Raw genomic sequence first — 57,671 nt, 5'->3', positions numbered from 1 at the left:
TACCGGAAGATTTCAGTGCCTTTATTTGCGAATTAGACAAACTAAAAAGTGTTAAGCGCCAAATAACCTTGCCTTGTGATGGCGATCGCCAAGAAAACTCTGCCGAGCACAGTTGGCATGTTGCACTTATGGCCAGTACCTTGGCACATTATTCCGAGAAACCTATTGATGTCGCTCGGGTTATTCGTATGATTTTGATTCATGATGTAGTGGAAATTGATGCAGGCGATTTGTTTGCCTTCAACGAGGTCTCTGAACACCACGCGCAAGCAGAAAAAGAGCTTGATGCGGCAAAGCGTATTTTTGGCTTACTGCCGAGTTCCTATGCCGATGAGTTATTATCACTATGGGTAGAGTTTGAAGAAGCAAAGACCCCTGATGCCGAGTTTGCCAAGGCGATGGACCGAGTGCTTCCTGTGTTTCAAAACATGCAAAATCAAGGTGGTAGTTGGAATAAACATGCTGTTACCCGAGATAAGATAGAAAAACGTAACTTACACTTGAAGCATTGTGCACCTAAATTATGGGATTACGTGACGCGTCAATTAGATACCGCGGTACAGAATAAGTGGCTGCTTCCAGCAAAAAGCTAAAGCGATTAAACGCCCTGACCTTCGCGCTCATAAACGACAAAAAAGGTGCTAGAGAGTCTGTTCTCTAACACCTTTTTTTATAAGTCTTTTTAATGGGCCTGTTGGTGAATCTGTTTTGTCGGCCCTGCTGGTGGGGCTTATTTGATGTCGTTTTTTAAAACAACGGCATCAAACACCCTCAAGCATGATTAAAAACGCGTACTTGCCCACACCCATAGCTTATTGGCGTCTACTTTGATATCACCAGCCGAGTAGCTACCATACTTCACCGCAAGCGTGACCTTATCCATCACTTTAGTTACGTACTGTACGTTAATTTCGCTACCTAAATCATCCACCTCGGCTGAGGCTTCATCGGCACTAAAATCATGATAGGCCAGCAACCATTTACCACCCGCTAATTTTCCGGATAAAGAGAAAGTAACATCTTGAAGACCTTGTGCAGGTGTACCTAAGAATTGGTCGGTCCAACCGTTAAATTTATGCAGGGTGGCCAGTGGCGTGGCAAAACCATATGCACCGTCGTCAGAGCCTAACAATTCATAATCAATCTTCGCGGTAATACCTGAAAAGGTAGCTGCAAGGTTTGCATTAATGTAACTAGCATCATAGTCGGTAGCGGTTTCGCCAGAGCCTGACTCACTGCTTTGCGTAGCAAATTCAGCGCCGTATGCCCAGTTCACTGTCTCACCTTTCATACTGCCGTTATAGCGAATACCGTAGGTATCAAGCGCATTATCGGTGTCATTATCAATTTCTAATAAATAACCGTAAGCGGTAAATTTTCCTACCGCTGTTTTGAAACTCGCGTTGAATAAATGATCTTTTGAATCAAAATCAGCGGCTTGTGCAAAAATTCGATTTCGCTGGGTAAGGTACCCATAAAAGAAATTCACTTTCTCGTTAAGCGCATAGGTAGCAGTAACGCCATCAAAGGTCTGCCTATCTTGACGCCATCCCACATGCCCTACGAACCTGTGATTATCGAGGGCAATCACTTGTCTGCCCCCTTTAAGTGTAAGCTTTTCATTCTTGTACTGAATAAACGCTTGATCCACTTCTGTAGTTTCAGGATCTGCAATCACTGAATACTCACCTACGTTATAACCTGTAGGGCCTACTGTATAATCGCCTTGCCCCATAACAATGCGGCTATCTTCCACTTCTGCGGTAAAGGAAAACCCGTTCAACGTTCCGGATTTAAAACCCAGGCGAGTACGAAGTGTTAATGCACTAGCATCATCAAGTGCATTATCTTGGTCGACTGATTCATAACGTAAGTTCAAATCTGCCCATGTAGACGCCTCACTAAGCACATCATGCCAGCTCTGCGCCATTGATGGCGCACTAAAACACGCCAACATAGCACTTGTCAGTGCAGCTTGAGTAAAGCGCTTTTGTGCCGGTGTAAACCTATTTGACGGTGCTTTTGTCAGCGCTGTTGATGGTTTCATATCTTGCGTATTCATGTGCGTTCCCTTGTTATTAACGATGTTAACGTTTGATGGTTAGCGTTCTTATTGACGATTTTTAGTTAAGGGGCTCCCTCCCAGTAAAAAATGGGATAAGCACCTAAGGGTTTAAATAAGTTTTAGCGACTTATGTGTCGCGCTTTGAATCAGCGTTAAACGCCTAACTCAAGCTGCGTCGGATTTACTGTTCGCTTTTTTTGCAGAACCACCTCCAGCTTGGTTAGATTTGATATGGGAAGACACCGGCTCAATTTTTTTTTGTTTATCATACAAAAAGGTCAGCACTTCATGTCGGTAGTGGTTGTACTGAGGGTTGTCAGCCAGCTTAAGCCTGTCTCGGGGTCTAGGCAGCTCAATATCGAGGATTTCGCCTATAGTGGCAGCTGGGCCGTTATTCATCATCACTATTCTATCTGAAAGCAATACGGCTTCATCTACATCATGGGTGATCATAATCACTGTATTGCCTAAATCGGCATGGATTTCCATTAATGAGTCTTGCAGGTGCGCGCGGGTTAACGCATCTAGTGCCCCAAAGGGCTCATCCATGAGTAAGACTTTGGGTTCCATCGCTAATGCGCGAGCGATACCAACACGTTGCTTCATGCCACCAGATATCTCACTAGGTAATTTATCAAGAGCATGTGTCATATGCACAAGCTCTAAGTTGTGCATTATCCAATCTCGCATTTCTTTTTTAGACTTGCCACGCATGGTGTGCTTTACGGCCAATTCCACATTTTTATAAACGCTTAACCAAGGTAATAGCGAGTGGTTTTGAAAAACAACCGCACGCTCTGGCCCAGGCGTTTTCACTTCAGCACCATCGAGTATGACTCCGCCCGTGGTAGCTTGGTGTAAACCCGCCACAATATTAAGCACGGTTGATTTACCACAGCCCGAGTGACCGATTAATGAAACAAACTCACCTTTCGCAATTTTAAGGTTTACATCAGTAAGTGCCGTAAATGGGCCTTTCGGTGTAGGGAAATCGATGCCTACTTGTTCTAATTCCAAGTGTTTAGCTTGCATGTTCTTTCTCCTTAATTACCGTAATACGCTGGTTTTGTCCCAGCTCACTGCACGTTGAACCGACAGCATTATCCTGTCGAGTATGAAACCGATAGCGCCTATAGTGAGCACCGCTACCATGATGCGAGCCAAAGATTCTGAACTACCATTTTGAAATTCATCCCAGACGAACTTACCAAGACCTGGGTTTTGCGCCAGCATTTCTGCCGCAATCAATACCATCCAGCCGATGCCAAGTGACAGTCTTAACCCTGTGAAAATCATAGGAATAGAAGAAGGCAGAATGATTTTTGTTAAATGAGACATCGGCGTTAAACGCAGTACCTTGCTCACGTTAATCAAGTCTTTATCAATAGCAGACACACCCACCGCAGTGTTAATTAGCGTGGGCCAAAGGCAGCATAAAGATACCGTGAGTGCCGATGTTACAAATGACTTTGAAAACATAGGGTCGTCGCTAACATACAGCGCGCTCACGACCATAGTGACCAATGGTAACCATGCTAAAGGTGATACAGGTTTAAACAGTTGTATGAGCGGATTAATGGCCGCATAGGCTGACTTACTCAGCCCACATAAAATACCCACAGGTACAGCAATCACTGAGGCAATAAGAAACCCCACCATGACGGTGTAAAGACTTGTCCATATTTGATCAAAGAAGGTGGGTGAACCGGTATACTCACGAATTTTTGGTTCGTAAGTTGGGTCTTGTGCAACCCGAGCGGCGTTGCGCTCTTCTTGTCTGGAGTAAAACGCATTAGCGTTTTCTCGCTGTGCACTGTGCTCAGCAATAAGCGAACCTGCTTGCTCCCACACTTGAGCAGGACCAGGGAATTGCCCGAGTGAGGTATCAATACTTTTCGCCACACCATTCCAAACAGCGAGGAACATCAAAAGGCCAATAAGAGGCAATAATAAAGCGGGTGCTCGACTATAAACCGCCCCCATGGTACCGCTCATTGGTGACTTGGCTGGCGAAAAGCTTAATATATTTGCCATCTTACTCATGTTGTTCTCCGCTATTTGTGTATGACTGTGAAACTGTTAAAGAACAGTTTCACCCTTTAGCCCAATACCAAACTGCTCAAGATAAGCATTTGGCTTGCTACCGTCGTAGGTAACGCCGTCGATAAATTCAGATTGAGGTGGTTTAAAGCCAGTTTCAGTGGCAAACGCTGGGAAGTCCGTCGCTTTTGCTTTTCCTTCGGCAATAAGTGCTTTTGCAGCCATGGCGTAAACCTCTGGCTTATACACTTTACGTGCAGTCTCTTTATACCAATCGTCTGATTTAGGCTCTGAAATTTGTCCCCAGCGGCGCATTTGCGTTAAATACCAAATCGCATCACTGTAAAACGGGTAAGTGGCGTTATAACGGAAGAATACGTTGAAGTCTGGTACTTCACGCTTATCGCCTTTTTCATATTCGAAGGTGCCTGTCATGCTGTTAGCCAACACATCTTCATCGGCGCCAACATAGTTGCTTTTCGCTAATATTTTTACTGCTTCTGGGCGATTAGCATTGTCATTTTCATCTAACCACATGGCAGCTCGAATTAACGCTTTAACCACGCGAATATGTGTATTCGGGTACTTATCGGCCCACGCTTGGCTTACACCAAATACTTTCTCTGGGTTGTTTTTCCAAATTTCGTAATCGGTAATAACCGGCACACCAATACCTTTAAATACCGCCTGCTGGTTCCAAGGTTCGCCTACGCAATACCCATAGATAGTACCGGCTTCCATCGTAGCTGGCATTTGAGGAGGAGGGGTAACCGACAGCAAAGCTTCAGCATCAATCTGCCCAGCATTGTCACCTTTGTGTGGTGCATAGTAGCCTGGGTGAATACCACCGGCAGCAAGCCAGTATCGAAGCTCGTAGTTATGCGTCGATACAGGAAAAACCATACCCATGTTAAACGGCTTACCTGCATCACGGTATTCTTCAACCACTGGCTTTAAATAATCAGCTTTAATGGGGTGAACAGGTTTGCCGTCTTCTACCGGAATATGGGCTTTCATTTTTTCCCATATTTCGTTTGAAACAGTGATGCCATTACCATTTAGATCCATACTGAACGCTGTCACAACATGCGCTTCGGTACCAAAACCAATGGTTGCGCCAAGAGGTTGCCCTGCTAGCATGTGAGCGCCATCAAGTTGACCGTCAATGGTTCTATCAAGCAATACTTTCCAGTTTGCTTGGGCTTCTAAGGTGACATATAAACCTTCGTCTTCAAAAAAGCCTTTTTCATAAGCGATGGCCAATGGCGCCATGTCGGTCAGTTTGATAAAACCAAATTTTAATTCTTCTTTTTCTGGCCAACCCACTTTTTCATCGCTTTGAGCGCTAGCAAGTGGCGCGACTAAGGTAAAAGAAAGGGCTATCGCAGCGGTTAAGCCTGCTGTCATTTTTTTCTTTATTTGTTTGAGCATTGAAACGTTTTTAAACTTGGTCATTTATGTTTCCTTTAGCCAAAAAAAAACCCACCAGCGTAGACGAATAAACGTCGCGCTTGGTGGGCTTCGATGCCGAGCCTGTAATCATTAGTTAATGAGGTACAGGCGAACTTATTGTTTGGGTGTTAGTTGTTGCTACCAGTACTCAATGTACTTTTTTGTTTTGGTATTGCTTCATAGTATAACTGCCATTAATAAAGCAGAGTTCGTGCCAAAACCCTAACACACTGAAATAATAGGATTTAGCAAAAACACAAATGGTAATCATTCTTTTGCCTGAACAATAACAGTGCGTTTATTGCACTAGAAGTGTTCGATGCACGGCATAGGGATGGTTGATGCACAGCGGGAAGGAGAATAGAAACACGAGGGAGACACCACACTCCCCCTCAGTGCTTTATTTATCGTTTCAGGCTTTACAGCCGTTGGGTGAATTGACCAATGGCGTTTACGACTTCTGAGGAGCCATTTTGAATTTCGTTCATGACTTTGCCCGACTCAGTCGAGTACTCAAGCGCTTCTCTCGCTTTTTCCTGGCCCGCTTCAATAAGTTGCACCGCATTTTCGGTAAGCTTTCTGTTTTCATTTACCACACTGACAATTTCTTCAGTGGCAGTACTGGTTCTTGACGCAAGTTGGCGCACTTCATCAGCAACAACGGCAAAGCCTCTTCCTTGGTCGCCCGCTCTGGCGGCTTCAATTGCCGCATTCAACGCCAGTAAGTTGGTCTGATCGGCAATACCACTGATGCTTTTAACTAAATCAGCCACTTTTTGCGACTGTTCGTCGAGTTCGCGAATCCCCTCGCTAGCTGTTCCCATCTGCGAAGTGAGCTCCCCCATAATTCGCACCATACTACCCACTACCTCTTTACCTTTTTGGGCTTGCTCTCCCGTACCTTCCGATATATTGAAAGCAACATTAGCGGCCTCAGAAATAGCAAACTCTCTTTGCATTTGTTCTGTGATCGCTGTAGCAAATTTAACGACCTTATAAAGCACGCCTTGATCGTTCCTAATAGGGTTGTAGGAGGCTTCCAACCATACATCATTGCCTCGACTATCTACCCGCTTAAAACGGTCTGAAAACATTTTCCCTTGCGATAGGTCACTCCAAAATTGTCGATACTCTGGTGTGTCGACTTCATCTGCTGGGCAAAATATTTTGTGATGCTTTCCAAGAATTTGCTCTAATGAGTAGCCCATCGTAGATAAAAAGTTGTCATTGGCTTTAAGAATTTTGCCTGTCAGATCAAACTCAATTACCGCGATGGAACGGTTTAATGCAGCCAGCATATCGTTCATTTCACGACTTTTATTAATATTTTTGGTTTGCTCTGCCATGTACAGCGCGATGCGTTCTACACCACCGGATTCGTTAGTAATTGGCTGCAATATACCTCTGAACCAGCGGTCTTCACCATTAGCATTAGCAAGGTTTATCGCACCGTGCCAATGCTGTGCTTGCTTAATCGCGGCAATAAACTCTTTCGTGGCGGACTGCCCCATCACTCCCTGAGGAATGAGGCTATCCATGGTTTTTCCATCAAGTGCATTAGATGAAAAATCTATTGCATCTGAAAAGCTGTCGTTCACTCTACTGATTTTGCCGTTTCTATCCAATTCGACATAAAGCATTTCAGCCCTAAGTTCACTTTCCACTGTATGAAACGATTCAACATCTTTGCGTAAACGCTCTACTTCTTCTAACAATTGCTTATTCTTAAAAAACATCCCGTGCTCCTCGACGTTCGGGCATAGCATCTCGCTCACACAAACTTCCCATAACGTTTATGAGAGCAAGCGAGGATGCAAAGTCGTTATTGCCTTACTTGGCTGATCTAAAGATAGCAGAGGATTTACAAGTTACTTAATTATTAGAAGAATTTGGAAATAATTTGATTCTAAGACAACAGCATTAACTTCAAATGGCCTAATACTGAGTGAAGGGTAACGCGGTTTTATCTCGTTTTGCCCACATTTGTGTGGCAAGCGTATTCGCTTCATCTACGTCATACCCTTCAAGTAAGATAAGGTAACTCACTAGGGTTGCGTGAATGGCTTGTTCCCCATAAAGATGCGAAGTCTCACCTCGCCAAACCGCGAGCATATCGTTCACGTTCATTTGCGTATCTTTGAGGGCCATTTTTTCTGTCAACTCTGGAAGAATAATTTCTTCGGTACTTCCATTGCGCGTGACATAGAGTTCGGTTTTTCGTTCACTGTTTACTTCCGGATCTCCTCCATCGCCTCGAAAGCACAGCGCTTCGAACGCAGGAAAACTTTCATTCACACGACAATGTTTATGATCAAGGTGCATGTGATAGACACCCTGCACACAATAGGGAGCTGACGTCGGGTTCAGCAAGCGCGCCAAGGTATTTGCACATGAGCGTAACCCAAATACTTCACGTAATTTTATGATGGTATTAAGCGCTGGCAATAAGTGCGACAGGTCGAGGTAGGTAACACCAAACTCACCCATTTGGCGAGAGGCATCGGCAATACTATTTACTTCTTCAAGCCCCAAAGCAGGTAAAGCTTTGCTAGCGTATAACCGACCAGAGCCTGGCTCATGGGCGCCGTGTAGCATAATGGTGTAATTATTTTTAGCCAGTACCGCGCACGATAACAGATACCAGGGTAACTGGCGGCGCTTACCGGCATAACAGCCCACATCTAACGTGGGTGTTAAGTTAGCAAGTTCAGGTTCTAGTAATTCACGGCATGCATCAATAAACCCAATGACTTCTTCTGGGGTTTCTTCTCGCGTACGCAAGAGCATTAAAAACGCACCACGTTGATCGCCGGTAACCTGATTAGACAAAACCATCTTCATAGACTCGTAAGCTTCTTGGCGGGTAAGACTGCGCCCCCCTTTTTGGCCCTTGCCGATGATTTTTATATAGTTGCTAAATTGCTGAGACATGCTGCTTATTGTGTAAAAGTGATGTATTGACGAGTTGTCGTGACTCTACCACCTTTCCAAAAATAAGTAACGTAGGACCACTAACATTCGCATGAGATACCTGCTCACTAATTGAACTCAAGGTACCTTCAATAACACGTTGCTGAGGACTTGTAGCATTTTCTACCGCGGCAACAGGCCAATCATCTGCAATACCTTGTTTCTTTAGCTCTTCACATAACGTAGATAAACGACTTAATCCCATGTAAACCACCACGGTTTGAGAGGCTACGTTTTTTGCCAACTGGGGCATATCGGGCCATGCTTCAGGATTTTGAAAATGGGCAGTAATAAAACTTACTGACTGCGCACAGCGTCTATCCGTTAGCGGGATACCTGTGTAAGCAGACATGCCTGAGGCCGCCGTAATGCCAGGTACAATAGCAAAAGGAATATTTGCTTCTGTCAGTGCCATGGTTTCTTCGCAAGTTCTAGCAAACAACGCAGGGTCGCCACCTTTAAGTCGCACCACACAATGACCGGCCTTCGCTAGCTCAACCACCTTCGCGCTAATCTCTTGCTGCTTCATACTGTGCTGACCACAGCGTTTACCCACATATTCACGTTTCACATGACGGGGAATTTCAGCAATAACATCTTTGCCCACTAATGCGTCAAACAAAACAATATCAGCTTGTTTGATTAATCTAAGCGCCTTAAGGGTGAGTAATTCAACATCGCCTGGGCCAGCCCCAACAATGTACACTTTGCCCTCTTTTTTGCTACGTGGCGCGCTTTTTCCGTTGCCTAACCATCCACTTAAAAAACCTGATGTAGAGTGACGAGCAGGTTGCGATAATGCATCGCGAAACAACAGCCCAAAGGTGTTAAACAAAGTGTTCATGATAATCTCTCCAGAGCAAGGTTCGTCGTCGCTCTTGTGTTAGTCACGTTCATGCAAAATGCTATGCCAGTAGCATTCTTGATAGTAATCTGCGTAGCTTTCTTATCAGCCACCCGCTTGGTGTTAACTTTCACGAGCGACGTCTTCTACTGTGGTAGCATGTTCGTTAATTAATGTTGCTAAAGCCGGTTTGCAGGAGCCGCAGTTTGTGCCGCACTTTAACGTATCGCCCAATGCAGAAACTGATGAGCACCCGTCTACTATTGCTTTGCTAATGGTTTTTTCCCTTACAGAAAAACAGCTGCAAACCACAGGGCCATTTAAAAATTCTTCGTCAACGTCACAACGTAAAAAGTTAGCCAGTTTTTCAGGGTTGAAACTTTGCGTTAATGCACTGTCTACCCATGAATTTGGCACATCATACTTTGGCTTCGTACTGGGGCTTTGCACACCAAAAAACGCCATAAAACAAAACGAATCTTCATATGTACAAATAAGCACTTGGCTGTCGGCGGTTTTGTGTTGATAGCACACCCAATTTTTAGGTAGTTTTTCTAGCAACCCTTTTATTACCGCTTGCGATTCAAGTTGGCTGGCAATAGATACGCCCAGCCCATTATCAATTAAATATTTAGCCCAGTAGCCGTTATTGCTTTCCACTACCTCGTTCAGCACCTTTACGATATCCCATTCGCCATGTGCCGCTTGAACGTCATCACTAATATAGAGCTTTCCGTAGCTTGAAAAGTTGAGGGGCGTAATCGATACCGCACCATGCTTAAGTTCTGGCTGCCCTGAAATAGGGTCGGTCGCGGGCGCATAAAGTTTTGCCAACTTACTGTGCGAACCCCACTCCCCAGACCAATGAATAGGGACGAATACATCGCCTTGGCGCTGACGTTTATCAATTTGCACAGGGAAAATACAGGGTGTTTCGCCGCTCACTTTACTGCTAAGCGTGACATAGTCGTTCGTTGAAACACCCAATGCTTTTGCATCTTCGGGATGAATATAAACATTAGCGTGGTCAGTATGAGCATGGAGTACCGGCGCTTTGCCTGTTCGTGTCATGGTGTGCCACTGATCACGCATTCGCCCACTATTAAGCACAAAAGGAAATGCATTCGAGGTAACTTGAGTGGGAGGTAAGAATCGCACTGCAACAAAATTTGCTTTGCCCGACGGGGTAGAAAACACTTTGTTATAAAAGGGGCGAACAGGTGCAAGTGTCTGGTCGCTGTTGGTAATAAGTGGCCATTGCACAGGCGCCATTGCATCATATTGAGCCTGAGACTTCCCGGTTAAAGGGGCAAGATTGAGCAATCGCGCGCCGTCGTTTTTGTATGCGGTCAAACGGGCATGTTCATCAAATATTTCGCTAGGGTGAGAGTAAGAAAACTCGCTGGCAAAGCCCATTTTATCGGCTACATCACACATGATTTGCCAATCATGTTTGGCTTCACCTGGAGGCGGCATGATGCCTCGTTGACGGGAAATTCTGCGCTCGGAATTCGTTACAGTACCGTCTTTTTCAGACCATCCTGTTGCAGGCAATGCAATATCAGCAAAGGCAAGGGTATCGTTACTTTGTACAATATCTGACACCACCACCATATCGCATTTTTTAAGCGCCGATTCAACTTGCTCCCGATAAGGCATACTCACTACAGGGTTCGTGCCCATTATCCACACAAACTTGATTTGCCCTGCATCCATAGCTGAAAACAAGTCTACCGCTTTTAATCCGCCGCACTCTGGCATAGCCGGAGACTGCCAAAACGCTTTTACATTTTCACGGTGCTCAGGGTTTTCAATATCACAGTGGGCCGCCAGCATATTGGCTAACCCCCCCACTTCTCTGCCCCCCATGGCATTTGGCTGACCGGTTATAGAAAAAGGACCACAACCTGGTTTGCCAATAAAATCCAATGCCAAGTGACAATTAATAATGGCGTTAGCTTTATCTACCCCAGCTGAAGATTGGTTAACCCCCATGGAATAGAATGTAACTGCAGTGTCAGCATTGATAAACCAATCATAAAAGGTGTTTAAATCCGCCTCATTTAAACCGCACAGACTAGCCACGTCTTTAGCATCAATAGTGTTAGCACTTGTGATGGCGTCATTTAACCCTTGGGTAAACTCACCAATCGCAGCTTCATCTATTGCCCCATTGTTGTGAGCAAATTGAAGTAACCCATTAAACAACGCAACGTCGCTGCCTGCTTTTAGCGGTAAATGTAAGTCTGCAATTGTGCAGGTCTCAGTTTCTCGCGGGTCAATTACCACCACCTTCATATCAGGATTGCACAGCTTAGCCCTTTGAATGCGCTGGAATAATACGGGGTGTGCCCACGCGGTGTTGCTGCCTGTAAGCACCAATAGTGAAGTACATTCTAAATCGGTGTAATCACAAGGCACCACATCCTCGCCAAACGCACGTTTATAACCTGCAACGGCAGAAGACATACAAAGCCGTGAATTTGTGTCTATGTTGGCGCTGCCAATAAACCCTTTCATGAGCTTATTAGCAACATAATAATCTTCGGTCAGTAGTTGCCCTGACACATAAAACGCAACGGCATCCGGCCCATGTTCAGCAATAGTCTGAGTGATTTTATCAGCCACCGCGCGGGTAGCCGTGTCCCAATCTACCTTTGCACCTGCCATGGTTGGGTGAAGCAAACGGCCGCTAAGATCGTTTGTTTCGAGCAGGTTTGTGCCTTTTACACACAGACGACCATAATTGGCCGGATGCTCGGGCGTACCAGTAACCTTGTCCAGGGAGGTAATACGCCCGCTAACGTTGCAACTGATATCTACACCACAACCCACACCACAATAAGGACAGGTGGTTTGCTTTTGCCGTAGTAATGGTTCCAGCATAGTGGTTTTTGGTGTAGCCATATTCATGGATAAACTCTCTTAATAAACAAAAACAACATAGAAAAGTGGGTTAGACAGCAACGAGTATTCGCTCACCTTCCACTTTCACATCATACGCCACTACGCTTACGTCATCACGTTCAATACACTTGCCTGTGGCCAACACGTAGTGCTCTTTATAAAGGGGCGATGCCACCACGACATCATCAGCTATAGAACCTATAAGGCCGCGATATAGCACGTTTGCCTTACCGATAGGGTCCCAGTTGCTAATGGCGTAAAGGAATTGCTCACCACCTCTCATCACACTAAACAGTGCCACTTGCTGACCTTCTACAAGTGCACAAACACCGCTGTTTGTTACCACTTCATCAATGCCACACACATCATGCCAAAGGGGCGCCACTTCTGTATTTGCTGTCATCAGTTTATTCCTTATTAAATTACGTCAACCGCAATGAGGTTGTCGGCACCTTTAGATTTCTCTAATTCAGTGGCAGGCCTAACTTGACCTCGCTCAGAAACAAACTGAATGTTTGTGTCGGTGCCATCTGTGTTAACGAATTGACGGAAACGTTTACGCGAGGCTTCGCTTTCAAGCGTGGTTTTCCACTCACACTGATAAGCACCAACCACGGTTTCCATTTGGGCTTCTAAATCAGCGTTAATATTTAGCGAGTCATTCATGACAACATCTTGCAGGTAAGCTAAGCCCCCTTCTAAGTTGTCCATCCATACCGATGTACGCTGAAGTCTATCGGCGGTGCGTACATAAAACATCAATACGCGGTCGATGTACTTAACCAGTGTTTCTGTATCTAAATCGGTAGCGAATAAATCGGCATGGCGAGGCTTCATACCGCCGTTTCCGCACACATATAAATTCCAGCCATTTTCGGTGGCAATAACACCAATATCTTTACTTTGAGCTTCTGCACATTCCCGCGTACAGCCGGACACGCCAAATTTAATCTTGTGCGGCGCACGTAAGCCCTTATAACGGTTCTCTAAATCGATGGCGGTTTTCACCGAATCTTGAACGCCGTAGCGACACCAAGTGCTGCCCACACAAGACTTCACCGTACGAAGGGCTTTAGCGTATGCATGCCCTGTTTCAAAGCCGCCTTTGACAAGGGCTTCCCAAATATCAGGAAGTTGATCGACCCGTGCGCCAAACAAATCAATACGCTGACCGCCAGTGATTTTGGTATACAGGCTGTATTTCTTGGCAACTTCGCCTAATAAAATTAGCTTTTCTGGCGTAATTTCTCCCCCCGCCACGCGAGGAACCACAGAGTAAGTGCCATCTTTTTGCATGTTTCCAAGATAGATATCGTTGGTATCTTGAAGAGGTAAATGCTCTTGTTTAAGTACGTAATCGTTATACACAGACGCTAAAATAGAGCCTGCTGCTGGCTTACATATTTCACAACCAAGACCGGTACCATGCTTGTCGAGCAATTCATCAAAAGAGGTGATGCCGTTCACTTTTACAATATGGAATAGTTCTTGGCGGGTATGGTTGAAATGTTCACATATGGCTTTTGAGACTTCGACACCGCGCTTTTCAAGCTCGCTATCAACCACGTTTTTAAGCAGAGCAGTACATCCACCACAACCCGTGCTGGCTTTTGTACAGCTTTTTACGTCGCTAAGGCTGCAGCAGCCTTCGTCGATAGCCGATACAATGTCGCTTTTGGCCACGTTGTGACAAGAGCAAATTGTGGCGGTATCTGGCAGTGCATCAGCCCCTAATGCTGGCGCAGCCCCTGCACTTGGCAAAATAAGAGTTTCAGGATTTTCCGGCAAATCAATGCCGTTTAAGGCGTATTGCAACAAGGTGTCGTAGTCACTCGTATCACCCACTAACACGGCACCCAACACTTTTTGTTGGCTTTCATCTACCACCAACTTCTTGTACACGCCTTCTGGCTGATTAAAGTAGGTGTAGCTTTGTGCGCCAGTGGTACGCTCATGCGCGTCACCAATAGAGCCCACTTCCACGCCCATCAACTTAAGCTTTGTGCTCATGTCGGCGCCAGTGAATACGGTATCACCACCTGCTAGTGCGCTTACTGCGGCACGAGCCATGGTGTAACCTGGTGCAACCAAACCAAATATGCGGTTTTGCCACAGTGCACATTCGCCCACGGCGAAAATATCAGGGTCGGACGTTAAACAATTATCATCAACCACAATGCCGCCACGTTCACCAAGGGCTAGCATGGATTTTCTGGCGAGTTGATCTGATGGGCGAATACCCGCTGAAAACAGCACCATATCGGTTTCAAGAAAAGTACCGTCGGCAAATACCATGCGATAGCGTGATTGCTCACCGGCTTCGATAACCTGTGTTGCTTTCTGGGTATGTACGGTTACCCCTAACGATTCAATTTTACTGCGAAGTACGTCACCGCCGGTTTCGTCTAACTGCACAGCCATAAGCTGAGGCGCAAATTCCACCACGTGGGTTTCAAGGCCTGCTTCTTTTAACGCGTTTGCCGCTTCAAGCCCTAATAAACCGCCACCCACTACCACACCCACTTTGCTTTCGCGGGCAGAGTTCTCAATCGCAATCAGGTCATCAATAGTGCGATACACTAAACAGTGCTCTTGGTCGTTTCCTGGGATAGGCGGAACGAATGGGTAAGAGCCAGTGGCCAGTACCAACTTATCGTAAGGAAATACCTGACCATCTTCCGTTAACGCCTTTTTCTCGTCGCGCAGCAAGTCAGTCACTATGGCGTTTGTCACCACATTAACGCCCCACTCACGATATACATCAGCGGTTGTTAGGGCTAAGTCATCTGCGCTAGCACCACTAAAGTAAGAGGACAAATGTACTCTATCGTAGGCCAGTCTCGACTCACCGCACAGTACGGTGATGTCAACGTTATCGCTGCTTTGATGAAGCTGTTCAACAAAATGGTGCCCTACCATTCCGTTTCCAACGACGAGAATTCGCGTTTTAGATGCCAAAGATGTCATGGTCTCTCCCCTTTATTCGGGACAAAAAAAAGCCCGCACCAACTTTCGTTGTTGCGGGCTTCGTTGCCTATCAAGCGCTACGAGTGATCATAGCTATCAAATTTTTATGAGCTAGGTTGCTCTAAACATACACACACAATTTTTCACACAAAAAAGTATATCCAATATTAGTGCCATGTCATTACTAGCCTGTTTTATATAGATTTATTCAAAAAACAGGCTTTTCGAACCACCTTAATTTGCACCAAACAAAAGCATTTGCGATTTCATTTGGTGCATCTAAGCGCTCTCTCGTATTGGTAATCTGCCTCAGTAGCGACACCAAGGCAATAACCAGCAGCGGTTAAGCTAGCTTATCGGTAGCAACCCGGTAACGTGGATCTTCATTCACGTTAATTTCTACGAACTTATCAGCTTTACGCAATAAGTTGCGACACTCATCACTAATATGACGAATATGCAGTTTCTTACCTTGTTGTTCGTATTTATCAGCTAACGTATCTAAGGCATCTATACCCGATGAGTCCCAAATTCGCGATTCTTTAAAGTCGATAACCACATGCTCTGGGTCATTGGCAATATCAAATAAGTCTTTGAAATGACTAACAGAGCCGAAGAACAGTGGCCCTTCTAAATCATAGACTTTCCAATCATCACTATCGATGTGACTTTTAACCTCAATATGGCGTGCATGCTTCCATGCAAATACCAAGGCAGAAACGATAACACCCACCACTACTGCAATCGCTAGGTCAGCTATAACCGTTACCGCGGTAACTAAAAACAGAACAAAAGCGTCTTCTTTGTTTACACCACGAATAATGCGGAACGATGCCCATTCAAAGGTAGCGATAACCACCACGAACATTACGCCAACTAACGCGGCTAGCGGGATCATTTCAATCAATGGTGCAGCGAAAAGGATAAAGGCAAGAAGTACCAAAGCAGCAGTAATTCCTGATAAACGACCACGACCACCAGAGTTAATGTTGATCATGCTTTGTCCAATCATGGCACAACCGCCCATGCCGCCGAAAAAGCCATTCACTGTGTTCGCCACGCCCTGACCAACACATTCTTTGTTGCCACGACCGCGGGTATCTGTCATTTCATCAATAAGTGATAAGGTCAGTAATGACTCAATCAAACCAACCAAACATAAAATGATTGAAGTAGGCAGAACAATCATCACTGTTTCCCAGGTAAATGGCACCATAGGGATAGCAAATGTAGGCAACTCACCGGCAAGTGTAGCAGTGGCCTTTTGCGCTTCAGGTAATAAATCACGCACAAAATCGATTACCGTACGCGCTTCTAAATCGAGACCGTGTACCATAGCCGTTACCGTAACAATAGCCACCAAAGACGCCGGTACCGCTGTGGTTAACTTAGGCAGTAAGTAGATAATCGCCATGGTCAGTGCAACCAATCCAAGCATCCAGTACAACATGGTTCCTTGCATCCACTCCAGCTGACCAAACGCATTAACCACTTTAAATTGCCCTAGTTGAGCAAGGAAAATAACAATCGCTAGGCCGTTTACAAACCCCAGCATAACAGGGTAAGGCACCAATCGGATAAACTTACCAAGCTTGAATATACCGCAGAGTATTTGCAGTAGACCGGCTAAAATAACAGCGGCAAACAGATATTGAACACCATGCTGTGCTACTAGAGCCACCATGACCACGGCCATCGCACCTGTCGCACCAGAAATCATTCCTGGACGTCCACCAATGGCCGACGTAATAAGTCCCATCATAAAGGCGGCATACAACCCAATCATGGGCTCAACACCAGCAACAAATGCAAAAGCAACCGCTTCTGGTACCAGTGCAAGTGCAACGGTAATACCAGAAAGCACGTCATTTTTTACATTACTATCTCGATTAGTAATTAAATCAAACATGTTTTCTCAGGAGTCTAGAGGTTTTAGGGGGCGTGCGTTAACAGTACAGCTGTGAATACTGTAGATCACTGTCATGCACAATTTTTGTGTGCGATTCTACCACCATTAATGCTTAAAATCTTTTAATAGAATGTTAATCGTACGGCGGATTTTAAGCTGACAAGGCTGGCTTTCCATGGCATCGTAATAAGCTTAGTTTTTCCTAACAATTGATTCGTCGTTTATTGTCATTGGCGCTCTCAATTGTATTCACACTAATTTTTCAATCTAGGTTACTGATACTTTTGGCAACGAGGTGTATTTAACCAACCGATAAGGAGTGGAAGTGGTCCCTTATTTACTCACTATTTTATGCGTGCTAGTGGCAGGCGCTATTCATTGGGCATTTCCAAAAACCTTTTGGAAATCTACGCTAATGTCTACTGCAGTCATTTTGCTATTTTCTATCGCCGCATTATTTATCTTCAAAGCATCTGGCATGCTAATGACGGAAGCCGGTGAAGACCCTGACTTTTCAGGCAAATTATTGATGATTACTGCGTTAATGTCTTTTTTCGGGCTTCTTATTTCTATTTTTGTCGGCTGGTTTCTTCGAGTTGTAAGAGCGTAATAGCAAATATTGAAGTAGGTGCAAGTTTAAGCCCCTCTTAACTTGCACCGTTATTGAGCATAGACCGCGGTACGCGCATTAACGGCTATAGATGCCTGCTCAAAAAAACACCTTCACCATCGCCCCATAAGAATAAATAAGCAAAGAAAAACAAACACTTAAATAAACATGTTAAAGAGTGATACGTTCAGGCATACGCATTGCTTTTATAAAGTATTCCTTAAGTTCGCTAATTCCATAACGTATCATGCAAACAAACCATGAAATAACGGCCACTACGCATTATAGCGATGCCACTAAGCGCTTCTTGCTCGCCGCGAAACGAGCTGAAATCACGGTGCTTGAGCAGTTATCCAGCAACTGCCGCATTGTTATTTCCGTTCGAAATATGGTGCATGCTCTGCAGCGAGAACGTGGTGCCACCAACATTTATTTAGCGTCTAAAGGCGATAGGTTTGCAGGGCAACGTGCCACCCATATTGAAGCAAGCTGTGAAGCAGAGTCGATGTTGCGCAGCCAACTTAAATCACTGTATTTAACCGATAGCCATGACACGGCTAACCCTCGCTTGTTAAGCAGCATTACTTTAGCCCTTCAAGGTATTGATTACCTGCCCGTACTTCGTGAACAAGCGAAAAACCTAACCCTTTCACCGTTAGATTCCACCCGCGCTTATTGCCGCTTAGTAGCAGGGTTACTTACTGTAATTTTTGAAGCGGCAGATATTGCAAGCGATCCCGTCATTACCCGCCTTTTAGTTGCACTATTTAACTTTATGCAGGGGAAAGAATATGCGGGGCAAGAACGTGCATGGGGTGCTATTGGCTTCGCAGAGACGCATTTTGACAAGCGCTTGTGTGACAAGCTCAGCGCACTACAACACGCCCAGCAGCATCACTTTACCGTGTTTAATGAATTCGCCCGCACCTGCCACAAAGAGGCTTATGAGCTATTAGATGACAGCCCCGCGGCGCACGATATTAGTCAATTGCGCAAAATGATTGCGCAGCTTGCTGATGGTAGCCCCATTGCGGCTGAAATTAGTGAAGTATGGTTCGATGTGGCCACACGTCGTATTGATGCCATGCAAGAAATTGAGAATAAACTGACCGACAGCTTAACGAAAGAAGCGCAAACTAAAGTAAGCAATGCGCATCATGAAATGAAAAATCATCAGCGGTTAATTGAAAGCTTTACCGATGAACACGCACAAGATGGCTCCCCCCTCACAATGCTATTCGACCCTAGCATGCCAGGTTTAGTGGAAGACAGTGATCTCTCGCTACTACAACATGATATGACGGGTTCGGGTAAAAACACTGATATTAGCGAACAAACACAAACCCTGTCTGCACATCGCTCATTTTACGATTTATTGCGAGGACAAGCTCAGTATATTGAAGACATGAGCCGTGAGTTAGATGAAGCCAAACGCGCCATTACCGAGCACAAGTTGGTGGATAGAGCCAAACTTATTCTGATGCAGCAATTTCAATTAAATGAAAATGATGCGTACCGAAAACTACAAAAGCAGGCCATGAATGAGCATAAAAAGCTGACCGATATAGCCGCTACCGTGGTTGAAATATCAAATAGAGCTAACCAACGCTGAACTCAACGTAAGTTGCGGCCACGTTACCAGCCAATTTTTCGTGTGTACCCGCTGAGTAAATACATCGGCTCTAGGGTGGCGGGGGTTTATCGAAATCGTACCGGCAAAATTACGTGATAGCCCATAGGGTGCAAGCATATCAAACTTATCGCCCTCTTCATTTGGGCAAAGCCTAATAGCCACACAGGTTTCTTGTTCTATCCAATAGCTAATCGCTTCTTCACAGTCTTTATACGCGTTGTGACCGTGCTTCACATGCATACGTGCCTGATTCTTCACTTGCCAGAGTGCTGAAGGTACTTGCTCAGACAGCGCATTTTCTATGTGGAGCTCTGATTTTTTTGAGGTATCTGATGGGTTGTAGTAGATAACATCGATGTCGTTTAACGGCGTAGGTTTCTTAAAGCCGTGAAGCTCATCCCATATGGCATTACGTAAAAATCCCGCCGCTAAATACCCTTGGGGCAACTTTAGCGATTTTAATGCGTTCAAGCACTGCATGCGGTAAAGATCTTCGGTTAGCATGCGGCTAACCGATAATCTAGCATCGCTTTCTGCGTTCGTCATAATAGAAGCCATTTTTTTGTAAAAGCTAATTTCATGAGGCTAATTTGAGAAGGCCAATATATGAAAGCTAAGGGTTATTTCGAATGATCAGAACGAATGCGTAAATTCCTTTGCCATTTAATCACGTAGAAACTAAATGCGGCTATCGCCCCGCCTCCTAGCCACCCCGCTATTACGTCTGTCGGCCAATGCACACCAAGCTGCACACGACTCAAACCAATAACAAATACCAATAGCGTAGTCAGAGAATATACCCATATTTTCAATTTAATTTCTGTAATAGAAAAACAAAAAAGCCTCGCTATACAGAAGTAAACAAGGGTAGACATCATGGCATGAGCAGAGGGAAAGCTTTGCGTTAATACGGTAACTTGATGGCCAGACAGCGGCGGCCTAGGACGGTCTATACCCGCTTTAAGCACAAAGGTAATCACTAAACCTGCAGCGACCGCCATTAATAGCGTAAGTGCTTTTTTTGGATGCCCAGTCAATTTCAAAAAACCAGCAACGGCAAGTGAAAAAAAGATAAGTACTTCATTACTGCCAAGCGCAGTGAAATTTTCAAAGAAGCGTTGAATCACCCCTGGCATATCGTCCCACACCAACATTTCAATGACGGCGTTGTCAAAAGGGGCTAATACTTCCATAGTGGCAAATAGCATTAGCAGCAAAAAACCTCCGCCTAATAACACCACCTGCACCGTAGGTGTTTTTACTATTTGCAAATACGCGTTAACCGAACTTCTTACTTCCATGTTACGTAGCGCTCCTATTGGGGCTATAGAAAATTAAAATGAATACTTAATCAAGTTCTTAATTGAAAAATGAAGCGACTATAAAAACGCGTTATGACTTACTGCCACCTAAACAGGCTGGCGATGTGAGCGCTTCGCCACCACGGGCCACCCACTCTGTTGGGGTATAAGTATGTAATGCTAGCGCATGTACGGGCCCTTTCAAGGCTTCATCGACCAACGTATTAATTTCGCGATGACGGGCAATTAAACGTTTGCCTTCAAAGGCATCAGTAACGACGGTGACCTTGAAATGGCTTTGTGCACCGTCAGGCACATTGTGCATAAAGCTCTCGTCTTCCACGTTCAACAACGCAGGCGAAAGCGCGCTTGTTAGGGTTGATTCTATAAATTCTTTAACATTCATATGAAAACTACTTTGTTGAAATTAAGTGCCGGAAAGTAAGGTTAATTCTACCACCGATATGTTTAGTCGTCTTAGCAATACCGTGCAGATAATGCGATTGAGTGGTTTCCCCCATGACTAATAAACTTCCGTGCTCCAATATTTGGGTAAAACGGGCGCCAGTTTCTTTGTGTTTAAACACAAAAGGGCGAGACTCACCAAAAGTGACCGACGCTACCACGGGATTAGGTCCGAGTTCAGGCTCATCATCAGCATGCATACTCATGCTGTCTTGCCCATGTCGATACCAGTTTGCCAGCACACTGTTGAAGGGTATATCACAAACCTCGATGCATTTATCTCGAATGACCGCTAGTTCAGGGGTCCAAGGTTGTGGTGCAAGCTTAATACCCGAATATTTATAAAGACACTCAGGATCACCTTGCCAAGCCTGTAATCTAGGCACGTCGAGGTATTTTCCATACATACGAATGGTATCTTGTCGCCACGGCAAAGTGCTTTCAAACACGCCTTGGTAGTCATTCGCTTGCTCTGAGCTAATCCATTGCGGATAATAGCGCACCTCAGCTTCTGGCAACGGTAGCGTAATGGGTGAGTTTTTCGCTGCTTTCGCGTCAGTAAAAAGTGGTAATTGCATAACACCCCGATAACTTTAGACAAGAAAATAATGAATACAGAATTTTCAATGGCAGAGCGCCAGTTTACCTTAATACGCTACCCTGAAAAACATCAGCATAAAAGCCTACAAGCGTGGGATAGTGCCGATGAGCTGCTTATTGAGCATGTGGAAGCGCACCTTGAAGCGCTTGTTGAAACTCAAACTGAAACATCCTCTACCTTGGGGCCCATACTCATTTTTAATGATGACTTTAGTACCCTTGGATGTTGGTTTACGCAGTATAATCCTATTTGGATTTCAGATTCGTATATTAGCTTGCGATCATTACAAGAAAACCTAAGGCGTAACCATTTGAAACCGGTTATTGATGAGGCTGGCGCACTAACGTCACCCGTAACCAGTTTAACCAGTGTTGAAAGCCTTACTTTCATGCCAGAGAATGCCCCCAGCGTTATCATGCTGAAAGTACCTCGCACACTGGCGTTACTTGAACAACAGCTTATCGATATTAAACGCTATGCTGCGCCTGGTACGCATATTGTGGCGGCAGGTAAAATAAAAGCCGTGACCAAGTCGGTATCCGCCTTGTTTGAGAAAATCATTGGCCCTGCTAAAACCTCTTTGGCAAAGAAAAAATCGCGATTGGTTTTTAGTACCCTTGATGAAAAAATTTCACCTATCCCTTCGCCTTATCCTGAAACATGGGAATGCAAAGGCGCCACAGGCCAAACCTTCGTATTAAAAAACCACGCAAATGTATTTTCTCGTCAGTCATTAGATATTGGTGCCCGTTTAATGCTTGAGCATATGACCGTAAGTGCTAACGAAACCGTGGTCGATTTAGGCTGCGGCAATGGAATATTAGGCGTAAACGCTTTAGCCTTGGCAGGCGACTGCAAGGTCATATTTATTGATGAGTCTTTTATGGCAGTGGAGAGTGCGCGATTAAACGTACTTGAGAATTTCCCAGACAAAATCGACCAGTGTGAGTTTATTGCCAGTAATTGCCTTGAAAGCTTGCTAGAAAAGCAACAATCGCCTTGGGTAACCAAGATATTGTGCAACCCCCCTTTCCATCAACAAAATGCCATTACCGACCATATTGCATGGCAAATGTTTAACGATTCAAAACACGCGTTAGTAAAAGGTGGCCAGTTAGTGGTGGTTGGAAACAGGCATCTTGAACATCACGTTAAACTTAAACGCATGTTTGGTGGTTCAGACGTGCTGGCAAGCGACAAAAAATTTGTTATTTTGGGCACAGCTAAACGATAAGGAATGTACATGTTAAAACCGCTTATAATGGCCTTAATTTTCTCAGCTCTCGTTTTTACGTCAGCAGCAATGAGCCCTAACGCATTGGCGGCTAAAAAAGATGATGGCTCACAAATTCAGCCAGATAACTATTACCCTAGAGTTAAAATTGAAACCACCATGGGTGATATTGTGGTTGAATTAGACCGCCGCCGTGCGCCTATTACCGTGAATAACTTTTTACGTTATGTAGACAAGCGCAGTTATGAAAACACTATTTTTCATCGTATTGTGCCAGGGTTTGTGGTGCAAGGCGGCGGCTATACCACCGATTTTGAAGGTAAGTCTAATTACCCTGAAATATTCAATGAGTCGGGAAATGGGCTAACCAATGACTTACACACCATCGCTATGGCCCGACAAGATGATCCGCATACTGCAAATCGTCAGTTTTTCTTTAACGTTAACGACAACGAAACCCTAAACCCAGGTCGAGACTGGGGCTATGCGGTTTTTGGCATGATTGTAGAAGGCGAAGATATTGTGGATGCGATGTCTGAAGTGGAGACCGAGTATTCGCTAATGCTGAACACCAACAATGTACCTATTGAGCCTATTATCATTAAAAAGGTGACTGTGCTTCCACCGTTCTAACGGCTAGCGGAATCACTGTTGCGCCAGAATAGGGTTTGAACCGGTGTGGACCTATCAATAAAGTAAGGGCCGCGTTTTTTAAACCCTAGCTGGCGTAATAGATGTTGAGAACGTTCGTTTTCGGGGTGGGTAGAGGCGGTAATGAAATGCATATCTCCTTCCATTTCCACCCAATCAATAACCGCTTTAGTTGCTTCTAACGCTATCCCCTGTTTACGCGCATCTGGTAGCAGCGCAAAGCCTAAATCAGGGCAACTGAAAACATAGCGATTAATTAGCCCACACACACCATAAGGCGCGGTGGTTTTTTTATTTCGTATTGCCAATAAGCCATATCCCCACTCACTAACCTGCGCGTTCACTCGGTCAATATAGTCAGCGGCATCTTCAACGCTCGCCACACCACGATAACCAATAAACTGCTTCCATAGCGGGTCTTGGTGCATTTCAACTAACCACAGTTTGTCAGCTTGCGTCAGTGGGCTTAATTCCAACCGTTCAGTTAGTAACAACATGAATGACTATGCCTCTGTGTGGATTGTGTTACCTTTTTTAGCAGCGTGTCTATTTGCGTTAAATGTTGCTTAGAAATAGCGGCAGCTCTTGGGTAAACGGGATTTACTCTGTCATTAATTCTAGGGTGGTTCCAACCATAAGTGTGTTCAATAAAAGCGGTAGCTTCACTTATCCCGCCATGCTCTAAGCAGCCCACTAGACAAGTATCAATGTAGGTTTGTGAAACGGGGAAGTCGCTGCTGGGGTGATGACACAGTAAAGTTTCACATAACCAGAGTTGGTGATGGCTTAACGCATCACGAAGCGCAGAAGTGAAAGAAGGTTGATTGCACAAGGAGGAACTTACATGTTCGATTGCACTGGCTGGCACTTCCACAAAGCGGTAGTTTTTTTCTCGCGCGCGCAATGAAGGGTTTACCTCGGCAGGAATAAGCTGGGCATTTAATTGAGATGTTCTATCGGCAACGGCGCCAACATAGGTTTGTTTTTCTTGCAGGCTTCGGGTAACCCATGCGCGTTTAAAACCTGAAACACGCACGGGTAAACCTTGAGTATAAATACCGGAGTGACGCTCTCGGGAATCTCGACTAAGCAAACTGCCATAACCTAGCACAATATGTTTACTTTGCTGGCTAGCTAAGGTAGCTAACCAACTGTCTTTCGCTGAATCTTTTATCGATTCATTTGCCGAGCTTTTTACCGACTCTTTAACCGAGCCGTCTGCTGCTTTTACGTCTACCAAGCGCACCCCGTTTTCGCTGCAATATTAGAACAGCGCACGTACTCCTAGCGTAAGATTACGGCCAGGTAGTGGCGCTTGATCTTTCAAAAATGATGTATGAACGCGAGCCTCTTCGTCGGTTAAATTGTTTCCTTTTGCATAAACAATCCACTCTACGCCTTGGCCACCAAATTCGTACTGAACACTGGCATCTAACAAAGTATAACCATCGGTTTGTGTTTCGTAAGACGCAACGTCATCTTGGTCATCATACCAAGTTACGCCAACATCAGCACTTAGCCCATTGCTCATATAACTGATGTTACCACCAAATCGCATAGGAGGCGTTCGAGGTAGGTTATCATCTTCAATTTCTGCGTTAATGTAATCGCTAAATACCGTTACGCGTACTTGCCCATTTACATCATAGTAGGCTTCGGCTTCCAGACCCCAGATATCCGCATCAGCTTGCTGGAAGTAGTAGATAGGTGTGCCTTCTTCTTCATGGCCTTCCTCTTCTTCTTCCTCGTGATCTTCGTGCTCTTCAGTTATTGCCAATAACCCTGTATTTGTTTGATAAATATAATCATCTGCTTGGTTATAAAACAATGAAACCGTATAGCCCCAATCGCCAGTGAATTTACGGAAAGTAACATCGATATTGGTGCTAACTTCTTTTTCTACGTCTTTTAAGTCTTCTTCAATATGACCGTCTTCATCTAAGTCAAAAACCAAACCTAGCTCGTAGCTTTGTGTGGCCAAATGCTGACCTGCAGAAAACAGCTCTTGTTGGCTAGGCGCACGCTCACTACGTGAAAGTGTAGTGGCAATTGAGCGACCTGCTGCATATTCCCAGTTTAAACCAGCAGATAAAGACGTACTGGTGAAGTCATACTTGTTGAAGCTATATGACGTGACTTGCTCTTCATGTTCTTCGTGATCCTCTTCTTCTTCATGCTCTTCTTCATCAGCATGGGTCACTTCAAGAGATAATTCACTGTCATCGGCATCGTATTCGGTGTATTCAACACGACCACCTAATTCGAAGGTCACATCACCCACGACTTTTTGCTCTACAAGGTAAACCGCATAGTTAGAAGAGGTATTTGCAGGGGTAAAGGCTTCTTCACCCTCGGCTTCATAATCACTGTGTTGGAATTGAACACCTAGCACACCATGCCAGCCATCCACTTCTTCGTGAGACACTGAAGCGCGTATATCGCTAGATTTGTTAGTGAAGATAGTCCCTTGCTCGCCATCTTCAATTTCAACATGTTCGTAATCGGTATAAGCCGCAGCAAACTTAGCATTGGTTAACCCTTTGATAGGTGAATGCCATTCGCCTGCCGCTTGATAACGTGTCATGTCTACGTCAATCAATACGCCTTCTTCTTCGTGCAACTCTTCATCATGATCTTCTTCGTCATGATCTTCTTCATCATGATCTTCATCATCGTGGTCTTCTTCATGTTCGTGACTGTGACCAGGCACGCCATAACGGTTATCAAGTTGCTCTACCGCAAAGCCAAAGTAACCTTCCTCACCAATATAAGACAAGCCAGCCGTTATATCGCTGGTTTCCATCGCAGTGCTTTCTAATACACCGTATGCTTCGTCTTCATCAGGCTCTACTGAGGCATAACCAGGAATATCAGTGTCATCTGTGTTACGAGAGTAACCATCGATATGCCATGCAAAGTTACCGCTGCCACCAGTGACATCACCGCGAGCGTATTTACCGTTATCTACTGTGCTGTAGCTAACTTCAGCCTCGCCTTCAACACCGTCCATTTGATGTTGCACAATACGCTTATCAACAATATTAACCACACCGCCAATGGCGCCGCTTCCATATTGTAATGTTGCAGGACCACGAAGCACTTCTACTTGTGTGGCACTTGCCAGGTTGCTCGTGACGTTGTGGTCAGGGCCAACACGAGATACATCAGAAACATCTAAACCGTTTTGAACAATTTTAACCCGTGGGCCATCGTTACCACGAATAATCGGGCTACTTGAAACTGGGCCAAAGTACGTACTTTGTACCCCAGGTGTATTCTTCAATGTTTCGCCTAATGTAGGCGCTTCAATACGTCTAAGGCGCTCTGCTCCAATCACGGTTACAGGTGTAACAGACTCAAGCACTGAAGATTGTAATGCGGTAGCCGTCACAACAATATTTTCAACTGATGAAGGAGTAAGTGAAAAATCTACGGTTTTGTCACCGACGATTTCACCAAGGTCGTTATCACCATGAATATATTGGCTTGAAAATACGTGAAGATGTACATGAGTTTGCTTAACATCGTTAAAACTGTAAACACCATTTTCATCGGTGGTAACGACTCGGCGCGTACCTTCAATGCTAACCTCGGCACCTTCGACGGGTTGACCTGATACATCGGTAACTTTACCGCTAATAACAGTCGCAAAGGATGGAGACGAGAGTAGACCTGCTATCGTAAGACTTAGCAGTGAACGCATTTTCATAACGGTTTCCCTAACAAATTTTTATTCATTTTGACCAGTTGCATGGCCATTTTTGTGATGTTATAACATCTTGTAGGTTAGGGCGTTTATTGTCAATGGCAACTTGTCTACGATTTAACTTCATTCAGCGACAAGATTATCTAAGTAAGTCACTGTTTAGTGAAAACAACGCTCTGATTTGAGCTGCTACGATTACTATCTTGGGCTGGAAAAAGGTAATAGGAAGCAAGCGTTACGAGCAAAGTAAGAACCTAGGCTCTACTCACGGGAAAGTTAAGCACCTCTTGAATATGCGACGCCCCTATTTTAAGCATTAACAACCGATCTATACCTAACGCTACCCCTGCGCAGTGTGGCAAACCGTTTTCTAGCGCAGACAGAAATCGCGTATCAATGGGCTTTACAGGCTGGCCATTTTTACGACGCTTCTCATTGTCTTGCTCGAAGCGTTGTTTTTGTTCCGAAGCCTCGTTTAATTCATGAAAGCCATTCGCTAACTCTGCCCCTTTAAAATACACTTCAAACCTGTCGGCAGTACGTGAGTCTTGTGCATTGATGCGGGCGAGGGACGCTTGTGAAGCAGGAAAACCAAACACAAAACACGGCCGCTCTTGACCAATAACCGGCTCAATCGCCATTGAAAAAAGCAGTTGTAATTTACTGTCTTTATCAAGCTGTTCAGGGCTTGAAATATCGATATTGCAGTCAGCCATTTTAGCCAGAAGCATTTCATCAGTTGCGGTGAGCGGGTCAATACCCAACCGAAATTTAAACACATCTTGATAACTGATTATCTCGCCAGCATCTGTACCTAGCGTTTCTATTAATAACGCATCAACTTCCTGCATTAGGGCATGGTGGTCGAAGCCCGGTCGATACCATTCCAGCATAGTGAATTCAGGGTTATGCCAGCGCCCTTCCCCTTCATGTCGAAATGCTTTGCAGATTTGATAAATAGCTCCACTTTGACCGCACAATAGGCGTTTCATAGCAAATTCAGGAGACGTTTGTAGATAAAGGTCTACCGGTGCGCCATCCCGCGAATGATTAAACTTTGTAAGGAATGCATCGAGATGTTCATCGGTTACCGTGCCGCTGGATAATAATGGCGTTTCTACTTCCAGCACATCTCGGGTATAGAAAAAGTGTCTTATGCTACGCAGTAAATTGGCTCGTGCAATTCGAGAATCATGTGATGAGGTTGGTTGCCAGTCGTTCATGAACAGAGGTGTCTTTGCTTATTGATAAGAATGATGACAAATACGATAAACAGCTTCGGGGATTATCGATTAGTAAGCTTTATTTGGCGAATCACCCATAGGAAAAAATGTGTAACGGTAAGCGAGTTACCGATGCCAAATACGGCATCGGCTAACTGCAGCTGTTTCTTATTTCTTACTTACTTTTGTTACTTTTGCGCACGAGACGCATACTCACCAGAGCGAGTATCAACTTTAATTACTTCACCGGTTTGCACAAACAAAGGAACACGTACTACTGCGCCCGTTGTTAGTGTAGCTGGCTTACCACCTGTACCCGCTGTATCGCCTTTAAGGCCTGGGTCAGTTTCAGTAATTTCAAGTTCAACGAAGTTGGGTGGTGTTACTGTAATTGGCGTACCGTTCCACAAGGTAATAACGCACACATCGTTTTCTACCAACCACTTAACACTATCGCCTACTGCTTTTTCGTCTGCCGCGATTTGTTCGAATGTTTCGTTGTTCATAAAGTGGTAGAATTCGCCGTCGGTGTACAAGTAAGCAAGCTCAGTGTCTAAAACATCTGCGCCTTCTACTGACTCACCAGAGCGGAAAGTTTTTTCTAAAACTTTACCTGAGATAAGTTTACGAATTTTAACGCGGTTAAATGCCTGACCTTTGCCCGGCTTCACGTATTCGTTTTCTAAAATGTTACAAGGTTCACCATCCAGCATGATTTTCAGGCCGGCTTTGAACTCGTTAGTGCTGTAATTAGCCATAATTCCTCTGTCTAAACATAAGGTACAAAAAATTTCGTGGAACAAATAATACCTAAAAAAGCGATTTCTGTAGAGCATAACTGGCAAAAAGAATTAGCTAATAGCTTTACCAGCCCTGAAAAGCTGTTGTCTTTTTTAGATTTACCCAGCAAAGACTACGAACAAGACAGTAAAGCACGACGCCTTTTTCCTATGCGTGTTCCTCGGCACTTTGCCTCGTTAATGGAAAAAGGAAACCCCAACGACCCGCTTTTTTTGCAAGTGATGCCACTTAAACAAGAGTTTAGTATTGAACCGGGTTACACGAAAGACCCATTAGAAGAACACGATACTGCTGGTAAAGGTTTGCTACATAAGTACGACTCTCGCGTATTATTAATGGTACGTACCGGGTGTGCGGTTAATTGCCGTTATTGTTTTCGCAGACACTTTCCATATGCCGATAACGCGGTGAATAAAGCCCAGTGGCAAGAGGCATTAGATTACATTGCTGGCAACCCAGCCATTAACGAAGTGATTTTCTCGGGCGGCGATCCGCTAATGGCAAAAGATGATCACCTGGCCGCATTAGCAAAAGAAATCGCCGCAATACCGCATATTAAACGACTTCGTATTCATACCCGTTTACCGGTTGTACTACCCGAACGCCTCGATAATGCTTTTTTTGACTGGTTTACTCAGCTGCCTATTCAAAAAATACTCGTATTGCATGTTAATCATTCAAATGAAGTATCACCAGCGCTTAAGAGCCGCTTAGAAAAATTGCGCACTCACGGGGTTACCTTGTTAAACCAATCGGTGTTGCTAAAAGATGTAAATGACTCAGCGGATGCACTGTGTGAATTAAGTGAGCGGTTATTTGATGCAGGGGTTCTGCCCTACTATTTACATGTACTTGATAAAGTAGAAGGGGCAAGTCACTTTTATGTTAGTGACGACATGGCAAGACAGATTATGCAAGAAGCGATAAAGCGCCTACCAGGTTTCCTTGTGCCTAAACTCGTTAGAGAGATAGGCGCTCAGCCTGGCAAAACGCCCATCGACTTACATTTACATCCCTAACCTTAAGCGAAAGTATCTATATTTGCGCCTACAGCTGGATTAGAAGATGTTGATTTTGGTACGTCAGCTGAATTTTCTAATAGCTGAAGCGCCGCTTTTCCTTCTTGCTCTTGTTGACCCTTGGCCAACTTAAGTGAAGCGAGTTCAAGTGACGCACCGGACGTTCCAGAGGCACTAGCACCTTGTAGATCCATACCGTTTTCCTTTGTTGCTTGAAGCAAAGTAAAAAAATAGGCAAAATTGCCCACCTTCGAGGTTATCGGCGCGACATGCTGAAACTTTAATCTAATTTTACACTGCTTTTTTCAGGCGACTTTTGTGAGACGTCTTTTATGGGGCTTCTTTTACAGGAAAAGATATGCAAGGTATTCACCAACAACTACAAGATACTATCCAGGCCCTTTACCGTAAGGCGGTGGATGCAGATCAGGCATTGGATCGTTTGCAAAAAGACAGTCAAGGTAAGTTTGCCGCCATATTTGCAGAAGATAGCCCTTTCACCACACAAGCAAAACGCTTCGGCCCCTATGTAGAGGAAATTGCATTAGATTGGCAAGCGCTTAAAGACATGACAGAAGAAGAAGCGAAGGCAGCGCTACCTTCTTTGATTAAAAAGATTGAATTGGCACTCACTACCGTCTCTCAATTTCAGCAGTCACTGGCAAGTAAATAGTCGCGCTTTTTAACCTACAAATACCATTAACCTATAAAATTCCATGCTACCTTGAATCGTATTTAGGTAGCATGGCTGGTTAGATTTAGGCTCAAAGGGCTAGCGCTCGCTATTAGTGCTCCCCGACATCACCCGCTTCAATTTGATTTATTAAATTCCCCTCAGCATGCGCCTTTTGATACATAGGCACTTGTTTGATAAGGCGTTTAATCTCAGCCACTTCATTCAAATAAGCTTCACTGTCTACACGCCCATATTTTTCGGTAAATGCTTGCTTACTTAAGCCTTCGGGGAAGGCTTTAATCGCTGGAACAATATCGTTATCAGATTGAATTCGTGCCACAGCATTTTGTGTACTTTCGGCATGCTCAGGCATGGTCGCCACTCGGGCAAATTGTGAGCCCGACATATCAGCACCTAAATCAACAAAGCTGTAGCCTGAACCACCTGCTCCTCTGTCCATTAACTCTTTAAATTCACCAATTGCCCACGACATATCCTGCTCGGCAAGTAACTCAAGGGCAGCGGAAATAATAAAATGGCGGGCTAAGTCGTTACGCGCTAATAAAATAGCCGGGGCTCGGGGCTTTAATGCTTTTGTTGGGTCGGGCTGTAAATCGCCCACTAGGCTACCAATACGATAGTGCCCCACATACGCAGCAAGGGCCAATATCACCGCTTTATTATGTAGCGCTGCCTCGTGGGGAGAATGGCTTTGCTCTCTTGCGCGAGCCATGCCTTCTCGTAAGTACTCAATAAGAGGCACTGGTTGCTTTGATAGCGCTAAATCACGCCCTGAGATGTAACGCAAATAATAAGCTGCAAGGGTTTGAAGCTCTGTTTCTTCTTGAACGCCCATATTGTTAGACACCACGGTAAGCTCTTCTAACAAAGAGGCCAGTGGCGCAGTATGTAAGGACACTTCACCGCGGCGCATCGTCACTTTTTCAACACGAGTCAGTGCAATAGTGGCAATTTCGGACTTAGTCCAATAATTTATACCCTTTTCAGCAAACGAGAGCATGAGAGGCCCAGACAAAGACAAGTCTCCCACACTAATATAATCAATTTGCAGGCTATCGCCGGGTAAAATTAACGCTGATACATTGAAATATAAATCAACACTGCTGGGTGAAAAGGTAAAGGTAATCGTACTGCCCACTTCTGTTACGTTCACAACGCCACTAAAATTAGGCACGGCCCGCTGCAATACGCCCACTAAGCTTTCTATTTGGGTTTCGGTTAAATGAATAACGTGGTTAGAACTTCGCTGAGTGAACGCATTTTGTAACTGAGACAGCAAGTCGTTAACGCTATCTGCGCCATCTAATTGGTTTGGTGCACTAGACACCACCAACGGCGAACGCTGAACCACAGCTACGCTTACCCCAATCAATACGACAAAGGTCACCACGAATAAAACAACGAAAACACCAAGAATCCAACGGGCCATTCTCATCATGATTTAATCACTTCCCAAACACCATGCATACATACCACCACGACCTTACCTAAACGCTACGTTGTGAAGAGTAGAAATAGTAGCTAAATCTAGTGTTTATGACTAGCGACCTGTGATCTCTTGTTCTAACCATAATGGTAAGCTTTCGTAACGAGAGGTCGCTTTCGAAAAATCATGGGTGGCCGATTGTGTGGTTGGAATAACCACACAAGGTATTTCTGCCGATACCGCTGATTGCATGCCGGTGTGGGTATCTTCAATGGCGACACACTGCGCTGCTGAAACCCCTAACTTTTCCATGGCCAGCTGGTAGCAATCGGGGGCAGGCTTACTGTGAGTAACATCTTCTACCGCCACCACACATGAAATGTATTGAGCTAGGCCATAATTTGCGAGGGTTTTCTCTACCGACAAAGTACTTCCCCCAGTCACAATTCCTATTGTGTAGCCTTTATCAGCGCATGCTTTTATGGTTTCAGCAGCGTGTGGCATAAGTGGGAAAGCTTGCTGTGAAAGATACGCTTCAATTTTTTCGTGTTTCTTTTTGGCCAATCGCTCAGGGGTTTCGTCTAATGAGAAATGCTCAACGACATCTTTGGCATTTTGCTTAACCGGTATACCCGCCATTGCTTTACAGTAAAATTCATCTGTTAGCTCTGCACCGTAACTGGCCACTATTTCTTGCCACAGTGTAAAGTGGACGCGCTCTGAATTAATCAAGGTACCATCATGATCAAACAATAGCGTGGTAGTGTTATTGGAAACGGAAGAACTTGCCATCGGCTCACCTCGAATATGAATAAATGTTAAAACGATTTTCCAACTACTTGCGTGAATGATTGTTAAAACATGCAGTGGTAACTGTACTTGAAAAAAAGAACCTCCAATCAGGAGGTTCTAGATAGACTGTCAGACTAAATACCTAACGTGTTAGCGTTCGGATTAACGATGCCCGCAGTTTTTTGGAAAACAAAATATCTCGCTTAGTCCACGGTAAGCTTTGCTCACCATCAATTTCACTCCACCGCTCAAATGACGCACGTGGTGAGAGCATGCCTTGTTCGTTAACGTCTTTTTCCGGTTTACCAGCCCAATGGGTTATTTGCGCTTCGGGCTGTCTAAAGATATACAATCGCGCTTTAGCTAATTCGTAGTTCATACGAATTAGCATTACGCCTCTGACATTTTCTGGGTCTACTGTCTCTAGCCCTGTGTACTGGCGAATATCTTGAGTATGCAGAATCACATCAGAGGTGTCTGACTGAAAGACTTTATCAATACGCTTTAGCTGTTTTGTATCATAGCCATCATCGTCACTGAAAAACCACTTCCCATTAATAAAAATGGCCGCCCCGCATGCGGTGAAATCTTGCTTTACGTCTTCTAAGAACGCTTGAGTTGCTTGGTCATCTTTCAAGCGAAGCTTATGCGTAATGGCCCCAACCTTCTCATCTAAAGACGTGAGTAATTGCAGGCGCTTTTTCGATTTGTGCGTGGAGTACACCATAGAAAAATACTTAACCAGCATTTCAGCTTGATGGCGCAACTGCGCATCAATGTGCGATTCGATGCTATTGTGACAGGATACTATGCCCCACAGCTTACCGGTTTGAATGATAGGAATAGAAAATGATGTAGCCACCCCCATATTCTGCATGTATTCGCCATGAATTGGCGACACACTTCGTAAGTCTGAGTAAGTTAAGTTTAGCGGTTGTTCTGCTTGATTCAGAAAGTCAGCGGGCGGTGTAGCACTACTAGCAATATATCGTGACGGATTCTCATAATACATTTGACGGGCAATAGCAGGTATGTCCGATGCTGGAAATTTTAATCCAAGATACTTTGGTGCCCCTTCAATCACTTTTTCAGCCACGACTTCGCCACTCCAAAGCTCATTAAAGCGATAAAGCAATATACGTTCGCAGGGCAGAAACTCATCAAGGGCTGCGATAAGTTGCTCCCAAAAATCTTTATCTTCCCAATGCTGTTCGATGGTCGGAAGTATTGAGGATCTTAATTGTAAGTACTGACGCTGAGAAACATTGGCAACACTAGACTCTATCTCAATTAAGATACCTTCGTCGCTACGATGGCTTCTGAAATTCAATACCTTATCGTTTAAGGGCTCGTTAAAGGCATAAGCTCTATCGCCGGCCTTTGACCCTAAATTATACAGTAAACTTAACGGCAACCAGTCGAGTGATTTTACTGGGCAGCCCACCAGTTCAGAGGGCGAAAGTTGAATAAAGTGGGCCAAATTACTACTAGCGGCAGTGACCTGCAAAGATTCACTATCGATAAAGAACGCACCGCCAAATTGCTGAACCTTGCCACTTAAATGCAAAGCCTCTTTTTCACAATTCTCAACCAAGGCGTCCATCTCAGCATTGTGTTTATTAAAGGTAGTCGTATCAGGGTTCATAATATTATTAACTAATTTGTTTATTAAGCTCTGCGCATGTAAGCATAGGCGAAAAAACAAGCCCCTGTACTACATCGCACCCGATATCCCGTAAGTAATCGAGTTGCTGCTGAGTTTCAACTTTATCCGCGATGATTTTAAGGCCTAGTGCTTTTCCTGCATTAATCAAAGCGTGAATAAGTTTGTTTGAATCATTGTTATCGCTAACGTCGGCTAATAATCGGCTGGATAGCTTAATTTCACTCGCTCCGCTTTGTTGAAGCTGAGATATTGCACTCTTGTACAGGCCATAGTCGTCAATACTAATCACACTGCCCATCGAGGCCAATGTCCTCAACCGATGGTAAATTCGCTCTTCACCACTTTCAATATCTTTTTCTGATACTTCGAATTTAAATAGTCCTGCGGTTAGTTCATAACGGTCTAGTACTGCCACAAAGTTTTTAATAAAATCAGATGTAAGCAACTGCGATCCAGATAAATTAATCGCTATGGCGGGCAGTTTACTGCCAAGTTGAATATATTGAGCAATTTCTCGCGCAACCAACTCAACCGCATGAAAGCCTATGGTTTCAATCAGTTTTCCGCGCTCGGCAATATTAATAAATGACTCAGCATTAAGTACTTCACCGTCGCTATTTTTATAACGCAGTAATGCCTCGGCGCCAACTATGGCGTTCGACGTAGACTCAAACTGAGGTTGGTACACCATTGAAAACTGTTTACCATCTAATGCTACTTTAAGCTGTTTTTCGACTTCTAAACGGGCTAATGCCTGCTCTTTCATCTTCGCGGTAAAGTACTGATATTGGTTGCGACCAGTAGATTTCGCTAAATACATGGCTTCATCAGCGTGCTGCAAGAGTACTTCTGAGCTAATCCCATCAGCAGGGTAAACGGCGATACCGATGCTCGCAGAAACCGAAATAGAATGGGTTGATACATCAAACTCATTTTGAACCTGGCTGATAATACGCTTTGCAATATCATCAATTTCGTCAATATGAGAGGCCGATATTAAGGCTACAAATTCATCACCGCCAATTCTCGCCAACAAATCGGTATCGCGAATACATTGTTGCAGACGCTTCGTGACCTGCTTGAGTAGCAAATCCCCTACCTTATGTCCTAAGTTGTCGTTAACCGGCTTAAAGTTATCTAAATCAACAAAGAGTACACCGCATAATTGCTTGCTGCGCTTTGCCCCACTAATCATTAGTTCAAGGCGTTCAAGTAACACGGTTCTATTGGGTAGCCCCGTAAGCTCGTCATGGGTAGCGAGATATTCAATGCGGCGCTGCATATTCTTTATTTCGTCAATATTGCTATAGGCCGCCACGTAATTAACAATATCGCCATTGGCGCCTTTCACCGCATTAACCGTTAGCCACATTTTTACATGACTACCATCTTTAACCTTGTTAATGACCTCACCTTGCCAAAATCCTCGTTCGTTCAACGAGGCTTTCATTGCTAAAAAGAAATCTTTAGAGTGCTCTCCTGATTCCAGCATTTTTGGCGTTTTGCCAGTTAACTCTTGCTGAGAAAACCCCGTTAACTCAGCAAACGTTTCGTTAGTGGTAAGAATGCGCTGGTTGGCATCGGTAACAAGAATAGCTTCACTGGTACGTTCAAATATCTTGCCAGCTAATCGCAATTGTTCATTAGCATGTAGCTCTTTTGAAATATCTGTTGCTTGGGTACAAATTGACTTAATGGTGCCTTCGGCATCAAAAATAGGGAATCGCACACTTTTGATAATAACTTTACCGGCTCGTAATATGAACTCATCAAGCGTTTCTAACGGGGATAAAGTACGCATGGTGTCTAAGTCTTTTTCACGGAACTGACGAGCCGTTTCTCGCTCAAAGATTTGAAGGTCGGTTTTGCCAACCACTTCTTGTGCAGTTACGCCAAAGACTTCCTCAAACCGCGAGTTAACAAACTCATATCGACCCGCATTATCTTTAAGTGCAATTAACGCCAACGAATTATTCATGATAGACAAAAGCTGCTCTTGGCTTTTTTCAATTCGCTCGTGGGCAATAACCAATTCTGAATTATCAATAATAACTAAAATAGCCCCAGTGATGCGGTCTCTACTGTTTAGAATTGGCGTAATAAACACATTGTAAGTTTCTTGGCTCGACGGCTTGATCACTATGCTGGTATTTACCCCGTTGCGCAGGGTTTTGCTTAAGCGCTTTTCAATGTCTTCAAAATAGTCGGGGAAATTAAGCGTGTACATCGGCTTTTTAAGCGAGCCATTATTTAAATGAAAACGGCGATTGGCGGCGTCATTGGTTCGACTTAAGCAGGTATCGGTATCAAATACCAAGATGGGAAAATCTAACGTGTCATAAACGCTCATCAACTCACTGTTTATCGCACCTAAATCAGCAGACTTACGCATGCTTTCTTCGTTAACGCTAATCAGTTCTTCATTGGTAGCCTGAAGCTCTTCGTTGGTAGCTTCCAGTTCTTCGTTATTCGCTTGTAGCTCTTCATTAGCGGCCTGCACTTCTTCATTAAGTGCCTGCATTTCTTCTGCTGAGGCAGCCATTTCTTCGGTAAGCGTTTGTAGTTGCTCACGGGCCGCAATCAACTCAGCAACATCAGCTTCATTGGTTGCCAGCGCCTCTTTAGGCTCGACATCAATGATGGCCTCGTCTTCGTAAAAATTAACTAAGTAGTGCTGAGGGCTTTGGTTTTCTAGCGGCAGTACCCGTAATTTCCACAGTTGACTGTCATCGTCACCTAGTCGCTTAGCGCGGCTTGTCGCTATTTCACCAGTACGACTTGCCTTATTAACGCAAGAAATTAAGTCTGCGGCAAAAGGCACAGCAATCAGTTTCGATAAGTTAAGGTCGGGCACCCCAGATGGAAAAGTAATAAAGCGCTGTAAGTTGCCATGCGAGTGTAAAATGGCAAATCTCTCACTTATTAGTAAACTTGGGCCAAAACTATTCAGCACCGAACGGGTAAAAATATTTTCGTAGCTGTTAGTGATAGCCGTTTTCGTTTTGGTGATATCTACATGGCTTTTTAACATTTTCGGTAGTGCAGGAGGCTTAGATGCCTCGCTCACTTTAAAAATTCTACTGCGCCTATCAAGGGCAACAAACATATCTTCTGTTGAACCAATCGATTCAGACTTACCTAAAAAGAGAATACCTTCTTTGGTTAACGAGTAGCGAAACAGTGATAAAACCCGCTGCTGCAAATCGCTGTTAAAGTAGATAAGTACATTTCTAAATGACACCATATCAAGGTGTAAGAACGGCGGATCCCGCGTGATATCCTGACGCGAAAAAGTAATTACATCACGCAGCAATTTTTGCGAGTAATACGCATTGTCTGCATATCGAAAGTATTTATCGGTTAAATCCGATGAAAGGCTCGCTATGGCTTGAACAGAATAAGCACCTTTACGAGCAACTGAGAGCGCATGTTCGTCGATATCAGTCGCAAAAACCTGTAAGTTGGCATCAATACCCTGCTTCTCAATAGCCTCTAGAAACAAGATGGCTAATGAATATGCCTCTTCCCCTGTAGCACATCCTGCTACCCATAACCGAATAGCGTCGCCACTGTTTTTACGCTCTACAATACTTTCGATGTGTGTACTGATAGCTTTAAATGCTGTGTTGTCTCTGAAAAAATCGGTAACTGAAATCAGTAGTTCTTTCGACAACGCAATGACTTCGTCAGCGTTATTATCTAAATAAGCCAAATAAGTCGGCAAATCTTCAGTTTGTGTGGCAATTAAACGGCGATTCACTCTGCGCAATAAGGTCGATTGTTTATAAAAACTGAAGTCTATCTTTGTAGCCGTTCTTATCTTTCCGTAGAGCTCACTCATTAATTCACTTCGAGTGTCTTCCTGCACAGCTAAGAAATTGCGTGCTATGTTTTGTGAAATATGTGCTATTTCTGGCCCCATTTCTTGGGGCTCAAGAATTGAATCCACAGCCACATTTTCAAGAGCCGCTTTGGGCATGCCATCATATTTTGCTGATGCAGGATCTTGTACAAAGGCAAATCCACCGACGCTTTTAATAGCCTTCAGCCCTCTGGCACCATCGCTGCCAGTACCCGATAAGATAACGCCAATTGCGTGATCGCCAATTTCATCAGCTAATGATTCAAACAAGAGGTTAACGGAGGGCTTAGGAGATAGTTCATCCGGTGATTTATCGAGGTGTAAATACCCCTCTTTGTATTTAAGGTGGTAACCCGGTGGCCCCACATAAATGGTGTTTGCTTTAATTTTGCAATGCGGCGTAGCCTCAACCACAGGGTATTCAGTTTCTCGCGCCAATATTTCCGTCATTTGGCTTTTATGAGTAGGAGATAAATGCTGAGCAATAATAAAAGACGCATTGATGGCTTTTGGTAATTCGCTTACCAGATTGATTAATGCTTCTATTCCGCCCGCTGAAGAGCCTACGCCAACAATAAAAGGAGCTATCTCAGGTTTAGTCGCCCGCGATGACGGTAAAGATTCCATACTACATTTAGCTCCGTTTGAGTTAACTGAATGCTAATGCGAACATTCAGTATTTGCGGCATCTTCACCGCATCTAATACGCTTACTATACCAGTAACTAGCACTCCAGAAATATACCAAAGTCTAATATTATTACGTTAAATAAAACGTGTTATGCGCCTAAAAGGTTCAAACACCTCAAAGTTTATGTTGAAAACTAACGAAAACATCAGGGTAACTCGCTAGTATTAGTTAAATAATTTCTCGGTATTATTTGGTAACTATTTCATCACCCTAAATATAGTTTCGATATCGAGGCGCTAAACAGGAAGATATTAGTGAAGTGGAGCAGCAAAGAAGCTTGAAAGTAATGGGTAAATGCATATCTATTGATAGGCGAATTGCTTGAGGAATTAATACGTGAACGACGAAAGGGATTGGACAGAGTGAAGCCATATCGATACCGATATGGCTAACAGGCAAGCAAAGGTTAAACGCCGACTTCCGCCATATTTCCTTTGCTTTCAAGCCAGATTTTTCTGTCGCCAGAACGTTTTTTGGCTAACAGCATGTCCATCAACTCTAGCATTTCTGCCGAGTCTTCTATCGTGAGTTGAACTAACCTACGGGTATTGGGATCCATAGTAGTTTCACGAAGCTGTAACGGGTTCATTTCACCTAGCCCTTTAAAGCGCTGAACGTTTACTTTACCGCGTTTTTTCTCTGCTTCTATACGATCCAATATGCCTTTTTTCTCGCCTTCATCCAGCGCATAGAAAACTTCTTTGCCCACATCGATACGAAATAAAGGTGGCATGGCCACATAAACATGGCCTTGGTCGACTAGCGTTCTAAAGTGCTTCACAAACAATGCACACAGCAAGGTAGCAATATGCAGTCCGTCGGAGTCGGCATCCGCTAATATACAAATTTTACCGTACCGTAAACCTGATAAATCGGTAGAATCTGGGTCGATACCTAACGCTACTGATATATCGTGAATTTCTTGTGATGCTAATACCTGTGAAGAGTCTACTTCCCAGCTATTAAGGATTTTACCGCGAAGGGGCATGATAGCTTGGAATTCTCGGTCTCTAGCTTGTTTGGCAGAACCACCTGCTGAATCACCTTCCACTAGAAAAAGCTCAGAGTAGGAAATGTCTTGAGACGAACAATCGGTTAATTTACCTGGCAGTGCTGGCCCTTGGGTGACCTTTTTACGCGCCACTTTTTTGTTTTGACGTAATCGGCGCTGTGCATTGTTGATACACATATCTGCCAAGGCTTCGGCCACTTCGGTATGTTGGTTTAACCACAAGCTAAACGCGTCTTTTACCACGCCAGAGACAAAAGCAGATGCTTGGCGTGACGACAAGCGCTCTTTGGTTTGCCCTGCAAATTGTGGGTCTTGCATTTTGGTAGACAAAATATAAGCACATCGGTCCCAGATATCATCCGGTGACAGCTTCACCCCACGAGGCATTAAGTTTCTAAATTCACAAAACTCGCGCATAGACTCTAACAAGCCTTGGCGCATACCATTTACATGGGTACCGCCTTGGGCAGTAGGGATAAGGTTAACGTAACTTTCGGTGGTTAACTCACCGCCTTCAGGCAGCCACATTACCGCCCAATCAGCGCCTTCGGTGTTACCTTTAAAGCTACCTACAAAAGGGACATCAGTAGGAAGTGTTTCGTATTCTTGTACCGCTTGATACAAGTAATCTTGCAAACCATCTTCGTAGTACCATTCTTGTGAATCTTTGGCGATTTTATTGTCAAAACGAATACGTAAACCTGGGCTTAGTACGGCCTTTGCACGAAGATTATGAATAAGACGGCTGGCTGAGAATTTTGCTGAATCGAAGTATTGCGGATCGGGCCAAAAATGTACCCGGGTACCAGTGTTACGTTTGCCGCACGTATCTATTACCGCAAGTTCTTCAATTTTATCGCCATTGGCAAAGGCAATTTGATACACGTTACTGTCACGACGAATAGTGACTTCTACCCGTGTGGAGAGGGCGTTCACCACTGAAATGCCCACACCGTGTAACCCCCCAGAAAACGCATAGTTTTTGTTGGAGAATTTTCCCCCAGCATGTAGCTTACTTAAAATAAGTTCTACACCAGAGATTTTCTCTTCTGGGTGGATATCCACCGGCATACCACGGCCATCATCAATGACTTCAAGAGATTGGTCTTCATGCAAGATAACTTTAATGTTGGATGCATGACCTGCTAGGGCTTCATCCACACTGTTATCGATAACCTCTTGGCCCAAATGGTTGGGTCGTGTGGTATCGGTATACATGCCTGGGCGGCGCTTAACCGGGTCGAGACCGTTTAAGACTTCAATTGCATCAGAGTTATATTGATTTGACATAGTTATGGTTATTATTTAAGCCAGCAACAAGGGTTAACGTACGCAGAAGACAACTGCAACGCAAGATAAATTGATGTTACCAAGGCTAGCCTACCCTCGCAATGAAAAGGCGAAAGTCAGCAAGCTTGGTGGGTACGATATGAAGCTAATACGGCTAAAATTAATACTACAAGTAGTAACGCAACAACGAGAAACAAGATTTCGTTAACGGCTTCTAATCGTTAAGTAGAAAGTCGGCGATAGCAGGCAAGTGATTTTCAAAGCCAATAAAGCTGTGATCGCCGCCTTCTTCAACGACTAGCGTGCTCGATGCGTATTTGGTTTCTGCTAAACGATAATCTAAGGTTTCATCCTCAGTTTGCAATAACACTTTATACGCAGGTGCATGCCGTAATTCTTTAGCGTCTAACTTTTCTATTACATTAATATCGCTTTCAACGATGTGGAACACTTCACCCGTGTAAGGGTTGGTATGTTCACCAATAAAACCTTGCAGTAATTCATAAGGTTTTACCGCAGGGTTTATCAATACGGCTTTGCCCGAGAATTTTTCAATTAAAAACGTAGATAAATAACCGCCCATAGAACTGCCAATAACACGCAGCCCATCTTTAATTAACGCGGGGGTACTCTCTATCAATGCCAACAACTGACTTTCTACTTGGCTCGGGTAATTCGAAAGCGCGGGAATATGCAAGGTTACATCGGGATGATGCTGCTCGAAATACGCTTTGGTGGCCTGCGCTTTTACAGACTTTGGTGAGCTTAAAAAGCCATGAAGATATAACACGTGTTTCATATTATTTTTATTCTCTTTATATCGCTGGTTAACGTTCCATCGTCGTGTAACCTAATGAGTTGATAACCGGGCTGTTCGTTGCTTAACGCAAATTCAGATGCCATTTCCCACTGCCAACAGCTCGCAGGGCAGCCCATCACTGGTACAGGATTATCTGTACCTAACGTGTAACGAAGGGGGGAGTGAACATGGCCATGAATGATCGCCGCTAATGCAATGCCCTCTTCTACCCAGTGTAAAAACGCATCGGCGTTAGACAAGTCGTGTTTATCCATCCAACTTTCTGATGGCGAGGCATGGTGATGCATAGCCAGTAAATGATGGCGATGAGAATTTTCAGTTACCTGTTTGCCTATAGCCTTGAGCTCTTGAGTATCTACTTGGCCTCTCGCCCCGTCAAAACGTGTGTCTAGGCCGTGAATTTGCCAATCGCCTAATTCAACAGGCTTACCAGCAACAAGATGGTAAGCAGATAACGTATCAAAGTGAGGGTTATTATCATGATTGCCCGCAATCACATAAACCGGTGTTGTGACGTGGTTTTCCATCAAGATAGTAAAATGCTGATAGCTTGCTAAGGAATCATCGCCGCTAATATCACCGGTAACAATAACCGCGCTAATATTTTCGCAGAGCTTGAAAGCATCAATCAAAATTTGTTTTAAGCTGAGTTGAGGGTTAATTGCGCCGTAGCCTTGGCGAGTGGTATCACCAAATAAATGGCAGTCGCTAATATGCAGCAGGGTACTCACGCTAGCGAAGTTACCTTAGGACGCAATTTGCGGCAAAAATCTAACCACTCAGCAAGAAAGATATTCACCATTTGCTTTTCATTGCGTTGGCGCATTTTCAAATTAGGGTATTCGTAGGAAGGTTGAAGTGCGCCCGTATTTTGGCTATTTATGACTTCGGCCATTCTGGCATCATGGTACAAACGCACCGTCATTGAAGGTGTTAAATAGCTGGGCATATCGTCGGACGTTTGTTTAAGGCTTAACGTACTGGTATATCGAGCAGACTCAATAATCTTAATTTCGTACGTAAGCGCGTCGCCCACGGTAAATACGTAGTTAAGTTCCTCTGTATCACAATCGGGCAGAATACGAAGAATGTGCGCGTAGTTTAACTCGCACATTGCCTGCATTGTGGGTAGATGAGGGACGTATTTTCTGTGGGTACGTTGTGTCACGATATCTTCCATTGCTCCATTAGCGTGGATTTGTTCATAAAGAACCATTGTAGCGCAATTACTGCGGCAGCGTTGTCTATATGTCCGTTTTCCAGCCATTCAAGGGCAGTTTGCTCAGCCACTCTATGTACTTTGATATCTTCCGACTCAGTCTCTAATCCGTGAATGCCATGTGCTTTTTCTGCATCGGTTTTTGCAATAAAAATATGAATACGCTCGGTCGTTCCCCCGGGGCTAGATAAATAACTCATTGCTTTGGTGATATTTTCAAGCTCAATACCGGCCTCTTCCATCGACTCTCTATGGCATACATCTACGTCTGTTTCACCTTCATCAATCATGCCCGCTATTATTTCTATCAGCCAAGGGGTTGAAGATGTCGCTAATGCCCCTATTCTAAACTGCTCAATAAGAACAAATTCATTCAAAATAGGATCGTAGGGCAATACGCCTACAGCATGACCGCGTTCAAATAGCTCTCGTTTCACCGTACCGCTTTGGGTGCCGTCGAAGCATTTGTGCGTAAACAGATATTCTTGCATGGTGAAAAAACCACGATAAACCGATTTTACACTCTTAATTTCAACGTCGTTTGAGGTAAATGAAAGGATTTTCTTGCTCATTTGCAGACACTTTTGGTTCGAAACGATTTATCATGCATAGTACATAGACATACCACTTTTGTATACGCGCCCTAATCGCGGACGGAAGCATAAAAAGTTAATACCGAATTTTCTGAGATAAATGTGATTACTTGCCAATGAACTAGGTTGGATCACATATTCTGTTACAGTTAAAGCAACACTGTTACGACTGTACTGTTTCGGTTTACGAATAAAATTTATACACTTCACATATTATTTATAATTATTAGCAGTCACTTAGACTCATCTAGACATAACAGGAAGACGTAAGCATGAATCGAAAACTTCTGTCGCTCGCAATCGGTTTCTCAGTAACAACCGGTGCGCTTGCCGATGATCTGACGCAAGTGTATCAACAAGCACTTGCCAATGACCCTTTGGTAAACCAAGCGAAAGCGCAGCGTGATGCTGCATTTGAAGGGATCAGCATTAGTCGTGCAAACCTTCTCCCTCAAATTTCTGGATCTATGTCGTACACCACCTCTACCACAGAGAGTGCGCAAACCGTCGGTACAAATGCCGAAAACCTTCAAGTTCTTACCTATGAAATCGACGCAGACTCTATTGATTACGGTATTTCGTTGTCTATGTCGTTGTACGACCACGCAAACTGGGTTGGCTTAGATCGTGCCGAAAAAGTAGCAGAACAAAGTGATGCGCAATTAGCCGCTAGCATGCAAGACCTAATTGTACGAACAGTGACTGCTTATTTCGATGTATTGCGTGCACGTGATAGCGTTGAATTTGTTAATGCAGAAAAACGTGCCATTGAACGCCAGTTAGAACAAACCCGTCAGCGCTTTGAAGTTGGCCTAACTGCTATTACCGATGTTCACGAAGCTCAAGCTAACTACGACAGCACAGTGGCCCAAGAGATTCAGGCTGAAAACCAGCTAGAATTTGCCCTTGAAGCACTACGGGTTATCACCGGTAAATACCACGACCGTTTGTTTGGCTTAGATAAAGAAACCTTCTCTGCCACTATGCCCGTGCCTGCAAAAGTCGATAACTGGTTAGAAACAGCGCAAGATAAAAACTTAGCATTGTTGGTTGACCGTTTAGCGATGGACATTGCCAAAGAAGATATTGCGGCAGCCCGCTCAGGCCACTTACCGACCCTTGATTTATCGGCAAGCCTTGGTCGCTCTAAAAATGACGTAGATTCTCAGTTAATTCAGTACGAGACGCCTTACCTTGATAGCCAGTCAATTGGCCTGTCAGTGTCAGTACCGATTTACTCTGGCCACCGTGTAAGCTCGCAAACTGACCAAGCGAAATACCTTTACGTTTCTGCCAGCCAAGCGGCTGAACAAACGTATCGTGAAACGGTTCAGTCTATTCGCAGCTCGTTTAATAACGTAAAAGCGTCAATATCTACCATTCGCGCCCTTGAACAGTCTGTGGTTTCTGCAAACAGTGCGTTAAAAGCAACTGAAGCGGGTTTTGATGTAGGTACGCGTACTATTGTGGATGTACTTGATAGCACCCGTAATTTGTTTGATGCACGCAACAATTTATCTGGCGCCCGCTACGACTTTATCCAATCGGTTGTTACCTTAAAGCAAGCTGCAGGTACCTTAACCGGTGAAGATGTGGCTATTATCAACCGTGGTTTAAAGCCAATGGAAGACGCTGAATAGTCATCTACACACAAACTGAAAAATAATCTGGCGATACAACCAGCGTTATTAAAGAAGGCGGCATTAGCCGCCTTCTTTGTCAATAATGTAATATCTAAAGATAATGTCAGGCACGTTAAGCCGGCAATATGCGGTAATACAATTTTACTTGCAACAAGCACAATGCATCGTCCATGATGTTGCCCCTTTTTTATTATCCCTAAATAAGCCTATTTATCTTAAGTGATTGGCAGCGCTTATTTGTTTGTAATGTGAGCAAAGAAAAACATGCAAGCTTCTGAGTTACAAAGTCGATTTGAACGTATTCGCGCTAATAAATGGTTTGAAGCCTTTGTGGTTAGCGTTATTGTCATTTCAGCGTTATTAGTTGGCGCCAAAACCTACGAACTGCCTGCTGGGTTTGGCAGTGTTACCCTACTACTAGACTGGTTTATCAGCGCATTTTTCTTAACTGAAATTACTATTCGCTTTTTAGGTGAACGCCGAAAGCGAAACTTTTTTAAAAGTTTCTGGAATGTCTTCGATACCGTCATTGTTATTATCAGCCTTATACCCGCCGATGATACTGAACTTGCGTTGATAGCACGATTAGTTAGGGTATTTAGGGTGCTGCGGATGATCTCTATCATTCCTGAACTTCGCATACTCTTAGTGTCGCTGGTAAAAGCTTTGCCTCAACTGGGCTACGTAATGTTGCTCATGTTTATCATTTTCTACATATACGCCGCGGTCGGCAGCACCTTGTTTGGTGATATCAACCCTACGCTTTGGGGCGACATTACTATCTCATTGCTTACCCTATTTAGGGTGATGACATTTGAAGATTGGACCGATGTTATGTACGAAACCATGGGGGTTTATCCGCTAAGCTGGGTGTACTACTTAACCTTTATCTTCTTTACTGCGTTCGCCTTTTTGAACATGGTGATTGGTATTGTGGTAAACGTGATGGAGCGTGAGAACGAAAAAGCCAGGGAAGAAAAGGAAGCACTGCTAAGAGCAGAATTAGAAGCTGAAGGCCATAGTGAACCTACATTACAAGACGTAATGGCAGAGCTCACGGCGATTAAGGCCAAACTCGAAGAACCAAACTCAAAAAAATAACCAACAGTAATAACTAACAGCCAATAAAAAAGCGCCAAGGGAAGATATCACCTAGGCGCTTTTTTCGTTTGTATTAACTTAGCTATCGGTTTAGTAACCTATTTAGCTGTCAGTTTGCTTACTCGCTTTAAGGTACCAAACACCCTTTTATAATCCGTAGCGCGTTTTAAGCGTTTCTATACGCTCAAGCGATACTTCTTTTTCAAACTCTCTGCTTGCTAGGCGGCGCTTAGCTAACGCACTTTTATCCATCTGCAATAACAGCTCTACGTGATTCAGGTACACCTCATCATTTAAAATAGGTCGAGTTGCAATATCTGAATACAGGTTAAGCGCAGCTTCTATATCGCCTTTGGCAATCAGTATTTGCGCCAACGTATCTACAGAGTCTGCATTTTCAGGTTGTAAAGATACGGCCTTTTTCGCCATGGTTTCAGCTTTATCTAAGTTTCCATTTTGATAACTTAAAAACGCTAAGTTATTCAACACCACAAAATTATCAGGGGTTTTAGTCAAAATAGTTTCATAGGTCGCTATGGCTGTTTGTTTATCGCTACCAATTTGACGTTCGGCTAATAGCATGGCACTGCGCACATCGTTTGGCGTGTTCTGGACATGCTTTTCAAGAAATGAAAAGGCCTCGGCTTGTTTACCTGTCATTTCAAGAATGGCCACCATCAGCAAGGCCATGTCCGAGTTTGGCGTAGCTTCATAAGCCACCTCTGCATGCTCCAATGCTTCTTCTGGTTGCTTATCGATAACATACAGTCGTGCGAGAATACCGCGAACGAATGGCAGTGCTTGCACCTCATCAGAGGTACTATTGATAATCTCCCATGCCGGTTTACTTTGCCCCATCATGGCGTGGAAATACGCTTTTAAAAGGCTAATCTGGGCATCAGGACGTTTCGCTAATACTTTTTCAGTAAGCGCTAAACCGTCGCGGTAGTTATTCTGAGAATCAAGGATAAGCAGCATGCCCAATACCGCATTTTTATCTTGCGGATAAAACTCAACCCAACGTTCAAACAAGGCTTTGGCTTTTTCAACTTCGTTTGCACGAATTAGGCCCTGACCCTTTAAATTCCAAAACGCCATTGGGGTGCTTGCATCACCTTCAACAGAGGCTAACAAGCTATTATTCTTGGCTATTTCGCCCATTCGGGAATAAATACGCGCCAATAATAAACGCAAGTTTATATCGCCTGATTGTTTTGCAAGTTGCTTCTCTAAGTAGTCAACTACTACTGCTTCATTTTTTTCTCGCGCTTCTAGGGCGTACCACATGGTCAACGCTTGCACGTCAGAAGGGCTATCTTTTATATGAGATTTCACAAGCGTAATAGCGTCAGCAAACTGCTTTTGCGCAATCAGCAACTTCACTTTGGCATAAGCCACTTCTTTATCGGCACCCTCTAACTTTTCAGCGCTATTTAATAAGTCAGTGGCTGTAGTAAAGTCTTCCTCAACAATAGCAATGCTGGCTAAGTACACCAAAGGCAATGCATCACTTGGCGCTTGCTCCTGCCATTCACTGGCAGCAACTTTGGCTTTTTCTAGCTCGCCAGTAGCGATGTATGCGCGCAGTAACGTGTTTTGAGAGGCGGTAGATTCTGGCGCCCGCTGAACGGCTTCTTCAATGTTAACCAAACCGGTCACATCGTTTAACGAAAGTTGTAACACACCTAAACGAGCGAGATCTTCTGGTGAGGTATCCACTACCGCTTCGGTTTTTTCAACCATTTGCTTGGCACCAAGTACGTTACCTTCACGAAGTAATTGATACCCCGCTTTTGAAAATAGCGCTGCGTCAGTGGTCGTAACGCCTTCTACTCGGTTTAATACGGCAAGGGCTTCGTCATTTTCACCCAGTTGCAACATGCTGTCTGCTAGCATTCTTAAGCCTGGGTGATTTTCAGGTAACCGTGACGCCACCATAGTAAGGTGTCGTTGGGCCGCTTCAAAATCTTGAATTTGATACGCGCTGAAACCGGCAACCAATCGCACCACTTGATCGTTACGACCGTTTTGTACTGCTGTTTCCAAATGCGCTAACGCTTTTGCATGATTTCCATTAGCTGATTCAATTATGCCTTTAAACGTATTAAGCAATGGATGGGCTTCATTCAGCGTTAACAGTTCATCCACCACTGGCTCAGCACGTGCTAAATCGCGTTGCTCTATTAGCAAAGCAGCGTAAGCGAATTTACTGGTCAAGTCTTTAGGAAAGGCTTTAGTGTAATCTTCGTAAACACCAATGGCTTCTGCTTGCTTTTGCTCCAACAAGTAAAGGCGGGCAAGCTGTAGTAAAACATCTTTGTTGCTTGGCGCTTGCTCTCGAAGTGCTTCTGTAGCAGTAAGTGCCTGTGCATAGTCTTCTGTAAGTACGTATTCGTAACTTTCAATTAAACCTTTATAAACCGATTGTGTATCTAACGTCAGTAAATCGCCTAGCAGCGCTTCAGCCTCTGCCAGTTTTTCTAGCTGCACCAAGGCTTGCAGTTTATAAAAGCCAACTTCCGCAGATTCAACTGTGGTCATACCCTCTGCGCGGTAATCCACCTCACCTAAAGCGTTCTCAGCGCCAGACTGTTGATAAGCAACAGAGAGGAGAGGAATAACTTCACTGGCGGGGTGGCCAAGCTCTAACGCTTTGTTTAACTCTTTTTCTGCTGAGACATAATTATCATTTTGAAGGTATAATTTACCTAACTCAAAACGAGGTACCGCTGCATTGGGGTCCATCTGAATGGCATTTTTATATTCAACAATTGCAGCAGCATTATTTTGATTCTGTGCATAAGCACGAGCGTCTTCTAGATGAGCGTCTATCGATTTATCACCACATCCTGCTAAAAGGCTGCTCAAAAGAAGAACTGCGATAGAAGATCGCTTAAAAATCTGCTGTGGGTATTTCTTATTCATTGTCGTTCCTTTGCCCTACATCATTTGAATTTCGAGGTATACCCGAAGTTTACACTATCAATTGTGCATTTTTTCGTCATTATTGTGCAATTTCGTGGCAACCTGACCATTATTCGAATATAATAACGTTTTTTGCAATACCGCGAGCACACTCCGACGTTTGAAGGCGTCCTACAGTATGCCGCACCCTCCTTACTTAAAGCATCAGGACCCTTAATGACAACAACTGTCGACATGACATTTAAAGATCTAAAACTACCAGAACCTATCTTACAAGCCCTTGAAAAAGTTGGCTACGAGAAACCGTCACCTATTCAAGCCGAGAGTATTCCATTACTGCTTGAAGGTCACGACTTACTCGGTCAGGCCCAGACAGGGACAGGAAAAACCGCAGCGTTTGCCCTTCCAATGTTGGCAAATATCGATCCTGAGCAACGTAAGCCGCAATTACTGGTACTAGCACCTACTCGCGAATTGGCGATTCAGGTAGCAGAAGCGTTCCAAGTGTACGCTAGTTTCAGCCATAAAATTAAAGTACTGCCTGTTTACGGCGGTCAATCTTACGACAACCAAATTCGCCAGCTTAAGCGCGGCGTTCAAGTTGTAGTAGGTACACCAGGTCGTGTTATTGACCATATTAAACGTAAAACGTTGGATTTAAGTGAACTTAAATTCCTCGTACTTGATGAAGCCGACGAAATGCTGCGCATGGGCTTTATTGATGACGTTGAGCTTATTTTGAGCCACGCGCCAGCTGAACGCCAAACGGCGTTGTTCTCGGCAACTATGCCTGGTCCAATCAAGAAGATTACTCAGCGTTATCTTAAAGATCCTAAGCACGTAAAAATTGCGTCTAAGGTAAGTACTGCAAGTACTATTCGTCAACGTTACTGCCAAGTAGCGCCTCATCATAAGCTTGAGGCACTTACGCGTATCATGGAAGTAGAGCGTTTTGACGGCATGATTATTTTCGTGCGTACTAAGACAGCTACTGTTGAACTTGCTGATAAACTTTCTGCACGTGGATACGATGTTGAACCGCTAAATGGTGACATTCCTCAGAACGCTCGTGAGCGTACTGTTGATAAACTTAAGCAAGGTAACATTGATATCTTAGTAGCAACTGACGTTGTTGCACGTGGTCTTGATGTTGAACGTGTTAGCCACGTTATCAACTACGACGTACCTTACGATAGTGAATCTTATGTTCACCGTATTGGTCGTACAGGCCGTGCAGGTCGTACTGGTGATGCAATCCTTTTCATCTCTCATCGTGAAAAGCGTATGCTTTTCTCTATCGAGAAAACGACTAAGCAGCCAATTGAAGCAATGCCAATTCCTTCAATTAGTGAAATCAACGAAACCCGTTTAAGCCGTTTCAAGCAATCTGTTATTGAAGCTACGCAAGATGACAGCATTGAAACACTTATTCCATTAGTTGAGATGATTAAAGAAGAAGCTGAAGCTTCTCCTGAAGTGCTAATGGCAGCATTGCTTAAGATTGCACAAGGTGATGAGCCGCTTATCTTAAAAGAAAGCGACCGCCCTGACCTTCACAGCAAGCCACCTCGTGACAGCCGTGAACCTCGTGGCGACCGCAGAGATGGTGGCCGTGACGGTCGTGAACGTAAGCCTAGAGCACCTCGCACTGGTCGTAAGCCAGAAGCAGGTATGCAGCGCTTCCGTATCGACGTAGGTCATACACACGGTGCTAAGCCGGGTAATATCGTTGGCGCTATCGCAAACGAAGGTAACATGGATTCTAAGCACATTGGTGCTATCGAAATTTATGATAACTTCAGTACTGTTGATTTGCCTGAAGGTATGCCAAAAGAGACTAAAGACAAGCTTCAAGGTACTCGCGTAGCGGGTCAGCGTTTGTCGATTCGCGAATGGTCGGATACACCGCCAGCGAAACGCGAGCGTGGCGACAACCGTGGTGAAAACCGCAGTCGTGATAACCGCGCACGTCGCAAGTCGTAAGACCGAAATAAAAGCAACTTCTGCCTTTATATAACGTTGTGGAATATAAAGGCTGATTTCGTTGTTTCTAATTAAAAAGAATTAGCGCAAAATAGCGTTAGTTCTTTTTTTTTATGTGCCCCTCAATGGATTACTTTCCCCTATTTTTAGATGCTCGCTCTCTTCGCTGTTTAATTGTTGGCGCTGGAGAAGTAGCCGCCCGCAAACTTGAGCTCATCATGAAGACTCCAGCTCACATCACTGTGGTAGCGCCTTGGGCATGCGACACGATAAAACGTTTGGCGCAAAACGAGAAAGTAACCCTTATTGAGCGGGAGTTTATCGATAGCGATTTAGCCGATAAAGACATGGTTTTTATTGCCACTGATAAATCTGAAACCAATCAAGCCATTCACGATTTAGCTCGCGAACAAAAAGTGCTTGTGAATGTGGTAGATAACACCCCACTTTGCCAATTCATTACCCCTTCTATTGTAGATCGCTCACCCATTATTATTGCCATGAGTAGCGGCGGCGTAGCGCCCGTACTATTACGCTATTTACGCCAAAAACTGGAAACTGTGCTGCCTGCTAACTTGAGTAAGCTTGGTGCGTTTTCAGAAAAATTCAGAGAAAAAGTAAAGCAAACCTTAAATGGTGTTACTGCAAGGCGTTACTTTTGGGAAGACGTGTTAGATGGCGACATAGCTGAAATGGTCGAAAAAGGCCAAGACAGCAAAGCCGATGCAGCCTTTGAAACCGCCCTAACGGCAGCGGCTGAAAACAACCAAGTTCAAGGTCAGGTCTACCTTGTTGGTGCAGGCCCTGGCGACCCTGATTTGTTGACGTTTCGTGCACTAAGGCTAATGCAAAAAGCTGATGTAGTGGTTTACGATAGATTAGTTTCACCGCAGATTTTAGAACTCGTTCGCCGAGATGCCGAAAAAATTTACGTGGGTAAAGCAAAGAGCAACCATAGCTTGCCACAAGATGATATTAACCAGCTTATGGTTGATGAGGCGAAAAAAGGCAATCGAGTGGTACGCTTAAAAGGCGGAGATCCATTCATATTTGGTCGTGGCGGGGAAGAAATTCAAACCCTTATTCAGCACGGTATTGAGTTCCAAGTAGTGCCCGGTATTACTGCGGCGAATGGCGCATCAAGTTATGCAGGTATTCCTTTAACCCATAGAGATCACGCCCAATCAGTGGTGTTTGCTACCGGCCATCTAAAAGACGATACTATCGATTTGAATTGGCAATCGTTAGCGCACGCCAATCAGACGATTGTGTTTTATATGGGGTTAACTGGCTTACCCATTATTTGTAAAAAGCTGATTGAAAATGGTCTTACCGCAGATACCCCCATTGCCTTGATTCAATCGGCTACCACCGAAAACCAAGTGGTGGTAACAGGCACGCTTAGTGATATTACGCAAAATCCTGCTACATCAGCGTTGAAGCCCCCGACGCTCATTATCGTAGGTACTGTAGTAAGTTTGCATAACCAGCTAAATTGGTTTGGTGACTAACTTACCCTTGTGAGCACGCTTTGGTTTTAACTAATTTGTTGCAATTTACCCCTGCGTACGCATACTGAATTAATCAGCTAAGCGGCATGTCGGCATTTATACATTGGTAATCACACCAAAGCGAAGGTTTCAAGTTTTAGGGTATGTAAGCCATCTTTGCAGGCAAACGGCGATGTTTGCCATGGGCTTGCCTACTCGGTTGTTTAAGTCGCTAGCGCTTTGGTTAGCGCTGCCGCTTAGGATCGCACTGTTTCTTCTTTGTTTTACCCCTGTCGCTACTTACGCGTCGCAACTCACTTTCAACAAAACCGTGACGCCTGATGATATTCAGTTTAAATATCGATGGCTAGATAACGAAGGTACTGAGCAAACCATTGCATTCTCTTTGCCCAATAGCGCATTAAAGGTAGCGCCTACCACACAGGCCAACTATAAACCTGAAATAGCCCAGCGTTATGTTACTGTGTCGTTATTGAAAGAAGCGAAGAAAGTCGACCCACGCGAAGCCGTTGTGTCAGTTACCCATGAAAATGACGCCATTAATATTAAGGTTAAATCAACCAAGCCGAATAAAGCTGACCAGATATTATCTCAACTAAAAGACGTGCAGCGAACAGCTTATACTGACTACCTTGATAAGCATTATTACACCCGATTCACCACGCTTTTTAACCAGCAAGCAGTAAAGCCGGACCACCTTCGCTACGTTGCTCAAACCTTTGAATCACTTAGGCCTATCTCGGAAGCGTTTTACGACAAAATAGATCGTATCGAAAATAACCGCGCTTATTTACAATTGATGACTAGCTGGGTACAAAGTATTCCTTACGATTCCCTTGAAGACAGAGTCGCCAGTAATGGTTCTGGTTTTGCACCTCCGTTAGGGTTACTGATGCAAAACAGGGGCGACTGCGACAGTAAGGCGGTGCTAACGGGCGCTTTGGTACGTGCCTTTCTTCCTTCTACCAGCATCATTATGGTCTTTCTTCCCCATCATGCGTTATTGGGAGTCGCGATAAATGCCATTTCCGAAGACGAGAAGTTAGAAGTTGAGGGTAAGACTTACGTGCTTTTTGACCCAACCGGCCCAGCACTTATCCCCTTTGGCGACATTTCAGAAGATACGAAACGCTACATTTCTACTGGCCGCTATCAAGTGGAGCATATTGACTAATAGTGCTCTAACAATATTAACCCTTTTTGCGCTTTATCGTAAACATTACCGCTATAAACACAGGCTTTGATGTTGATAGCTATAAAGTGGGCTTATTGAAATAATCTAACGCTTTAGCATCATCCATTTTCTGAGCGAAGTTAATTCCCAACTGCCGCAACTGCGGATCATACCGATAACGGCTTAACGCCTCTTTTAACTGTCGTAAGGCTTTGTCAGTTTGCCCTAAGCTATCTAAAGCTAGAAAGTAGACGTAAATGTATTGCACATTGTCGGGAGCTAATTTAACAGCTTTCCTAAATGCTTCTATTGAATCTAATTTTCTTTGCGAACGAATTAAGTACATGCCACGAGCATAATATAATACAGCTGAGCTAGGGTTAGCTTTCAGCCCTGCATTAAGTGTTAGTTCTTCGTCTTTAGCTAGCGCTGCTTGACGATAAACATCAGCTAAGTTGACATAATTAGGTACATAGTAAGGGTCTACTTCGATACCATGTTGCAAGCTATTCAACGCCTCTTGTATACGTCCAATTCGTAAATAAACCATACTCTGATTAAGCGCTGACTCGCCGCGCCACATAGACACTTCGTTAGACATCAATAATAGCGCCAATGCTTTTTTAAAAGAAGCTTGGTAGTTCAATCTAGCATCCAGTAAATGATTAGCAGCCCCAAGACGTACCGCCTTAAAGCGATCATCCAATAACGTTTGATAAGATTTCAACCGCTCAGGAATAGGCAACAAGTTTCCAATTCCAGCTACCGCCAAACGAATAAGTTCATGTTCTGAATGCACCCAGCCTTTAATATCGTCATCAGAGAGTTGCTCAACACTGTAAGGCAGCATCGCGATTGCGCTAGCGCGTACAATAATACTAAGTTTATTATTGTCAATTAGCGCGAAGTGTTGGGCAATCGGTAAAGTACCATTATGCATTAAAGCGACAAAATCATCTGGTATCGACTTAGGGGGGGCAATGCCTTCGCGACGCTTATTTATAATATCTGCAGACCAGCTGGAAGATTGTGATGTATGACAACTATTACACACATTTGGTGTTTCGAACTTAGTGCTTAACTCAGGCTGCGGCACTTTAAAACTATGATCTCTACGAGCATCAACTCCCATAAAAGTTGTTTGTGGCATATGACAGCTTACGCATTGCCCTGCGGATGAATTTAGGTCGTGGCGAATGTGAGATTGTTTCTGATATACCTCGCTGTTGTGGCATTGTAAACATAACCCGTTACCCTGAACTTTTATTTTCATTGTATGTTTGTCGTGGCAATCTAAGCAATTCACGCCCGCGGTATACATTTTACTTTGTAGGAATGAGCCATAAACATAGACCTCTTCTTTGACTTGCCCATCTGCGTGATACATCGTCGGCGTCAACAGCGAGGGCACAAACTGGTCTAAAAAGGCAGCATTCGGATCTATGCCATCAGTGATGGGGGTGCGTAATGAATGGCATGCGAAGCAGGTTTCCATGAAACGATTGTCTCTAGGCTCTCCATGCCATGAAGCAATTTTATCCCCGTCGTCCAGTAACCACTCCCCCAAAGCTTTTTGATCATCTGATGATAGAGGAAATTGACCAGTTGAGAGCTTATGTGAAGAGCTATTTTTGGATAAAGACGAAGGTGATACGGCGGTTTCGGTGTGATTATTCATTTTACCGTGACAAGACTGACACCCCACATTGATGTTGTGCCACCTAGTATCGAACTGATTCGTTTCAACAGAATAGTTGCGGGTTAAACCATCTGAATGACAATCTGCGCACATACCGTTCCAATTTTGCAACGGTTGACGCCAATGCAAGCGGTCTGCGGGTTGAATATCTTCCTGAGAATTCAGGGGGTACCACTGTTGGCCTCCTTCTGATTCAGGCCGAGAGTCCCACGCAAAAGGGAATACTTGAAGCTTTCCGTCACCAACTTCGATCAAGTATTGTTGTAAGGGATAGTGCCCAAAAGTATATTTTACTGGGTAATCCGTTGTGTTTTCGGCTTCTGTAAAATTTATCCAGAACTCTTCGCCTTTTTGGTAGAAGCGCGCCACCTGCGTATAGTGTTCTGCTTCTACACCCGAAAAATCACCCAATACTGTCTTTGATACTGCCACATCCATGGCTTTCGCATGATCAGATTCTTGCCAGTTGGAAACCGCTTTCTGATGACAACTGACACAGTTTGTATTTCCCATTACCTTAAAAGGTAAAATTAAAAATAGACTCGCCATTAGTAGGCTAGTAAACGTTAAATACTTCATTAAAATTTCACTAAAATACCATATCCGACATCTTACTTACTCAAGGCCAATATTTAGATTAATTTTAAAAAAACTTACGACCCAACCTTATCCTAGCCTCTTCAGCAATCAGCTTATCGACTATGAAACGTATGGCCCCCGCTACAATGTGGGTGTGAGAGGTAAGTTCTAAGAAAATAGAAACGGTGTCGCGCTGCTTAATACAACGCAAAAATAAGGGTTATTCTACGCTTATCAATAATTTTGCCTTGGGGGAAAATTCCCCCAAGGCAATCCATTATTAGCAAGCTACAACACTAAAGATTCTCTTCTGCAAAGCTGGCTAAACGGCTTCGCACTACCCCATCTAGGTTCAGTGTTGCACTGCCGGAGAAGTCTTTGAACTTCTCTACCAAGTAAGTAAGCCCTGAAGTTACGGCACTTAAGTAATTACTGTCGATTTGGGCCAAGTTTCCGCCCACAATAATTTTGGTACCTTCACCGCATCGGGTGATAATAGTTTTAAGCTGTGACGCAGTTAAGTTCTGAGATTCATCCAAAATAACAATAGAATTTTGAATGCTTCGCCCGCGCATAAAGTTAACCGACTTA

The 57,671-nt window shown here is 44.2% G+C and carries 45 protein-coding genes (1 of these 45 running past the window's edge); 12 read left to right on the top strand and 33 right to left on the bottom strand.

Features of this window, described 5'->3' with window-relative positions; genetic code table 11:
• Positions 1-593 carry the 3' portion of an HD domain-containing protein gene (locus AAC006_RS03385; protein ID WP_126872441.1) on the top strand. The gene continues 10 nt to the left of window position 1, outside the view, so only the last 593 of its 603 coding nucleotides appear in the window; its start codon lies off the left edge, out of view; it ends in the stop codon at positions 591-593.
• A 188-nt stretch (positions 594-781) separates the two neighbouring features.
• Here the strand turns inward: AAC006_RS03385 and AAC006_RS03380 are convergent, their stop codons facing one another.
• From AAC006_RS03380 to AAC006_RS03330, 11 genes are all read right to left on the bottom strand, one after another.
• Positions 782-1,930, bottom strand: a complete 1,149-nt coding sequence (locus tag AAC006_RS03380; protein WP_260563487.1) for an alginate export family protein — start codon at positions 1,928-1,930, stop codon at positions 782-784.
• 300 nt (positions 1,931-2,230) lie between these two features.
• Entirely contained in the window at positions 2,231-3,097 is an 867-nt protein-coding gene (locus AAC006_RS03375) for an ABC transporter ATP-binding protein (protein ID WP_126872439.1), read from the bottom strand.
• A 15-nt stretch (positions 3,098-3,112) separates the two neighbouring features.
• Entirely contained in the window at positions 3,113-4,108 is a 996-nt protein-coding gene (locus AAC006_RS03370) for an ABC transporter permease (protein ID WP_126872438.1), read from the bottom strand.
• A gap of 36 nt (positions 4,109-4,144) precedes the next feature.
• Positions 4,145-5,560, bottom strand: a complete 1,416-nt coding sequence (locus tag AAC006_RS03365; RefSeq protein ID WP_126872437.1) for a CmpA/NrtA family ABC transporter substrate-binding protein — start codon at positions 5,558-5,560, stop codon at positions 4,145-4,147.
• Between the two features lie 416 nt (positions 5,561-5,976).
• Complete coding sequence (locus tag AAC006_RS03360) at positions 5,977-7,293, bottom strand: PAS domain-containing methyl-accepting chemotaxis protein (protein WP_126872436.1); 1,317 nt, start codon at positions 7,291-7,293, stop codon at positions 5,977-5,979.
• A gap of 199 nt (positions 7,294-7,492) precedes the next feature.
• Positions 7,493-8,488 (bottom strand): glycosyl transferase family protein, encoded by a 996-nt coding sequence (locus AAC006_RS03355; protein WP_126872435.1) that lies wholly within the window; start codon positions 8,486-8,488, stop codon positions 7,493-7,495.
• Complete coding sequence (cobA, locus tag AAC006_RS03350; RefSeq protein ID WP_126872434.1) at positions 8,472-9,371, bottom strand: uroporphyrinogen-III C-methyltransferase; 900 nt, start codon at positions 9,369-9,371, stop codon at positions 8,472-8,474. Before cobA ends, AAC006_RS03355 begins: the two co-directional genes overlap by 17 nt.
• Before the next feature lie 123 nt (positions 9,372-9,494).
• Positions 9,495-12,284 carry a nitrate reductase gene (locus AAC006_RS03345; RefSeq protein WP_126872433.1) on the bottom strand — a complete coding sequence of 930 codons (2,790 nt, stop codon included), beginning with the start codon at positions 12,282-12,284 and terminating at the stop codon, positions 9,495-9,497.
• A 43-nt stretch (positions 12,285-12,327) separates the two neighbouring features.
• Entirely contained in the window at positions 12,328-12,681 is a 354-nt protein-coding gene (nirD, locus tag AAC006_RS03340; RefSeq protein ID WP_013785469.1) for a nitrite reductase small subunit NirD, read from the bottom strand.
• Positions 12,682-12,695: 14 nt separating this feature from the next.
• Positions 12,696-15,245, bottom strand: a complete 2,550-nt coding sequence (gene nirB, locus AAC006_RS03335) for a nitrite reductase large subunit NirB (RefSeq protein WP_126872432.1) — start codon at positions 15,243-15,245, stop codon at positions 12,696-12,698.
• A gap of 343 nt (positions 15,246-15,588) precedes the next feature.
• Positions 15,589-17,154: a SulP family inorganic anion transporter gene (locus AAC006_RS03330; RefSeq protein ID WP_013785471.1), complete on the bottom strand. Its 1,566-nt coding sequence runs from the start codon at positions 17,152-17,154 to the stop codon at positions 15,589-15,591.
• A 325-nt stretch (positions 17,155-17,479) separates the two neighbouring features.
• Here AAC006_RS03330 and AAC006_RS03325 point away from each other — a divergent pair, with 325 nt between their 5' ends.
• The gene (locus tag AAC006_RS03325; protein ID WP_013785472.1) at positions 17,480-17,764 is read left to right on the top strand and encodes a hypothetical protein; all 285 of its coding nucleotides are present in this window, start codon (positions 17,480-17,482) and stop codon (positions 17,762-17,764) included.
• A 247-nt stretch (positions 17,765-18,011) separates the two neighbouring features.
• Complete coding sequence (locus AAC006_RS03320; RefSeq protein WP_126872431.1) at positions 18,012-19,376, top strand: nitrate regulatory protein; 1,365 nt, start codon at positions 18,012-18,014, stop codon at positions 19,374-19,376.
• Here AAC006_RS03320 and AAC006_RS03315 read toward each other — a convergent pair.
• From AAC006_RS03315 to AAC006_RS03300, 4 genes are all read right to left on the bottom strand, one after another.
• Positions 19,353-19,943, bottom strand: a complete 591-nt coding sequence (locus AAC006_RS03315) for a nucleotidyltransferase family protein (protein WP_244360436.1) — start codon at positions 19,941-19,943, stop codon at positions 19,353-19,355. The genes AAC006_RS03320 and AAC006_RS03315 overlap by 24 nt on opposite strands.
• A 74-nt stretch (positions 19,944-20,017) precedes the next feature.
• The gene (locus tag AAC006_RS03310; RefSeq protein ID WP_126872429.1) at positions 20,018-20,698 is read right to left on the bottom strand and encodes a phosphatase PAP2 family protein; all 681 of its coding nucleotides are present in this window, start codon (positions 20,696-20,698) and stop codon (positions 20,018-20,020) included.
• 91 nt (positions 20,699-20,789) lie between these two features.
• Positions 20,790-21,104, bottom strand: coding sequence for a BolA/IbaG family iron-sulfur metabolism protein (locus AAC006_RS03305; protein WP_013785476.1), 315 nt, complete (start codon positions 21,102-21,104; stop codon positions 20,790-20,792).
• Positions 21,105-21,111: 7 nt separating this feature from the next.
• Positions 21,112-21,741 (bottom strand): alpha-ketoglutarate-dependent dioxygenase AlkB, encoded by a 630-nt coding sequence (locus tag AAC006_RS03300; RefSeq protein ID WP_126872428.1) that lies wholly within the window; start codon positions 21,739-21,741, stop codon positions 21,112-21,114.
• 30 nt (positions 21,742-21,771) lie between these two features.
• On the opposite strand from AAC006_RS03300, the gene AAC006_RS03295 reads away from it, so the two are divergent.
• Together AAC006_RS03295 and AAC006_RS03290 are read left to right on the top strand one after the other, a co-directional pair.
• The gene (locus AAC006_RS03295; RefSeq protein WP_126872427.1) at positions 21,772-22,998 is read left to right on the top strand and encodes a methyltransferase; all 1,227 of its coding nucleotides are present in this window, start codon (positions 21,772-21,774) and stop codon (positions 22,996-22,998) included.
• A gap of 9 nt (positions 22,999-23,007) precedes the next feature.
• A complete protein-coding gene (locus tag AAC006_RS03290; protein WP_013785479.1) occupies positions 23,008-23,631 on the top strand; it encodes a peptidylprolyl isomerase in 624 nt (207 codons plus the stop codon).
• Here the strand turns inward: AAC006_RS03290 and AAC006_RS03285 are convergent.
• From AAC006_RS03285 to efp, 5 genes are all read right to left on the bottom strand, one after another.
• Positions 23,628-24,146: a GNAT family N-acetyltransferase gene (locus AAC006_RS03285; RefSeq protein WP_013785480.1), complete on the bottom strand. Its 519-nt coding sequence runs from the start codon at positions 24,144-24,146 to the stop codon at positions 23,628-23,630. The two genes, AAC006_RS03290 and AAC006_RS03285, sit on opposite strands and share 4 nt — an antisense overlap.
• Positions 24,134-24,895 carry a gamma-glutamylcyclotransferase family protein gene (locus AAC006_RS03280; protein WP_126872426.1) on the bottom strand — a complete coding sequence of 254 codons (762 nt, stop codon included), beginning with the start codon at positions 24,893-24,895 and terminating at the stop codon, positions 24,134-24,136. Before AAC006_RS03280 ends, AAC006_RS03285 begins: the two co-directional genes overlap by 13 nt.
• Positions 24,896-24,913: 18 nt before the next feature.
• A complete protein-coding gene (locus AAC006_RS03275; protein ID WP_126872425.1) occupies positions 24,914-27,358 on the bottom strand; it encodes a TonB-dependent receptor in 2,445 nt (814 codons plus the stop codon).
• A gap of 251 nt (positions 27,359-27,609) precedes the next feature.
• The gene (epmA, locus tag AAC006_RS03270; RefSeq protein ID WP_013785483.1) at positions 27,610-28,578 is read right to left on the bottom strand and encodes an elongation factor P--(R)-beta-lysine ligase; all 969 of its coding nucleotides are present in this window, start codon (positions 28,576-28,578) and stop codon (positions 27,610-27,612) included.
• A 188-nt stretch (positions 28,579-28,766) separates the two neighbouring features.
• Positions 28,767-29,336, bottom strand: coding sequence for an elongation factor P (efp, locus tag AAC006_RS03265; protein WP_013785484.1), 570 nt, complete (start codon positions 29,334-29,336; stop codon positions 28,767-28,769).
• A 36-nt stretch (positions 29,337-29,372) separates the two neighbouring features.
• Between efp and epmB the strand changes: the two genes are divergently transcribed.
• Positions 29,373-30,398: an EF-P beta-lysylation protein EpmB gene (epmB, locus tag AAC006_RS03260; protein WP_126872424.1), complete on the top strand. Its 1,026-nt coding sequence runs from the start codon at positions 29,373-29,375 to the stop codon at positions 30,396-30,398.
• Positions 30,399-30,400: 2 nt separating this feature from the next.
• Here the strand turns inward: epmB and AAC006_RS03255 are convergent, their stop codons facing one another.
• Positions 30,401-30,592, bottom strand: a complete 192-nt coding sequence (locus AAC006_RS03255; protein ID WP_013785486.1) for a hypothetical protein — start codon at positions 30,590-30,592, stop codon at positions 30,401-30,403.
• Between the two features lie 164 nt (positions 30,593-30,756).
• On the opposite strand from AAC006_RS03255, the gene AAC006_RS03250 reads away from it, so the two are divergent.
• Positions 30,757-31,071, top strand: coding sequence for a hypothetical protein (locus AAC006_RS03250; protein WP_126872423.1), 315 nt, complete (start codon positions 30,757-30,759; stop codon positions 31,069-31,071).
• A gap of 112 nt (positions 31,072-31,183) precedes the next feature.
• On the opposite strand, the gene AAC006_RS03245 is transcribed toward AAC006_RS03250, so the two are convergent.
• From AAC006_RS03245 to nudF, 9 genes are all read right to left on the bottom strand, one after another.
• Positions 31,184-32,533: a hypothetical protein gene (locus AAC006_RS03245; RefSeq protein WP_260563470.1), complete on the bottom strand. Its 1,350-nt coding sequence runs from the start codon at positions 32,531-32,533 to the stop codon at positions 31,184-31,186.
• A 102-nt stretch (positions 32,534-32,635) separates the two neighbouring features.
• Positions 32,636-33,313 (bottom strand): HAD family phosphatase, encoded by a 678-nt coding sequence (locus AAC006_RS03240; RefSeq protein ID WP_126872421.1) that lies wholly within the window; start codon positions 33,311-33,313, stop codon positions 32,636-32,638.
• A gap of 142 nt (positions 33,314-33,455) precedes the next feature.
• The gene (locus AAC006_RS03235; RefSeq protein ID WP_126872420.1) at positions 33,456-34,958 is read right to left on the bottom strand and encodes a GAF domain-containing protein; all 1,503 of its coding nucleotides are present in this window, start codon (positions 34,956-34,958) and stop codon (positions 33,456-33,458) included.
• Positions 34,959-34,965: 7 nt separating this feature from the next.
• Positions 34,966-39,468: a chemotaxis protein CheB gene (locus tag AAC006_RS03230; protein ID WP_126872419.1), complete on the bottom strand. Its 4,503-nt coding sequence runs from the start codon at positions 39,466-39,468 to the stop codon at positions 34,966-34,968.
• A 469-nt stretch (positions 39,469-39,937) separates the two neighbouring features.
• Positions 39,938-41,833: a DNA topoisomerase IV subunit B gene (gene parE / locus AAC006_RS03225; protein WP_013785492.1), complete on the bottom strand. Its 1,896-nt coding sequence runs from the start codon at positions 41,831-41,833 to the stop codon at positions 39,938-39,940.
• A gap of 214 nt (positions 41,834-42,047) precedes the next feature.
• The gene (locus tag AAC006_RS03220; protein WP_126872418.1) at positions 42,048-42,632 is read right to left on the bottom strand and encodes a YqiA/YcfP family alpha/beta fold hydrolase; all 585 of its coding nucleotides are present in this window, start codon (positions 42,630-42,632) and stop codon (positions 42,048-42,050) included.
• Positions 42,629-43,384: a metallophosphoesterase gene (locus tag AAC006_RS03215; RefSeq protein ID WP_339890663.1), complete on the bottom strand. Its 756-nt coding sequence runs from the start codon at positions 43,382-43,384 to the stop codon at positions 42,629-42,631. The genes AAC006_RS03220 and AAC006_RS03215 overlap by 4 nt, the downstream gene beginning before the upstream one ends.
• On the bottom strand, positions 43,381-43,776 hold the full coding sequence (locus tag AAC006_RS03210) for a DUF1249 domain-containing protein (RefSeq protein WP_185864155.1): 396 nt from the start codon (positions 43,774-43,776) through the stop codon (positions 43,381-43,383). The genes AAC006_RS03215 and AAC006_RS03210 overlap by 4 nt, the downstream gene beginning before the upstream one ends.
• A 41-nt stretch (positions 43,777-43,817) precedes the next feature.
• Positions 43,818-44,444: an ADP-ribose diphosphatase gene (gene nudF / locus AAC006_RS03205; RefSeq protein ID WP_126872415.1), complete on the bottom strand. Its 627-nt coding sequence runs from the start codon at positions 44,442-44,444 to the stop codon at positions 43,818-43,820.
• A 293-nt stretch (positions 44,445-44,737) separates the two neighbouring features.
• Here nudF and tolC point away from each other — a divergent pair, with 293 nt between their 5' ends.
• Positions 44,738-46,105, top strand: coding sequence for an outer membrane channel protein TolC (gene tolC / locus AAC006_RS03200; protein WP_126872414.1), 1,368 nt, complete (start codon positions 44,738-44,740; stop codon positions 46,103-46,105).
• Between the two features lie 267 nt (positions 46,106-46,372).
• Positions 46,373-47,209 carry an ion transporter gene (locus tag AAC006_RS03195; RefSeq protein WP_126872413.1) on the top strand — a complete coding sequence of 279 codons (837 nt, stop codon included), beginning with the start codon at positions 46,373-46,375 and terminating at the stop codon, positions 47,207-47,209.
• Between the two features lie 147 nt (positions 47,210-47,356).
• Here the strand turns inward: AAC006_RS03195 and prsT are convergent, their stop codons facing one another.
• Positions 47,357-50,134 (bottom strand): XrtA/PEP-CTERM system TPR-repeat protein PrsT, encoded by a 2,778-nt coding sequence (gene prsT, locus AAC006_RS03190; protein ID WP_126873181.1) that lies wholly within the window; start codon positions 50,132-50,134, stop codon positions 47,357-47,359.
• Positions 50,135-50,350: 216 nt separating this feature from the next.
• On the opposite strand from prsT, the gene AAC006_RS03185 reads away from it, so the two are divergent.
• From AAC006_RS03185 to AAC006_RS03175, 3 genes are all read left to right on the top strand, one after another.
• Positions 50,351-52,117, top strand: a complete 1,767-nt coding sequence (locus tag AAC006_RS03185; RefSeq protein ID WP_126873180.1) for a DEAD/DEAH box helicase — start codon at positions 50,351-50,353, stop codon at positions 52,115-52,117.
• 125 nt (positions 52,118-52,242) lie between these two features.
• Entirely contained in the window at positions 52,243-53,628 is a 1,386-nt protein-coding gene (cysG, locus tag AAC006_RS03180; protein WP_126873179.1) for a siroheme synthase CysG, read from the top strand.
• Between the two features lie 172 nt (positions 53,629-53,800).
• Positions 53,801-54,802: a hypothetical protein gene (locus tag AAC006_RS03175; protein WP_126873178.1), complete on the top strand. Its 1,002-nt coding sequence runs from the start codon at positions 53,801-53,803 to the stop codon at positions 54,800-54,802.
• A gap of 79 nt (positions 54,803-54,881) precedes the next feature.
• Here AAC006_RS03175 and AAC006_RS03170 read toward each other — a convergent pair whose 3' ends face one another.
• Positions 54,882-57,080 (bottom strand): multiheme c-type cytochrome, encoded by a 2,199-nt coding sequence (locus tag AAC006_RS03170; RefSeq protein ID WP_126873177.1) that lies wholly within the window; start codon positions 57,078-57,080, stop codon positions 54,882-54,884.
• 296 nt (positions 57,081-57,376) lie between these two features.
• On the bottom strand, positions 57,377-57,671 hold a 295-nt coding region (locus tag AAC006_RS03165), incomplete at its 5' end, for a PhoH family protein (RefSeq protein ID WP_339890661.1).

The sequence above is a fragment of the uncultured Alteromonas sp. genome (genome assembly GCF_963976965.1).
Taxonomy (GTDB): Bacteria; Pseudomonadota; Gammaproteobacteria; order Enterobacterales; family Alteromonadaceae; genus Alteromonas; species Alteromonas naphthalenivorans.
This window is presented reverse-complemented; position numbering and strand designations above follow the sequence as displayed.

What these genes read in the sequence shown, in the direction of transcription:
- AAC006_RS03360 (WP_126872436.1), bottom strand. Translation starts at nt 7,293, where the DNA reads ATGTTTTTTAAGAATAAGCAATTGTTAGAAGAAGTAGAGCGTTTACGC.
- AAC006_RS03300 (WP_126872428.1), bottom strand. Translation starts at nt 21,741, where the DNA reads ATGCAATTACCACTTTTTACTGACGCGAAAGCAGCGAAAAACTCACCC.
- AAC006_RS03275 (WP_126872425.1), bottom strand. Translation starts at nt 27,358, where the DNA reads ATGAAAATGCGTTCACTGCTAAGTCTTACGATAGCAGGTCTACTCTCG.
- epmA (WP_013785483.1), bottom strand. Translation starts at nt 28,578, where the DNA reads ATGAACGACTGGCAACCAACCTCATCACATGATTCTCGAATTGCACGA.
- AAC006_RS03255 (WP_013785486.1), bottom strand. Translation starts at nt 30,592, where the DNA reads ATGGATCTACAAGGTGCTAGTGCCTCTGGAACGTCCGGTGCGTCACTT.
- AAC006_RS03320 (WP_126872431.1), top strand. Translation starts at nt 18,012, where the DNA reads ATGCAAACAAACCATGAAATAACGGCCACTACGCATTATAGCGATGCC.
- AAC006_RS03375 (WP_126872439.1), bottom strand. Translation starts at nt 3,097, where the DNA reads ATGCAAGCTAAACACTTGGAATTAGAACAAGTAGGCATCGATTTCCCT.
- cysG (WP_126873179.1), top strand. Translation starts at nt 52,243, where the DNA reads ATGGATTACTTTCCCCTATTTTTAGATGCTCGCTCTCTTCGCTGTTTA.
- AAC006_RS03345 (WP_126872433.1), bottom strand. Translation starts at nt 12,284, where the DNA reads ATGAATATGGCTACACCAAAAACCACTATGCTGGAACCATTACTACGG.
- AAC006_RS03285 (WP_013785480.1), bottom strand. Translation starts at nt 24,146, where the DNA reads ATGTTGTTACTAACTGAACGGTTGGAATTAAGCCCACTGACGCAAGCT.
- AAC006_RS03235 (WP_126872420.1), bottom strand. Translation starts at nt 34,958, where the DNA reads ATGAACCCTGATACGACTACCTTTAATAAACACAATGCTGAGATGGAC.
- AAC006_RS03245 (WP_260563470.1), bottom strand. Translation starts at nt 32,533, where the DNA reads ATGATGAGAATGGCCCGTTGGATTCTTGGTGTTTTCGTTGTTTTATTC.
- AAC006_RS03175 (WP_126873178.1), top strand. Translation starts at nt 53,801, where the DNA reads ATGTTTGCCATGGGCTTGCCTACTCGGTTGTTTAAGTCGCTAGCGCTT.
- AAC006_RS03305 (WP_013785476.1), bottom strand. Translation starts at nt 21,104, where the DNA reads ATGAATGTTAAAGAATTTATAGAATCAACCCTAACAAGCGCGCTTTCG.
- AAC006_RS03210 (WP_185864155.1), bottom strand. Translation starts at nt 43,776, where the DNA reads ATGCAGGCAATGTGCGAGTTAAACTACGCGCACATTCTTCGTATTCTG.
- prsT (WP_126873181.1), bottom strand. Translation starts at nt 50,134, where the DNA reads ATGAATAAGAAATACCCACAGCAGATTTTTAAGCGATCTTCTATCGCA.
- AAC006_RS03240 (WP_126872421.1), bottom strand. Translation starts at nt 33,313, where the DNA reads ATGGCAAGTTCTTCCGTTTCCAATAACACTACCACGCTATTGTTTGAT.
- AAC006_RS03380 (WP_260563487.1), bottom strand. Translation starts at nt 1,930, where the DNA reads ATGGCGCAGAGCTGGCATGATGTGCTTAGTGAGGCGTCTACATGGGCA.
- AAC006_RS03170 (WP_126873177.1), bottom strand. Translation starts at nt 57,080, where the DNA reads ATGAAGTATTTAACGTTTACTAGCCTACTAATGGCGAGTCTATTTTTA.
- AAC006_RS03230 (WP_126872419.1), bottom strand. Translation starts at nt 39,468, where the DNA reads ATGGAATCTTTACCGTCATCGCGGGCGACTAAACCTGAGATAGCTCCT.
- AAC006_RS03365 (WP_126872437.1), bottom strand. Translation starts at nt 5,560, where the DNA reads ATGACCAAGTTTAAAAACGTTTCAATGCTCAAACAAATAAAGAAAAAA.
- AAC006_RS03355 (WP_126872435.1), bottom strand. Translation starts at nt 8,488, where the DNA reads ATGTCTCAGCAATTTAGCAACTATATAAAAATCATCGGCAAGGGCCAA.
- AAC006_RS03315 (WP_244360436.1), bottom strand. Translation starts at nt 19,943, where the DNA reads ATGACGAACGCAGAAAGCGATGCTAGATTATCGGTTAGCCGCATGCTA.
- nudF (WP_126872415.1), bottom strand. Translation starts at nt 44,444, where the DNA reads ATGAGCAAGAAAATCCTTTCATTTACCTCAAACGACGTTGAAATTAAG.
- AAC006_RS03310 (WP_126872429.1), bottom strand. Translation starts at nt 20,698, where the DNA reads ATGGAAGTAAGAAGTTCGGTTAACGCGTATTTGCAAATAGTAAAAACA.
- AAC006_RS03195 (WP_126872413.1), top strand. Translation starts at nt 46,373, where the DNA reads ATGCAAGCTTCTGAGTTACAAAGTCGATTTGAACGTATTCGCGCTAAT.
- AAC006_RS03290 (WP_013785479.1), top strand. Translation starts at nt 23,008, where the DNA reads ATGTTAAAACCGCTTATAATGGCCTTAATTTTCTCAGCTCTCGTTTTT.
- tolC (WP_126872414.1), top strand. Translation starts at nt 44,738, where the DNA reads ATGAATCGAAAACTTCTGTCGCTCGCAATCGGTTTCTCAGTAACAACC.
- AAC006_RS03185 (WP_126873180.1), top strand. Translation starts at nt 50,351, where the DNA reads ATGACAACAACTGTCGACATGACATTTAAAGATCTAAAACTACCAGAA.
- AAC006_RS03220 (WP_126872418.1), bottom strand. Translation starts at nt 42,632, where the DNA reads ATGAAACACGTGTTATATCTTCATGGCTTTTTAAGCTCACCAAAGTCT.
- efp (WP_013785484.1), bottom strand. Translation starts at nt 29,336, where the DNA reads ATGGCTAATTACAGCACTAACGAGTTCAAAGCCGGCCTGAAAATCATG.
- nirB (WP_126872432.1), bottom strand. Translation starts at nt 15,245, where the DNA reads ATGACATCTTTGGCATCTAAAACGCGAATTCTCGTCGTTGGAAACGGA.
- AAC006_RS03370 (WP_126872438.1), bottom strand. Translation starts at nt 4,108, where the DNA reads ATGAGTAAGATGGCAAATATATTAAGCTTTTCGCCAGCCAAGTCACCA.
- nirD (WP_013785469.1), bottom strand. Translation starts at nt 12,681, where the DNA reads ATGACAGCAAATACAGAAGTGGCGCCCCTTTGGCATGATGTGTGTGGC.
- AAC006_RS03295 (WP_126872427.1), top strand. Translation starts at nt 21,772, where the DNA reads ATGAATACAGAATTTTCAATGGCAGAGCGCCAGTTTACCTTAATACGC.
- cobA (WP_126872434.1), bottom strand. Translation starts at nt 9,371, where the DNA reads ATGAACACTTTGTTTAACACCTTTGGGCTGTTGTTTCGCGATGCATTA.
- AAC006_RS03250 (WP_126872423.1), top strand. Translation starts at nt 30,757, where the DNA reads ATGCAAGGTATTCACCAACAACTACAAGATACTATCCAGGCCCTTTAC.
- AAC006_RS03330 (WP_013785471.1), bottom strand. Translation starts at nt 17,154, where the DNA reads ATGTTTGATTTAATTACTAATCGAGATAGTAATGTAAAAAATGACGTG.
- parE (WP_013785492.1), bottom strand. Translation starts at nt 41,833, where the DNA reads ATGTCAAATCAATATAACTCTGATGCAATTGAAGTCTTAAACGGTCTC.